Below are 57,085 nucleotides of genomic sequence, written 5' to 3' on the forward strand. Positions count from 1 at the left end.
AACACGGAAGTTAAGCCCTCCAGAGCCGATGGTACTCCGCGGGAAACCGCGTGGGAGAGTAGGTCGCTGCCGGATTTTTTTCTTGCGCCCCTGGCGCCCTTCATTGGGCCCCAGGGGCGTTTTTTTTGCCCTTGTTTCGCGCTGTGGGCGCGCGTGCAGCGCGCCGGTGCTATCGGGAGGCAGGTAGCCAGGCCCCAGAACGCATCCAAGTCGCTGGATTCTCTGGGTAATTTGGGCGTGAACCGTCGTTTGACGGACGGTCCGTGCTCCGTCTAGAGTCCGTAGGTTCCCGCCCGGCATACAAGCGCCTCCCGCAGCTATCGTCCCTGTGCCCGGGCCGGGACGACTCCACGAGATGAAGCGGCCCACCACATTCGGGAAGTACCTGCTCCTCGAGCGCATCAACGTCGGCGGCATGGCCGAGGTGTTCATCGCCAAGGCCTTCGGTGTCGAGGGCTTCGAGCGCTTCCTCGCCATCAAGAAGATCCTCCCGACGATGGCCGAGGACCAGGAGTTCATCACGATGTTCATCGACGAGGCGCGGATCAGCGTTCAGCTGAACCACGCCAACGTCGTGCATATCCACGAGCTCGGGAAGTACGACGAGACCTACTTCATCGCGATGGAGTACGTCGCCGGTCGCGACCTGCGCACCATCCTGGAGCGCTACCGGCGTCGCAAGGAGATCATGCCGACCGCTCAGGCGGTCTTCGTCGCCTCGAAGATGTGCGAAGGCCTCGACTACGCGCACCGCAAGAAGGACGCGCGCGGTCAGGACCTGGGCATCATCCACCGCGACGTGTCTCCGCAGAACATCCTCGTCTCGTACGAAGGCGAGGTGAAGATCATCGACTTCGGCATCGCCAAGGCGGCCAATCGCTCGCAGAAGACGCAGGCCGGAATCCTCAAGGGCAAGTTCGGGTACATGAGCCCCGAGCAGGTCCGCGGCATGCCGATCGATCGCCGCAGCGACATCTTCGCCGTCGGCGTCATCCTCTACGAGATGCTCACCGGCGAGAAGCTGTTCGTTGGTGAGTCGGACTTCTCCACGCTGGAGAAGGTACGCAACGCCGAGGTGCCGCTGCCCCGCCAGTTCAACCCAAACGTCCCGGCGGGACTCGAGAAGGTCGTCCTCAAGGCGCTCGCGCGCGAGCCGGAGGACCGCTACCAGTGGGCCTCCGACCTGCAGGAGGACTTGATGCGCTTCCTCCTCGCGGGGGATGCCATCTACTCTGGCAAGCACCTGTCTTCCTTCATGAAGGAGGCCTTCGCGGAGGACATGCTGCGCGAGGCCGAGAAGATGGAGCGCTATGCCGGCATCGAGAAGCCGGATCAGCTCGAGACCTCGAATGTGACCTCGACGCCGGTTCCTCGGCCGCGCAAGTCGTCCACGGTGACGCCCGTGGGGCCGCAGCCTCCGCCTCCCGTGGTGCGCGCTAGCTCTTCCACCCACCATCCCTCTCCTCCGCCGCTCGTTCCGCCTCCCACGGCCGAGGAGCTTGCCGAGATGGATGGGGCCGGGGACAAGACCCAGATCGTCGACTCCTCCCTCGCCCTCAATGGAGAGGGTAGCGGTGGCGTGCTCTTCGACGACAGCCAGACGGGCGAGAGCGCCAATCCGCTCGACGACCGCAACACCGGCCAGACGGAAAACCCGCTCGACGACAGTCGCACGGATGGTGGGGCTGCCAATCCCTTTACCAGTAGTGAATCCACCATGGCGGCGCCCCGGCCTACCGGGTCCGTTCCCGCCGTGCGCAAGCCCAAGAGCACGTCCAAGGCGCAGGTCGTCATCGGTGACGGCGATCAGGGCAACTACGCGGGCGCGACCATGATTGGTCCGGCGCCCACTTCCCGGCGCGACGGCAGATCCTCGGAAGAAGAGGTCGACCCCGACGCGGAGACCCTCGATCCGAGTTCGAGGCCGGTGCGTCCCGCCAAGGCGCGCCCGCAGAAGGTGGTCGAGGAAGAAGAAGAGGAGCACGACGAAGAGACGGACGCGGAGCCCGAGGAGCCCAGCAAGCCTCCCGTGGCCGCGGGCCGCAAGCAGCCCGCCGTGGCCGCCAAGCCTGGCAAGGCGGCGAAGCCCGTGCCCAGCGGGCCGCGCAAGCCGATCAATCCCAAGGTCTTCATCATCGGCGGCGCCGCCGTGCTGCTGCTTGGCGTGATTGGCATCGTCGTGGCCGTCGCCGGAGGCTCCAGCACGGGCGACGTCATGTTCACGGTGGATCCGCCCACCGCCAAGGCGCAGATCCGCATCAACGGCAAGCCCGTCGAGCCCAACACCGTCGTCAAGCTCGAGCCTGGCACGCACAAGGTCGTCGTCGGCGCTCCCGGCTTCAAGATGCGCGATGACGTGACCGTGAACGTCACCGCCGGGCAGAAGCCTCAGCCCGTGGCCCTGAAGCTGCAGCCCGAAGGCGAGGCCCCGTCCAAGGATCCTGGTGAGACCCCCTCCAAGGATCCTTCCACGGCTCCCGAGCCGGTGGCCAAGAAGCCGGACGAGGGGACGGAGCCGGCCAAGCCGGTCGAGACTCAGCCCCCCGAGCCGACGAAGCCTCCCGAGCCCGAGAAGCCGAAGACGTTCGTGGCCGTCTTCCGAGGCGAGACGGGGGCGGAGATCCAGGTGGATGGCAAGGCCGCGGGGCAGACGCCCAACGCGAAGCTCGCGAACCTGTCCATCGGGAGGACCTACAAGTTCGTGGCTCGCAAGGCGGGATACAAGGCCTTCGCCGGGGAGTTCAAGTCCGAGGGTGACTCCGAGGTCGAGGTGGAGTTCTCGCTGGAGAAGGAGGCCGCCAAGCCTCCTCCCGAACCGGTCAAACCTCCGCCTCAGCCCCAGCCCGACAAGCCCAAGCCCGTCGTGCAGAAGGACCCGCCCAAGCCCGCCAGCAAGGCCATGGGCAAGCTGGCCGCCAGCACCAAGCCCGCTGGCGCGCAGATCTGGGTCGACGGCAAGTACACCGGCCGCGATACGCCGGTGGCGATCGGCAACCCGCTCCTCCTGCCCGTGGGGGCCCGCAAAGTCGTCTTCAAGCTCAACGGCAAGCAGACCAAGCCCCAGAGCGTCACCATTACCGAGGCGGACGTCGCCAAGCTGATTGGCGTGCCCATCGAGTGACCGGGCATTCGACGCCCCTTCCGATTGTTCGAGGAAGGGGCCACCGCATCGGGGATGATCTCGCTGACGGAGCTTCACGATAAGGTGACGCGCCATGCAAACGAAGCCCACCCGCAGCCCGCCCGATACCGGCCCTGCGCAGCAGCCCATTTCCTATCCCACCCGCCGGGAGTTCCTGGAGCCTGACTGGCGCCGCATCCCCGGCTACAAGGATGTGTCCGCCGCCGACTGGGAGAGCTCCGTCTGGCAGCGCAAGCACACCGTCAAGAACCTGCGCGAGCTGAAGGCCACGCTGGGTTCGCTCCTGCCGGATGACCTCGCCGAGAGCATCGATCGCGACCAGAAGGAGCGGGCGACCATGTCGCTGCTGCTCCCGCCGCAGATGCTCAACACCATGAACCTCGAGGACCTGTGGCGCGACCCCGTGCGGCGCTACATGCTCCCCGCGTTCGATGACCGGCGCACCGACTGGCCCAATCACCCCAAGGCCAGCCGCGACAGCCTCCACGAGGCCGAGATGTGGGTCGTCGAGGGCCTCACCCACCGCTACCCCACCAAGGTGCTGGCGGAGATGCTGCCCACGTGCCCCCAGTACTGTGGCCACTGCACCCGCATGGACCTGGTCGGCAATGACGTGCCCCAGGTGCAGAAGCACAAGTTCTCCGTCGGGCCCAAGGAGCGCTACGAGAAGATGCTGGAGTACCTGCGCGCCACGCCCACCGTGCGTGACGTGGTGGTCTCAGGCGGCGACATCGCCAACCTGCCCATCCAGCAGCTCGAGCCGTTCGTCAGCTCCCTGATGGACATCCCCAACATCCGGGACATCCGTCTGGCCAGCAAGGGCCTGATGGCCATTCCCCAGCACTTCCTCCAGGACCAGGTCCTCCAGGGGCTGGATAGGCTGGCCAAGAAGGCCATCGAGCGCGGCGTGGACCTGGCGCTCCATACCCACGTCAACCATGCTCAGCAGCTCACGCCGCTCGTCGGCAAGGCCGCCCGCAAGCTGCTCGACATGGGCTTCCGCGATGTGCGCAACCAGGGTGTGCTCCTGCGCGGCGTGAACGACAGCGCCCCCGCGCTGCTGGACCTGTGCTTCACCCTGCTCGATCACGCCAAGATCCTGCCGTACTACTTCTACATGTGCGACATGATCCCCAACTCGGAGCACTGGCGCCTGTCCGTCTCCCAGGCCCAGAAGCTCCAGCACGACATCATGGGCTACATGCCCGGCTTCGCCACGCCGCGCATCGTCTGTGACGTGCCCTTCGTCGGCAAGCGCTGGGTCCACCAGGTCGCCGAGTACGACCACGAGCGCGGCATCTCGTACTGGACCAAGAACTACCGCACCGCCATCGAGTGGAACGACGCCGAGGCGCTCGACCGCAAGTACGAGTACTACGATCCCATCGACACGCTGCCCGAGTCCGGCCAGGCGTGGTGGCGGGAGCAGCTCAAGGCGGCGTGATGGATTCGTCGGAGGGGCGCCGTCGCCTGTTTCCCGAGGCGACGGACGCGGAGTGGGGTGACTGGCGCTGGCAGCAGCGCCATGCCGTCCGTGGGCTCGCGCAGCTCGAGCGGTATGTGTCCCTTACGCCGGATGAGCGCGCCGGCGTGCAGGAGACCGCCGCGCTGTTCCGCATCGGGATCAGCCCGTACTACCTGTCGCTCATCGATCCCGCGCACCCGTTCTGTCCCGTGCGGATGCAGTCCATCCCCGTGCGGGCCGAGGCGCGCGTTCGCCCGGGCGAGCTGGCCGACCCGCTCGGCGAGGACAAGACGCGGCCCGAGGAGGCCATCGTCCACAAGTACCCGGACCGGGTGCTGTTCCTCGCCATCGACACGTGCTCCGTCTACTGCCGGCACTGCACCCGCCGCCGCATCACCAAGGGCGGGGAGGCGGAGCTGAGCAAGGAGCAGATGCGCCGCGGCATCGAGTACATCCGCAACCACCCCGAGGTGCGCGATGTGCTCATTTCCGGTGGCGATCCGTTCCTCTTGAGCGACACGCGCTTGGAGGAGTTGCTGGCGCCGCTCCATGAGATTCCCCACGTGGAGATGATTCGCATCGGCACTCGCGTGCCGGTGTGTCTGCCCATGCGCGTCACCGATGAGCTGGCGCGCATGCTGCGGCGCTATGCGCCCGTCTATGTGGTGACCCACTTCAACCACCCCAAGGAAATCACCCCCGAGGCGCGGGCGGCCTGTGAGCGCCTGGTGGACCATGGCGTCCCCGTGGAGAACCAGGCCGTGCTCATGCGCCGGCTCAACTCGGACGCGCGCATCATCAAGGAGCTGTCCCACGCCCTGCTGCGCATCCGCGTGCGGCCGTACTACCTCCACCAGATGGATGTCGCCGAGGGCTGCGAGCACCTGCGTACCCCCATCGCCAAGGGCATGGAGATCCTTCAGCAGCTTCGCGGGCACACCACCGGGCTCGCCGTGCCCCACCTCGCCGTGGACCTGCCCGGTGGCGGCGGCAAGGTGACGCTCCAGCCCGACTATGTGGTGGAGCGCGGCGAGCGCGAGACGATCTTCCGCAACTTCAAGGGCCAGCAGTACGCCTACCCCGAGCCCGAGGAGACCGACTGCTCGTGCCCCTATGACGAGGTGTGGCGGACCCGGGCTCGCTGAGGCTCGGGCTCTCGCTACTCCGCGGGGACGTCGCCGGCTCCGGCAGGGGCGCTCTCCGTGGCGCCTTCCGCCGTGCCCTCCGCGCCCGTCTCTCCCGGCGGCAGGCCTTGCTCCACCACCGAGGCCGCGTCCTCCGAGGCCTCCAGCTCCACCGGGTTCTCGTCGCTGATTCCCTGCTGGATGGGGACTTCCTCGGGGAGTTCCTTCTCCGCCTTCTTCTTCTGCTCCGCCTCCCGGGCCGCCTTCTCCTTGGCCTCCAAGGCCTTCTCCGCCCGCGCGACCGCCTCGGTCTCTTCCCGCCCCATCCGGGCCACGTGGCGCGAGTACTCCTTGTCCGAGACGCCGTGCTTCTCCATCACCTTCTGTCCCGCCTGCTGCTGCTCCTGGATGACCTGGCGGCGCTCGTCGGTGCTCATCTCCGAGGACTTACGATTGCCGTAGGCCTCGTTCACCTTGTCCTTCGCCTTCTGCTCGTCCCGGCGAATGGCGGCGATCTTCTCGGGCGTGAGCTCCTGCTCCTCCGCCTCCTGCGCCAGGGCGAGCCCCGGTACGGTGAGCCAGGAGGCGAGCAGCAGCACGGACGTTCGGCGGGACATGACGGCTCCTCGAGGGTTACCCCAATCTAGGAGGCCCAGGGTGGCTCGGGCAATCCGCACGTTGGCCGGCCTCCAGGCACTCAGCCGTTCCGGCACCGCTCACAGCCTCCGTTGGCCTGTGCGCACTGCTCCCGCGCCTGGACACAGCGCGGCGGCAGGTCCGTCCGGTCCGGGTGGGCTTCCACCAGGGCACACAGCTCCTCCGTGACCGCGCAGGTCTGGGTCGCCACCTCGCACCGGGCTGGGCAATTCAGCTCCTCGGACTGCTCCTGGAGCCGCAGTTCCTCCAGCCGGGCCGCCGCGGCGTCGATCTCGGAGTCGTCGGTGCCAGCCACCCGGTCCACGTTCTTCGGACAGCCGGCGAGGACCAGGGCCAACAGGGCAAGGCAGGGTACGCGCATGCTCCTCCCTTATGCGCCGCCCGGCCGCCGCGTCCAGCGCGCTCAACGCTCGGTGGGCACGTGGCGGGGAGGGGGCGCCTCGGGCTCCCGTGGCTGCGCCCAATAGAAATACGCCGCCACCGCCAGCAGCAGCGCCACCGCGAGGCGCCTCAGGAAGTCCTCGCGTCTCCGGCGGGGAGAGGCCGTCTCCTCGCTCTCGATGGCTTCCAGGGCGGTTTCCACCTCATGGCCCACCGCAAGGAACCGTCGGCACAGGGCCACCGGATCCGCGAGGGCAGGGCTCACGGTGGCCGTCTCTCGCTCCAGGGCCGCCGTGAACTGCCGGGCCCAGGCCTCCTCTTCGTCCGCGTTCGCCGGAGCACGGGCGCTTCCTCCGGCCGCCACGGTGAGCGCCAGCGCCTCACGCAGCAGGTGGAGGGAGAGCGCCTCGGCCGAGACTCCGTAGAAGGTGGCGCTGGCCTCGAGGGAGTCCCCGCGGACCAGTCTCCGCCTCAGGAGGGCCGCAGCGCGAGGGGGCAGGGCGCGCAACAGCCTGGCCAGGGAGACGGGGGAGAGCTGGGTGGGTTCGAAGGCGGGAGGCACGGGTACCTCAGTCTCCGTCATTCGCCGGCCGTTTTCTTGAGCCGCGATCCGGGGCTCCTACACTCCCGGGGACATGTTGCGACCTGTTGCACTGCTCCTCATCTTCCTGGCGTCCTCTCCCGCTCTCGCCGTGGAGACGATGCGCATCGCCATGAGCGAGGCCCGTACCGAGGTGCAGGTGAGCGGCCAGGGCCTGGCGTTCGGCACGGATACCGAGGATGCCACCTTCCACCCCCTCGGCGCGAGGCAGGTGACCGTGCGGCGGAAGGGGCGGAAGCTCGAGGTCAATGGGGCGCCCGTCGTCGGTGACGCGGTGCGCTTCCGCGCCGGCGCCTTGTCCTACGACGCCGGAGTCCCCGGGGACGAGCCGCTGCGCGCCGGCGACATGCAGGTCCGCGGGGACGTGGTGGTGCGGCTGTACCGGGACGGGCTCCAGCTCATCAACGTCATTCCCCTCGAGGATTACCTCACGGCTGTTCTGGGGAGCGAGATGCCCGTCTCGTTCCCCGCCGAGGCACTCAAGGCCCAGGCCGTCGCCGCCCGCACCTACGCCCTGCAGAAGAAGCTGGAGGCGTATGGGAGCGCCTTCTACCTGGGCAGCAGTGTGCTCCATCAAGTGTACGGCGGCGTCAACCGCGAGGACCCGCGCACCCGCGCCGCCGTGGAGGCCACTCGCGGCGAGGTGCTCACCTATGAGCTGGCCCCCATCGAGGCCTACTTCCATGCCTCCTGTGGTGGGCGCACCGAGTCCGGCCAGGCCGCACTGCAGCGGGACCTGCCCTACCTCCAGGCCGTCGAGTGTCCCTGTGGCAAGTTGCCCGCCAGCCGTTGGTCCGCCGACGTCAGCGAGGCGGAGCTCCGGTCCGCGCTCAGTGGCTCTCCCGAAGGGTTGCGCATCGCCGGGCGTACCGGCACCCGCCGGGTCTCCCGCGTCACCACCGCCGATGGCACCACCCTGGATGGCGCCCGCTTCCGCCAGCGCCTGGGCTACACGAAGCTCAAGAGCCTGGACTTCGAGGTGGAGAAGACGGCTCACGGTTACTCCTTCACCGGGCGCGGCTATGGCCACGGCGCCGGCCTGTGCCAGTGGGGCGCCAAGGCCCTCGCCGATGGTGGCTGGGAGTACCGAGAAATCCTCTCGCACTACTACCCGGGGGCCGAACTCCAGCAACTCTATTGAGCTCACGGTTCCGGGGCGGCACCAGGGCTGGTACAAGCGCCCCGTGTCGTCCCGCCTCTCCGACTACGACTTCGAACTGCCCGAAGCGCAGATCGCCCAGAAGCCCCTGGGCGCGCGCGATGCCTCGCGCCTGATGACCGTAAGCCGGTCCTCCGGCGCGTGGGAGCACCGCCACTTCGGCGATCTGCCCAGCCTCCTGCGCCCCGGCGACGTGCTCGTCCTCAACGACGCCCGTGTCATCCCCGCCCGATTGCTCGGCGCCAAGGTCGGCACCGGCGGCCGCGTGGAGTTGCTCGTCGTTCGCCCCGCAGCCGCCACGCTCACCTCGGCCGCGCTCGCCCAGGCTCCCGAGACCTTGGAGTGGATCTGCCTCGGGCAGGCCTCCAAGGGCCTCAAGCCCGGCGCCCAGGTGGCCTTCCCCAGTGGGCTCACCGCCGAGGTGCTGGAGGCGGTCGGAGGAGGGGAGTACCGGGTGCGCTTCCAGGCTCCTCCCGGGGCCTCCTTCCAGGGGCTGTTGGAACAGGCCGGCCGGTTGCCGCTGCCTCCCTACATCACCCGCGAGCCGGACGCCGCGGACGCCGAGCGCTACCAGACCGTCTATGCCCGGGCTTCCGGCTCCGTGGCGGCGCCCACCGCGGGGCTTCACTTCACCGAGGCCACCTTCGCGGCGCTCGAAGCGCGCGGCGTGAAGCGCGTGACGGTCACGCTCGACGTGGGGCCCGGCACCTTCCTCCCCGTGCGCGAGGAGGACCTGGACCTCCACAAGATGCACCCCGAGCGCTACGGCGTCCCCGACGAGACGGCGGCCGAGGTGAACGCCGCCCATGCCGAGGGCCGTCGGGTGGTGGCGGTGGGCACCACGGTGGTGCGCACCCTGGAGTCCGCCACGGACCCCGAGACGGGCTTGCTGCGCGCGGGGCAGGGGGACACACGGATCTTCATCCGCCCGGGCTTTACCTTCCGGCAGGTCGACGTGCTGCTCACCAACTTCCACCTGCCGCGCTCCACCCTGGTGATGCTGGTGAGCGCGCTGGTGGGCCGGGAGCAGACCCTTGCGGCCTACCGGGAAGCCGTTCGCGCGGGCTACCGGTTCTTCTCGTATGGCGATGCCATGCTGGTGACGGAGTAAACGATGGGTGAGTCGAAGGGTAAGGGCGATACGCGGGTGGCACCGGGCCTGGTGCGCTATGAGCTGCTCCACGAGGACGCGGGCTCGAAGGCGCGGCGCGGCCGGGTCCACACCCCCCACGGGCCCATCGAGACGCCCATCTTCATGCCCGTGGGCACCGTGGGCAGCGTCAAGGGCGTGGGGCCGGATGACCTGCTCACCCTGGATGCGCAGATCATCCTCGGCAACACCTACCACCTGATGCTCCGGCCCGGCGAGGCGCTGGTGGGTGAGATGGGCGGCCTGCACCGCTTCATCTCCTGGGAGCGGCCGATGCTCACCGACTCGGGCGGCTTCCAGGTCTTCAGCCTCGCCGAGAAGCGCAAAATCACCGAGGAGGGCGCCGCCTTCCAGTCGCACCTGGACGGCTCGCGCCACATGCTCACCCCCGAGCGCTCCATCGAGATCCAGGAGACGCTCGGCGCCGACATCATCATGGCCTTCGATGAGTGTCCGCCCGCCACCTCGGAGCGCTCCTACCTGGAGCAGTCCCTGGCGCGCACCACCCGCTGGTTGCACCGCTGCGCCAAGGCCTGGAGCCGCGAGCGCTCCTCCCTTTTCGGCATCGTCCAGGGCGGCATGCACGAGGACCTGCGCAAATCCCACGCCGAGGCCGTGTGCTCCGTGGACCTGCCCGGCTACGCCCTGGGCGGCTACTCAGTGGGAGAGACGCCCGAGGCCATGCACGCCGGCGTGGCCTATTCGGCGCCCCTGCTGCCGCGCGACAAGCCGCGCTACCTCATGGGCGTGGGCACCCCCGTGGACCTCGTCACCTGCGTCGAGGCCGGCGTGGACATGTTCGACTGCGTCCTGCCCACCCGCTGCGCCCGCAACGGCCTGCTCTTCACCTCCGAGGGCAAGGTCGTCATCCGCAACGCCGTGTATGCCAAGGACCCACGTCCGGTGGACCCGGCCTGCACCTGCTACACCTGCCGCACGTTCAGCCGGGCCTACCTGCGCCATCTCTTCGTGGCCGGGGAGATCCTCGCCATGCGGCTCAACACCCTGCACAACCTGCACTACTTCCTGGGGTTGATGGCCCAGGTGCGCCGGGCCATCTCCGAGGATCGCTTCGCCTCCTTCGCCCGGGAATTCCGTGCCCGGGCGGCGGATCAGGAGGCCGAGCGCACCCGCTCCCGGTGAACACTGCCGTGCCTCGCGGTGTTGGGAACAGGCGGTTGCCGGCTGCGTTCACTTGCTCACGAAAGGGGCTACTGCTAAGAGGCGGCCCCTTCTGGGTTGACCTTTGCCCACATCCGGGTAGGGGTTCGGCCCGAACCTTTCCAAGCGACGAGGCGGTACGTGGTTGAGAGCTTCCTGATTCTGGCGCAGGCCCCGGGCGGCGGATCGAGCCCGATGGTCAATATCGGGTTCATCGCACTGCTGGTGGGCATCATGTACTTCGTGATGATCCGCCCCCAGCAGAAGCAGATGAAGTCCCACCGAGAGCTGCTCTCGGGGCTCAAGAAGGGCGACGAGGTCGTCACCCAGGGTGGAATCGTCGGGAAGATCCACCTGGTCTCCGAGCAAACCGTCACCCTGGAAGTGGCCAGCGGAGTGCGCATCCGCGTGCTGAAGCGGGCCGTCTACGCCAAGGGCACCGTCGCCGATGACGCGGCGGCCGTGCCGGGCAAGCCCGAGGAAAAGAAGGAGGAGAAGTAATGGACCGCGGCTGGTGGTGGAAGTTTGGAATGATCGTCGCGGTGACGGTGGCGACCCTCTGGTTGCTGATCCCCACCTATGTCTCCCTGGTGGTGCTCAAGCCGGAGGAGCGCAACAACCTCGCGCTCCTGCAGGAGAAGCTGCCGGGGTGGGCGCCTTCCGCCAAGTACCGGCTCAACCTGGGCCTGGACCTGCAGGGCGGCATCCACATGGTGATGCGGGTGGATACCAAGACGGCCCTGCAGAAGCGCACCGAGCGCCGGGGCCAGCAGATCGCCCGCTACATCACCCAGGACAAGAAGCTGGGCGAGGTGACGGCGGACACGGATCCGGAGCGGCTGCAGCTGACGCTGGTCGCCAAGGATCCGGCCACCATGGACGCCATCGAGAAGGAGGTGCTGGCCACCTTCACCGACTTCACCAAGGTGGAGCGGGATGGGGGCCGGCTGGTGCTGTCTCCGGATGAGGGCCAGACGAACCTGTTCCGCGAGGAGTCGGTGGATCAGGCGATGCTCGTCATCCGCAACCGCATCGACAAGTGGGGCGTGGCCGAGCTCGACGTGCGCAAGCTGGGCACCGACTCGATCCAGATCTCCCTGCCGGGCCGCTCGGATCCGGAGCAGGCCAAGGAGCTGGTGGGCACCACCGCGCAGCTCGAGTTCCGCATGGTGGACACCTCCAACCCGGAGGTCTTCCAGCAGATCTTCGCGCAGACGCCGCCGCCCGAGGGCAGCAACATCACGATCGCCACCGAGGACGTGCTCTACCCGATGCTGCAGGGCCCCAACCGCGAGGCGCTGCTGGCCTACGTGAAGGGCAAGGTGCCGGAGACCGGCGAGGTGCTGCTGGAGTGCATCGCCAACCCGCTGAAGAAGGACGACTGCCTCTCGTACCGCACCTACCTGGTGGAGAAGAACGTGCCGCTGACGGGCGAGAACCTGGAGAGCGCCAACGCCTCCGTCAGCCAGCTCAACGAGCCCGAGGTGAACATCACCTTCGACGCGGTGGGCGCGCGTGAGTTCGAGCGCCTCACCGAGGCGAACTCCGGTCGCTACATGGCCATCGTGCTGGACGAGTACGTGCAGTCGGCGCCGCGCATCAACGAGAAGATCTCCGGTGGCAGCGCGCGCATCACCATGGGCGGGGTGGGCACCAAGTCGTTCGAGGAGTGGTTCGGCGAGGCGCAGACGCTGGCGCTGGTGCTGAAGGCGGGCGCCCTGCCGGCGCCGGTGACGGTGGGTGAGATTCGTCAGGTGGGCGCCTCGCTGGGCGAGGAGCTCATCAAGAAGGGCAGCCTGGCCGCCCTGGTGGGCCTGCTGCTGGTGGTCATCTTCATGGGCGTCTACTACAAGAAGACGGGCCTCATCGCGGACGTGGCGCTGGTGCTCAACGGCCTGCTCATCCTGGCGGGGCTGGCGCTGTTCAACGCCACGCTCACGCTGCCGGGCATCGCCGGCTTCGCGCTGACACTGGGCGTCGCGGTGGATGCCAACGTGCTCATCAACGAGCGCATCCGCGAGGAGCTGGACCACGGGAAGACGGCGCGTCAGGCGGTGGACCAGGGCTATGACCGCGCCTTCTGGACCATCTTCGACTCCCACGTCACCTCGCTGATCGCCGGCTTCATCCTCTTCGCCACGGGCACGGGGCCGATCCGCGGGTTCGCCACCACGCTCATCGTGGGCCTGATTGCCTCGCTGTTCACCTCCATCGTTGTGACGCGCGTCATCACCACCTACTTCGTCCACGGCCGCAACGCCCAGACGGTCTCGGTCTGACAGAGGGACGCCATGCGCATCATCAAGCACAAGACGAACATCGACTTCATCGGCAAGCGCAAGATTGCCGTCTACCTCTCGACCCTCGTCAACCTGGCCATCCTGGTCGGTATCGCCACCGTGGGCTTCAACTACGGTGTCGACTTCGCGGGCGGCACGGTGGTGGAGCTGAAGTTCAACAAGCCCACCTCCGCGGAAGAGGTGCGCGACCGCGCGCTGGCGGGCGGGCTGCACGACGTGTCGGTGCAGGGCATCGGTGGGGTGGGTGAGAACGCGTTCCTGCTGCGCCTGGGTGGCGTCACCCAGCTCAACGAGGAGAACGCCGAGAAGGCCAAGACCGCCATCAACGGGCTGGGCAATGTGCGCAACGTGTACGCGGACATGGCCAACGGCATCATCAACTTCCGTTCGGCCACCCCGCTCACCGCCGCCGCCGTCAAGCAGGCGGTGGAGGGCTCGGGCACGGGCGTGCAGGAGGTGCGTGAGCTGGGCGAGGCGCAGGGCGGCGGCTTCGACTACCAGGTCGTCGCCAGCGGCATGGCCGACAAGGTTCGCGCCGCGCTGAGCCAGGGCCAGGCGACGCGCGACTTCGAGGAGCGCCGCGTGGACTACGTGGGCCCGCAGGTCGGCAAGCAGCTGCGCAACCGCGGCATCATGGCCCTGGTGTACGCCATGGTGGCCATCCTCATCTACGTGGCGTTCCGCTTCGACTTCAAGTTCGGCCCGGGCGCGCTGCTCGCCATGCTCCACGACGTGGTGATGGTGGCGGGCTTCTATCTGGTGAGCCGGCGCGAGTTCAACCTCACCGCCATCGCGGCGCTGCTGACCATCGTCGGCTACTCGGTCAACGACACCATCGTCATCTACGACCGCATCCGCGAGGACATGGGCAAGTTCAAGGGCAAGCCGCTGGCGGAGGTCATCAACATCGCCGTCAACGACACGCTGGCCCGCACGCTGCTCACCTCGCTCGTCACCGCGCTGTCGCTGGTCGGTCTGCTCATCTTCGGCGTGGGCGAGATCTGGGACTTCGCCATGGCGATGATGGTGGGCATCCTCGTGGGCACCTACTCGTCCGTGTACATCGCCAGCCCGCTCACCATCTGGCTGGATGAGCGCGCCGCGGCTCGCGACACCCGCGCCAAGGGCGGCGGGGGCATGAGCCCGAAGACGGCCTGAGTCTCGGCGGTTCGTTGCTTCCAGGGCCCTCCTCCCTTCGCGGGAGCGAGGGCCCTCGCTTTTCAGGCAGCCCCTGTCGGAAGGTGGATGGAGGTGCGTGGGGGGGCGTTGCCTCGATCGTGGCTTGGAGAGATGGTGGTCCTGGTGGGGTCCATGGACACTCGTGGCTGGAAGCGTGTCGGGTTGCTCGGGTTGCTGCTGGGGGCGGCGTGTGCCCACCGGGAGCCGGTGCGCCCCGCGACCGTGCGCACCGGGGTTGGGCGGGGCCCCTCCGCGCCCTCCTCGGAGGCCCTGGTCAGCCTGCCGCCACCGCCGCCCCGGGCCCGCTTCGCCCAGGTGCGCGAGGAGCAGGGCCGCGCCTGGAGGCAGGAGTGGAACCTGGTCATCGCCGAGGCGCTGGACGACATCGGCCGGCCGCTGCTCGAGGATGACAAGGTGCCCGCCGAGGAGGTGCAGACGCTCTGCCCGGGCTACTTCGGCGCCAGCCGCGAGGAGAAGAAGGCCTTCTGGGCCTTGCTGTTCGCCTCCATCGCCCGGCTGGAGTCCGGGTTCGACCCGGAGCGCACCTTCATGGAGCCCCGGCCCCTGCGCACGCTCAGCGTGGGGTTGCTCCAGCTCAGCTATGGCGACCAGACCCGGCACGAGGGCTGCGCGCTGGAGCCCATGGAAGCCAACATCACCGATCCCGCGGTGAACCTGCGCTGCGGCGTCGCCATCCTGCGCAACCAGCTGGCCCGGCGGAACACGCTGTTCCCCCGGCGCTTCTATTACTGGTCCGTCCTGACGCGGAAGCGCGAGCAGATCGAGCGCGATTTCCTGCAGCACCAGGGACAACTCGGGTTCTGTAGGATGGGGGAGCGATGACCCAGGCCCAGTTCCAAGTCACCGATTGTCCGCTCGATCGCGTCCGGCCTCCGGACCCCTCCACGAAAAGCACCGGGCCCGTCATCGCCATCGACCTTGGCGTGACGAACACCCGCGTCGCCGTCTTCCATCAGGGCAACACCGTCTGTGTTCCCTCGGAGCGCATGGACGGGACGCCCTCGGTCGTCGCCCTGGGGAGCGGGGGCCGCATCGTGCTGGGCAACGCGGCCCGAGGTCAGCAGGCCTCCGTCCCCGCGCTGGCGGTGTGGGGCATCAAGGGTCTGCTGGGCGCGCCCTATGGAGACCCGAAGCTGCGCTGGCTGTACGAGCAGCTCCGGTGCCAGGTCGTCCGGGGCGCGGACGGGCTTGCCGCCGTCGTGCTGGGCAACCGCACCTTCTCCGCCAAGGAGCTGGCCGCCATGCTCCTCTACGAGGCGCGCGAGCGGGCCCAGAACTACCTACGGCAGCCCGTCTACCGGGCCGTGCTGACCGTGCCGCCCACGCGCAAGGACGATCCGCTGCCCCAGACGATGACGGCGGCGGCCGCCCTGGCCGGGCTGCACGTCGAGCGCATCATCTCCGAGCCCACCGCCGTGGCCCTGGGCGCCTTCCAGCGGCGGCGCGGCAAGCCGGAGCGCACCGCCATCGTGTGCGATTGGGGTGGGGGTTGCTTCCAGGCCTCCCTCGTGCGCTACGCGGCGCGGCAGTGCCAGGTGCTCGGCACCGAGGGCAACGTGTCCCTGTGTGGCGCCGAGCTGGACAAGCGGGTGCTGGACCTGCTCATGCGCAAGCTCCCCAGTGGCGTGCGGGTGGCCGCGGACAAGAACAACCCCGCCGCGCACTACCGTGTGGCCGGCGCCGCCGAGTTCGCGAAGATCCAGCTCTCCGCGCAGCCGGAGGCCCGGGTCCTCGTTCCCCTGGCCACCGTGGATGCCAATGGACGGGCAGGGGACTTCAACACCGTCATCACCCGCCGGGAAGTGGAGGACCTGGCCCGGCCCCTCGTCGAGTCGGCGCTGAAGATGTGCGAGCAGATCCTCGCGGCGAAGTCGATGTTCCCCGGCGACGTGGACGAGGTGCTGCTGGTGGGAGAGATGTGCCGGATGCCCCTGCTCATGCAGCGCGCCCAGGAGTTCTTCGTCCAGGTGCCCGTGTACCTGGATGAGCCGGGCCAGTCCGTGGTGCTGGGCGCCGCGAGGCTGAGCGCCTCCAGTGGCGTCTCCGCGCCCACGCCGCCTCCCTCGGGCCGTCGCTAGGGCGAGGGGATCAGCAGGAGCTCCTCCTGCGGGGGGATGAGGTACTCGGCGCCCGTCTGCGTCACCACCGCCATCTCCTCCACCGAGATCGTCTTCGTCTCTCCCAGCGTGGGCAGCTTCCAGGCGAAGAAGCCATCGAAGGCGAACACCTGGCCCGGGCGGATGATGCGCGCCGAGGCACCCTGCGCGGGCTGCCCCTTCTGGGCTCCCGAGAGCGCGGGTCCGACGTCATGGGCCCAGTAGCCCACCGAGTGGCCCGTGCCCCATGGGACGGGCTCGCTGCCCGCCTCGCGCATCCAGTCGCGCTGCGCCTTGTCCACGTCCCAGCCCCGCGCTCCAGGTTTGATGGCGGCGAGCGCCACGCGGTTGCCCTTCTTGGCCTTCTCCCACCGCTCGAGCGCCTCCGGGGGCGGCTGCTTCTGCCCCGGCGCCAGCACGTAGGCGAAGCGCTGGATGTCCGTCACCCAGCGGCCCTGCACCCTGATGCCGAAGTCCGTCTGGATGAAGTCTCCCGGCTGGATGACGCGGTCGGTGGCGTGGGAGTGCCCTCGGTCCGGCCCCGAGTTGACGTTGGGGTTCTGGTCCGGCTGCCACCCGTCGGTGACGCCCAGCTCGGCCATGCGCCGCTTGAGGAAGCGCGCCACATCCGAGTCCCGCGTGCGGCCCGGCACCACCGTGCGGTACGCCTCTTCCTCCAAGCGCGCGGTGAGCACGGCCGCGCGGCGCATCACCTCCACCTCCTCGGGGAGCTTGATGCTCAGCCACTCGATGACCAGCTGCTCGGAGGAGACGATGCGCTGGCGCAGCTTCGGGGGCAGCGCCGCGACCAGCCGCTCCCGCTGGGTGGACGACAGCCCGTCGGCCACCGAGAGCGACTCCGAGAAGTTGATGGCGGTGCGGCGGAACTGCCCACGCCCCAGCCGCTCGGCCACCGTGGCGTAGAGGTTCGCGCCTCGGGGAAAGGCTTCCACCTCGTCGTGCAGGGCCACATCGCGCAGGGCCTTGGCTTCGCCCTCGGGCGACAGGGCCACCGAGCGCACCTTCTCTCCCTCGCGCAGGAAGAGGAACGCGGCCGCGCCTACCGCGTTCTCTCCGCCCACGTGGGCGGCCAGGGGATCGTTGTTGTTCTCGCGGCACACCACCACCCAGGCATCCACCCCCGCGCGCGTCATGGCCTCGGGCAGCAGCCGCGCGATGCGCGCCTTGCGGACCTCCGCCCACGAGGGGGCGGGCACCGCGGGTGCATCCGCCGCCACGGACGCGGTGCCGAGCAGGGTACAGAGGAGGAGGAGGGCAGTCTGGGAGGAGTTCGTCATGGGCGACGTCGGGCGACGCGGAAGTCGTGAACGCCCAATGCGCCGCGATCTTAGAGGAGCCCTCAGCGGGGCTCCAGCAGCACCCGGATGGAGTCGTAGTACAGCGAACTCGTGCCCTCGAAGCCCGAGTCGGTGCCCACCAGGAGCCACAGCGAGCCCTGCTCGCCCGTGGAGATGACGAAGGGCGAGTCCGTGTTGGTGCGGGTGACGAGGCGGTAGGGCGCGGGGCATTGCGGCACGCCGTTGGCGACGTTGCCGATCACCTGGGCGTTCGCACCTCCATTGGACTGATTGCCCTTGTCGAGGTCGAGGCGCATCACGCCGCCGGAATCCACCACGGCGCGCGGCTCGGCGGGGGAGGCGCCGACCTTGAGGTAGACGCTCTCGCCCGGCGCGCCTCCGATGCCCGTGCAACCCGAGCCCGCGTTGCTGGCCAGCACCACCTCGAAGCTGAGGGCATAGGACGTGTTGGGACTCAGCCCGGTGACTTCGCGGGTGAGGTACATGAACAGGTCATCGCTGCGGTTGTCGCCTTCCAGGAAGAGCGCCTTGCCGGGCGTGCCCAGCTCCGCGGGCAGCGCGCGGTGCTCGAAGGCGAGGCCGAAGTCCTGCTCGCGGCCGGAGGGATAGTCCGCGAAGGCGCCCCGCCAGCCCTCGGCGTCCGACTCGAAGCTGAACCGCAGGTCGCCGGGTTCGCTCTCGATGCTCTGCTCGCCGCAAGCCGTGGCCGCGCCCAGCGCGAGGAGCCCCACGAGACCGGCAATCTTGGAGAGTGTGCTCATGCCCGTAGCGTGGGGACCGCGCCGGGCCGGGGGAAGTGTCTCCACGGGGGGTGAACCCGGTGAGGCCTTGAAGTGAAGCATAGGCAACGTCAGGAGCGCCGTTCGTCCAGTGGATGGGGGCTGGGCGGGCGGCTCGAGGAGGCACCCGGACTCGTGGTCAACCAACCACGCTCATCGCGGCAGGGAGGCCACGCTTTGGGCTGTTCCCCCGTGGGGATGAAGTGGCCCAGGGCTTGCTGATAAGGCTCCGCGCAAACCTCGCGCGAAAGCCTCCATGAGCCTGCCGCTGCTGACGCTCCCCCTCCTGTTGGTGCATGCCGCCTCGGTGTCCCCGGCGACCGTTCCCGCCCGTGGGGCGCAGGAGGCGATCCTTTCGCTGGACCGGGCCGGGCGCTACATCGTCAAGGCCCAGAGCCCCGCGGGCACCGCGTGCGATCTCGTGGACCACGTCCGCGGGCCGTTCGCGCACTCGGGCGCGGTAGGCCGCTCCAGCTGCGAGCTGGATCTGCTGCTGGATGCGGGCACCTACAAGCTGCGCCTGAGCTCGAAGTCCAAGGGCACGGGGAAGGTCGCGCTGTCGGTGACTCCTTATGAGGAGCTCAACGCCACGCCGCTGCGCCTGGAGCCCCGGCGCGAGGTGAAGCAGCGCCTGCTGTCGCGCCAGCAGGCCTCGTACTGGTTGAAGATCGACAAGCGCCAGCCGGTGACGCTGCGCATCGCCGGGCGTCACGTGGGGGACGTGCGGCTGTGGCGGACGGGGGAGTGGCTGGAGCCGATCTCCGCGCGGGACACCCAGCCGCGTCCGCGTCCTGGCATGCCCATTCACGAGTGGTGGTTCGAGCCCGTGCTCGAGCCAGGCGTGTACCTGCTCACCGCCTACGGCTCGGGCTCGACGGAGTGGACCCAGACCGACGCGGATGACTCGGGGCTCACCGTGGCGTGGGAATTTCCGATGGCCTCCGAGGACCGGATCGCCTCCGTCACCCTGCCGGAGACGGGGCTCGCCACGCTGGAGTTCCCCGAGGAGGCGGCCGCGTTCTTCCTCTCGCGCGAGGGCGGCTCGAAGACGAGCACGCGGCTGAGTCTGCACCGCATGAGCGCGGAGGGCGCCACCAACCTGTTCTCCTCGGCCGAGGCCACCTGTGAGATCGACGGCAAAGCGCTCGTCCCCGAGTGCCGGGCCGTGCCCTCGGGCAAGAGCCGTCGGGTGGCGCTCATCCGGGGCGAGCCGGGCGCGCGGGTGACGCTGCGCTGGGCGAGGCTCATGACGGATGGGTGGACCGATGGCGTGTACGGCACCGGGGCCGCGATGGTCTTCCAGGCGGCGCGGGACGGTGACCACCTCGTCGCGATCCATGAGACCCCCATCGACCAGGACAGCGCGCCGGTGGGGTGCGCGATGAGCCAGTTCGTCCCCATGTCGGACACCGTCCTGATCGGCCGGGACCTGCTGCAGGTGGGCGACAAGCCGTTCCGCCGCGCGTTCAACTACGACGGCCGGAGCACCATCCTTCAGTTCGAGGTGACTCGCTCCGGGCGCTACACCTTCCAGACGAGCGGCGACCGGAAGAACCGCTGCGAGCTGTTCCGCGTCGACACCAGCAAGTCCGTGCGCCTCACCGAGACGCTGTCCACTGCCGAGACGTGTCGCGTCACGGTCCCTGTCTCGCCCGGCCTGTACGAACTGCGCATCTACGCGGGCACCGAGGGAATCGAGACCGTCACCCTCGCCCAGGAGAATCAGAAGGTCTCCGCCGAGACGCCCACCAAGGTGTCCTGTCTCTTCCCTCGGATGCGCCTGCAGAAGGACACCCGGTATGCCCTGAGCAGCACGCGGGTCACGGACCGCTCCCTGCGCGGGTTGTTCGTCCGCCCGCTGCCGCTCACGCTGAGCGAGCCCCTGCCGCTGCTGCTCGAAGGTGGCGCCACCCTGAAGCTCCCGCTCGAGGCAGGACGACCGGTGGAGGTTCGCAGCCTGGGCGGAGAGCCGCTCCGCTGCACGCTCGGGGGCACGAAGGTGGACGCGAAGGATGGGGTCTGTGCGCTGCCTGGCAGCGCGGGCGAGCTCACGGTCGAGAATCCGGGCGTCTCGGCCCTCTCGCTGTCCATTCGGAGGCCGGCGCCTCCTCCCGCCGCGCCTCCTCCGCTGGTGGCCTGGAACCCCAACCTCGCTCCGCTGCCGGTGCTCGCGCCGGCGCAGCCCGCGTGGTTCGACTTCGAGCGCACCCAGTCCCACGCGCTCACCTTCGACGTGAAGGACGCCGGGCTCTACCACGTGACGACCCAGGGGCTGCTCTCCACCGAGTGCAAGATCCGCACGCCCGTGGTGCAGCAGGTGGGCGCCGCCTCGGGCGGAGGGCGGGGGCGTAACTGCCTCGTCTCCTCGTACCTGCGTCCGGGGCGCTACCTCCTGGATGTGCGCACGGTAGGGCAGAGCCGGGGGCGCGGCGCGGTGGTGCTCGAGCGGCGCTCGGTCAAGTCCGCCGAGGGTGTGAGCGGCGAGGCCGAGGTGTTCTTCCGCGCCGACGCGGGCGAGCTCATCCAACAGAAGCTCCAGGTGCCGAAGCGGGCGGAGTACACGCTGAGCACCGCCGCGCAGAGCGGCGCGCTCCAGTGTCGGCTCGATGATCCCCAGGGCTGGCCGGTGGTGTCCGTTCCCGCGCCTTGCACCAGCACGATGGTGCTGTCGAAGGGCCGCTACCTTTGGACGCAGCTTCCGCTCACGGTGGAGAGCATGCGCCGCACGTCGCTCGAGCGGGTGCGGCCCACCATCACGCTCAAGGGCAACAAGGCACATCCGCTGCGGTTCAACGCCTGGTACCGCGCCGAGCTGGGTAAGGATGGGAAGGACGAGTTCTCGTTCGAGGTCCCCGCGAGGACGGCTGTTTCGTTCGCGCTGACGAACGGGATGCAGGGGCGCCTCTACACGGTGGGCACGGACAATCAGCTCAAGCCCGTCGAGACGCTGGAGGCAATGACTCCGGAGCTGACCACCCCGCAGGGGCGCGCCGTGCCCCGGAGGCGCGCATATGTGCCTCCTCCCGAGCCGTCCAACGAGGAAGGGGAGGGCGAGTATGAGGAAGGTTCCGAAGAGTCGCCGCCCGAGTCCTCTTATGAGGAGGGTTCGGAGGAGGAAGCCACGGCCACCTCCGCGCCGCTTCCGGAGACGGATGCGTCGGCACCGCTGGGCCGAGCGTTGACGCTGGAGCCGGGCCGCTACCGGCTGGTCGCCGAGCACAGCCGTGGCGATGTGTCGATTACGTACGCGGTCTATCTGCGGGTCGACACGCTGGTTCCCGGCGTCTCCCGCACGCTGAACGCGCCCGATCGCGTCCCGCTGCGCCTGCCGGCGGAGGGCACACTGCGCCTCTCCACTCAGGGGGATACGGACGTGCGCTGCCGCATCTTCGATGCCGAGGGCAACCTGGTCGTGGAGAACGCCGACCGTGGAGCGGACTGGAACTGCGCCATCGCCGAGCCGTTCGCGGCGGGCGACTACACGCTGGTGCTGGAGAGCCAGACGCAGCAGCCCGGTCCGACGCGTGTCTCGGTCGCGGTGGCGAAGGTGACGGATGCCGGCACCCTCGCGGACAAGGCGACGCTCAAGCTGGATGCCGGAGTGCAGCGCGCCACGCTGCCGCCGTTGGAGGGCAACGCGGTTCAGGAGGTCGTCCTGCGCGGCAAGACGCCCATCGCCTGCGCGCTCGAGGATGACAAGGGCGCGGTGGTGACGCGGCAACTCGACACGCGGGAGTGTGTCCTGCTCGTCCGCCCAGGAGGCGCGACGTGGCGGGTGCGGGTGTGGACGCTCTCCAGCGGCGCTCAGGTCACGGCCAGCCTGGGGACTCGCCCGGTGGCGCCCCTCTCGGGCGGGAGCATCCCAGCGGGAGCGGCGGTGCTGGCGAAGCTCGCGCAGCCGGGCCGATATCAGACGGGGGCAGGGGTGTACTGCCTGCCAGCGACGGGAAGGGGGCCGCTCAAGAGCTGCGCGGGCGAGGCCTCGCTGGAGGCCGGGGAGTGGATCTTCAGCGGCGTGGGAGCCCAGGAGACCTCCCTGAAGCTCGCCGAGGTCGTCGACGCAATCGACAGCCCGAAGACGGAGCGCCTGCGGCTCACCCGGGACATCTCGCTGCTGCGACAGTCCACCCGGGAGTCGTCTCTCCACCTCTTTCAGGCCAGCGTGCAGGTAGGGGACCGGAGCAATCCCGCCTGTTCGCTCGTCGGTGGGACGGCTCGGCAGGACGACTTCATGTGCGTGGCTGCGACCGGTCCCACGCAGCAGTCGCTCGCGCGGTGGTGGACACCCGCTTTCAGCCCGAGTGACGCCTCCGTCTCTCGGCTCTCGGTGCCGGTACCCTCGGTCTCGACGCCGCTGCAGCCAGGGTTGCAGAACCTTGCCTGGTCACAAGGGCCCACGGTGCAGCTGCGCATGCCCGCCTCGGCCTCTCGCGTGCAGCTCTCCCTGCCGAAGAACGCCTGGGCGGTGCTGGTGGACGAGCAGGGCACGGCGGTGGATCTGTGCGCGCCCGCTTCGGCACTGACGGCGTGTGTGCTCACCGGCAAGGGCGGCTCGATCTTCCTGCACTCTCCCGAGGAGGCCCGGGCGCAGGCGGAGGTGATCGCCATCGATCTGGCGCAGAGGCGCATCAACCTCGGCCAGTTGTACGAGGCGGTGACCCCCGCGCCAGCGCGGCAGCCGATCGCCTTCGGGGCGCAGCCGACACCCCGGCAGCTGGCCGTCTCCGGCGCGCTGCGGTGCGTGACGACGCTCGATGACGGCTCGCGGCTGGAGGGCTGCGATGCCAAGGTGCCCGCGGGACGTTCCGGCGAGCTGATGCTGGACCTGGACGCGGGAGGCGTGCGCGCTGTGCTCGCGCCGGCTCCGGAGCTGCGCAGCGCCGCGCTGGGAAGTCTGCTCACCCAGGCGGGCACGGAGCTGCCAGCGGCCAAGGCCGTGAAGCTGGCGGGCCCCCACGTGGAGCGCTCCTTCACGCTCGCGTCCGAGGCGCTGGTGCATGTGCGCTCAAGCTCGGGGGTGTGCGGCATCGTCCGGGACGGCGCAGTGCTCCGGGTGCGGGGCGATGACAAGGGCTGCGCGATCGACGAGGTGCTCCCGCCCGGCGGCTACCGGCTCGTCGTGCGAGGCTTCGCCGACCGTCCGCTCTCCGGCACCGTCCACTGGACGCAGGAGCCCGTGAAGGAGCTGAAGGAGGGCGTGGCGAGCGAAGAGAGCTGGATCGCTCCCACGCAGACGCGATTCTTCCGCTTCGCCACCCAGTCTCCGGGCCGCATCGGCCTGGGGCTCCAGGTGCCGGCGGAGCTCCTCGAATGCACGGTGCTCGACGCCGCGCAGCGAGCGCTGGGCCAGGGCTGCCAGCAGTTCCTCCAGCTCGACAAGGGCAGCTACCTGCTCGCCATCCACGCGCCCGCCAACGCGCGTCCTCTCAAATTCAAGCCCGTCCTCGTGGGGCTCGCCGGCGCCAAGGCCGACGTCCCCGAGGAATACCTGCGCGACTTCTTCCAGCGGATTGGAGTGAACCCGTGATGTCCGTCTCCCCCAGCGCGGCCGCGCTCCTCGCACTGCTCGCGGTGCTCCCCGCCGCGGCCCAGGACTACCGCCCCGCCGATGAGAGCCAGCGCCCCCAGGGCGGCCAGGCGCGGATCCTCCCCGAGCAGTTCCTGCGCGGGTTCGATCCCGTCACCGTGTACTTCTCCGACAACGTGGGCCCCGGCAAGCGGGCCGCGGATGACGGCGCGAAGCTGCTGAAGCTCACGCCCTCCTGGCCCGGCCAGTACTTCTGGGCGGACAAGAAGACGCTCCAATTCCGTCCCGCCGAGCCGTGGCCTCCGCTGCAGCGCTTCGCCTTCGAGGCGCGAGACACGCGCAAGGTGCTGGCGACGATGATGTCGGCGCCCTCCGCCATGGCGCCCTACGCGGACAGCACGGACCTGCGGCCCTTCCGCACGCTGACCCTCACCTTCCCGCAGCCGCTGCCCCTCGCCGCGCTCAAGCAGATGCTGACGCTGGAGATTCGCGAGCTGCCGGGCCTCGCCGACTCGCCCACCCGCGTGGTGAAGGACTTCACGCTCTCCCAGCTCCCGCGAGAGAGCCAGCGCAGCCCGGCCGTCTACGCCATCACCCTCGATGAGGATGTGCCCGAGGGCCGGCAGCTCCGCGTCACCGTGAGCCTGGCCCTGGGCGAGGAGGACAAGGTGCTCTGGACGGGCAGGCTGTCCACCCGGCCCTCCTTCCACCTCCAGTCCATCCAGTGCGGCTCTTCGAGCTTCGGGCTGGTGGGCGGAGCCTCCGTGCCCAAGGACATGGCCCTCTCGTGCGGCAACCAGGGGGACCTGCCGCAGCTCGTCTTCTCCGCCAACGTGCAGGACCTGACGCTCACCGCGCTCAAGAAGCTGGTGCGCCTGGAGCCCGCCGTTCCGGACCTCCACTTCCAGAGCTACGGCAGCCGCGTCTCGCTGCGCGGTCGCTTCGTCCCCGACACGCTCTACCGGCTGCAGATCGCCGCCGCGCCCATTCAGGACGACAGCGGCCGGTCGCTGCGGGATCCAGGCAACGCGCAGGTGTTCTTCCACCTGGGTTGGAAGACGGCGTTCCTGCGCTGGAGCCAGGCCAACGCCCTGGTCGAGGCGAAGGGCCCTCGAATGTTGCCGCTGCAGGGCTACGGCGACGCGCGGGCGGACGTGCGCATCTATCGGATCGATCCGCTCCACGAGGGCATCTGGCCGTTCCCGGAGCGCCCGGTGGTCATCAATGAGGAGAGCGCGCCGCCCTTCCCGGGCGAGGAGCCCGCGACGCCAGAGAACACCGCCGGCTACATCGGCCCGGAGCAGCTCAAGGCCCATATCCGGCTGCTGGGCTCTCCGCTGGTCTCGCGGGTGGTCGAGCTGCCGCTGGCGAACAAGAGCGGCACCACCAGCTTTGGCCTCGATCTGGGGCCTCTGCTCGATGAGGTGGTGGGCCGCCAGCGTCCGGGCACGTACCTCGTCGGCTTGCGCCGCCTGACCGGTGCGCCCGAGCGCTCCTATGTCCGCGTGCAGGTGACGAACCTCTCGCTCACGGCGGTGGAGGAGCGGGACCGCGCGGTCTTCTTTGTCCGCACCCTGGATGAGGCAAAGGAGGTTCGCGGCGCGAGGATCCTCCTGGAGGGACAGCGCCGGGTGCCGGATCCAGCGCGCCCGGGACAGACGAAGAACGTTCCGTTCTCGCTGCCGCTCACCACGGATGACGCGGGCCGTGCTTCGCTCGGGCCCCAGGCGGACTGGCAGAGCCTCAAGCGCATCTCCGTGCAGAGCGGAGATGACCTCCTCGTGCTGGACCCGCGCAGCCCTCCGGCCACCTTCGCCCGGAACCACTGGTCGCCCTCCTCGGGGTTCCTCGAGTGGATCGGCCAGCAGATCCCGCCTCCCCGGAACGATGCGCTCCTCGGGTTCATCTTCACCGAGCGGCCCATCTACAAGCCCGGCGAGAAGGTCTTCATCAAGGGCTACGTGCGGCGGAAGACAGGCGGCGAGCTGCAGCTCGCGGGTGGCGCGGACACCTATGAGCTTCGGGTGGAAGGCCCGGGCGATCAGCGCTGGCCGACGGCGGCCACATTCACCGCACTCGGTGGCTTCTCGGCGGAGTTCACCGAGAAGGACGTGCCCACGGGAGAGTTCCACGCCGTCCTCCGCGAGAAGAAGACGGGGCAGGAGGTTGCCCGGCGCAAGTTCATGATCGAGGCGTACCGCGTCCCCCAGTTCGAGGTGCAGCTGTCGGGCCCCAACACCGCGCGGCTGGATGCGCCCTTCAAGGTCAAGGCGGTGGCCCGCTACTACGCCGGAGGCAACGTCGCCGGGCAGCCCATCGCGTGGACCGTGACGCGCCGGCCCCACTACTACGTGCCCAAGGGCCGCGAGGGGTTCCTCTTCGCCTCGAGCACGCAGTTCGCCCGCGAGGGCCAGAGCCGCGCGCCCGATGTCATCCGCCGCAACGTGGAGCTGGATGACAGCGGAGCCGATGAGCTCCAGGTGAACCCCGCGCTGGACCTCGACGGCAGCGCGCGCGTCTACCGCTTCGAGGCGACGGTGACGGGCGCCGACAATCAGCCGGTCTCGGCTGTCACCGAGGTGAAGGCACTGCCGCCCTTCACGCTGGGGATGAAGCTGCCCCGGTACTCGGACAAGCCCTTCGAGCTGAAGCCGGAGATCCTCGCCATCGGCGTGGATGACAAGCCGGTCAAGGGCCAGGACGTGACGGTGCGGCTGTTCCGGCGGGTCTGGCACAGCCAGCTTCGCGAGACGCACTTCGCCACCGGCGACGCGAAGTACGTCACCGAGCAGGAGGACATCAAGCTGAGCGAGCAGGTGGTGGCCACCGACACGCAGCCGGTGGGGCCCACCCTGACGCTCAAGGAGGCCGGCGTGTACGTCGTGGAGCTCATCGCCCGCGACAAGCTGGGGCGCGTGCAGACGCTCTTCGCCGACCTCTATGTGGGTGGCCAGACGCCGGTCGCCTGGAAGAAGCCGCGCCAGGGCGTCTTCGAGCTCGCCACCGACAAGCCGAAGTACCGGCCCGGGGACACGGCGCGCATCATTATCCAGAGCCCGTTCCAGCAGGGGCGCGCGCTGGTGGTCGTCGAGGAGCCGGGTGGCAACACGTACACCTGGCGCGAGGTCTCCGGCGGCAAGGCGGTGTACGAGCTGCCCATCAAGGCCAACCACACCCCGAACATCGCCGTACACGTGGCGCTCATGCGCGGCCGGCTGGGGGAGGGGAAGACGGAGGATGCGCGCTATCGGCCGCAGACGCTCGGCGCCTCGATCGACATCGAGGTGGAGCCTTCCCGCAACGAGGTGAAGGTGGAGCTGAAGCACCCGGAGGTGGCTCGGCCGGGGACGAAGATTCCGGTGGAGGTCTTCTTGAAGGACGACCGAGGCGCGCCGCTCTCGGGCGAGGTGACGCTGTGGCTGGTGGACGAGGCGGTGCTGTCGCTCGCGTCGGAAGGGCCGCTGGATCCGCTCAGTGCCTTCATCACCCGCAACGCGCGCGGCACCACGGTGCGCGACACGCGCAACAGCCTGATCGGCAAGTTGTTCGATCAGGAGGATCCGGGCGGTGACGGCGCCGAAGAGGAGGAGGCCAACGCGACGGGCAGCAAGCGCGTGGTGCGGAAGAACTTCCAGACGGTGCCCTACTACCAGGCGACCTTGCAGGTCCCCGCGTCCGGCAAGCTGACGGTGGAGGTGCCGCTGTCGGATGACCTGACCAACTTCCGCGTGCGCGCGGTGGCTGCCTCGGGCAGCCAGCGGTTCGGTTTCAAGCAGCAGACGCTCAAGGTGCGGCTGCCGGTGCTGGTGCAGCCGCAGTTGCCGCGCTTCGTCCGGCAGGGCGATCGGTTCTGGGGCGGCGCCGTGGGCCGGGTCGTCGAGGGCAGCGGTGGGGCGGGCGCGGTGAGCATGCAGCTCTCCGGCCCCGTGGAGGCCCGGCCGTTCAACCAGGCCGTGGAGCTGCAGCTCAACCGGGCCATGTCGTTCGTCACCCCTATCCAGGTGAAGGACGCGGACGTGTCGAAGCCGCAGTCGCTCACCGTGCGCGTGGACGTGGAGCGCAAGTCCGACAAGGCGGGGGACGCGTTCGAGGTGCAGTTGCCCGTGCTCCCGGACCGGCTGCCGGAGCAGTTCGCCTATTTCGACACGCTGAAGGCTGGGAAGGCCACGCTGAAGCCCATTCCCGAGCCGGCTCGTCCGGGGACGGTCTCCCAGCAGGTGCTCGCCACGTCCGTGCCCGGCGTGCTCGAGGTGTTCGCGGGCGTGGAGTACCTCGCGGCGTACCCGCACGGCTGCCTGGAGCAGAAGTTGTCCAAGCTCTACCCCGACGTGGAGCAGGGCGTGGTGTTCCGGCGGATCGGGCTGGAGACCGCCTTCGCGAAGCAGCTCGGCCTCTATGTGAAGCGTATTCAGGAGGAGATGGTCACCTACCAGGACCCGAGCGGACTGTTCGCGTTCTGGCCTGGCGGTCCGGGCGATGTGCAGGTGACCGCGCTGGCGGTGGAGTTCCTCAACGCCGCCGCGCGCGCGGGCTTCCCCGTGGATACCAAGATGCAGGAGCGTGCCTCCGAGGCCCTCAAGCGCGTGCTGCGCAGTGACTACGGTGGGCTGAACCCGGACTGGCGCTTCAACCAGCGGGTCGTCGCGCTCCGGGCGCTCTCGCACTCCGGCTTGTTGGACGAGCACTACCTGGTCGACCTGTTCCACCAGCGCGAGCGCATGGACTCGATGGCGCTGGCGGACCTCGCCTCCACCATGTCGATCGAGCCGAAGACCTATCGCACCAACCTCGACTCGCTGAAGGGCGAGCTGTGGGACCGGGTGATCGTCAAGCTGCGCAGCGGCAAGCAGGTGTTCGAGGGCGTCAAGGAGGGGCGCTCCTCCTGGAGCTACGGCTTCCTGTCCTCTCAGCCGGCGATGATCGCCGCGGTCTTCGAGGCGCTGCTGCGACTGGATCCGGCCGATCCCCGGCACGACCTGATGCGCGACGCGCTCCTGGCCCAGGCGAACCCCGTGCAGGGCTTCCAGAGCACCTATGAGAACCGGCGGGCCATTGGCGCGCTGGCCCTCTATCTGGACCGCGCCAAGCCCAATGTGCCGAACTCCGCCCTGGCGCTCTCGGTCGGAAAGACGCTCACCGTGAACAGCGAGACCAAGACGGCCCGGACCTCGTTCGCCTCGGACAAGCCCCTGGAGGCCACCGTCACCGGCGGTCCCGTGGGCGTGCGAGTCGCCTACCAGTACGTGCCCGCCACCCCGGGCGACAAGGTGACGTCACTGCAGCGCGGCTTCCTCGTCTCCCGGAGCGCGACCCACCTGCACGCGGATGGCTCGGATGAGACGCGCTTCCAGGACAAGGCCGGCGAGACGCAGGCCCTCAAGGTGGGCGACATCCTGGAGATCCATGCCCAGCTCGTGAGCGATCAGGCTCGCAACCACGTGGCCTTCGTCGTCCCGTTCGCCGCGGGCCTCGAGCCGCTCAACCCCGCGCTGGAGAACGCCAGCTCGGAGGCGAAGCCCTCTCAGGCGGACTCCATCACTCCCGCGTACGTGCAGCGGCTGGACAACGAGGTCCGCTACTACTTCCTGCAGTTGCCGCAGGGCACCCATACCTTCCACTTCCGCGTGCGCGCGGCCACCGAGGGCTCGTTCGTACACCCCGCGCCCTATGCCGAGCAGATGTACCGGCAGGACGTGCGCGGTCGCGGCGAGGGCCTGCGCATCGTGGTGAAGGGAGAGCATGAGCAATAGGCCGACATGGGCGGACCTGCGCCGCTTCCTGGGCCCGCGGCTCCGCTCCCGGCGGACGTGGGCGGCGCTCGCGGTGCTGTCGCTCGTCGCCCTGGGGCTGTACGTCCGTGGCCTGAACGACACGCTCCGGGTCTATGAGCCCTCGCGGCTCGTACTCGATCGCCGGGGCCGCTACCTCGGCGAGGTTCCCGGCGGGGGAGGGGAACTGGGGTACTGGCCCTTGTCCTACGTGATGCCCGAGCGCGTGGTGGAGGCGACGCTCGTGACGGAGGACCGGCACTTCCACGAGCACCCGGGCGTGTACCTGCCGTCCGTCGGGCGCGCGGTGGTGCAGAACGTGCGCAATGGCCGCGTCATCTCGGGCGCCTCCACGATCGCCATGCAGGTGGCGCGGATGCATGGGCAGGGCGACCGCACGCTGGCCCGCAAGGTCTCCGAGGCACTGGAGGCGCTGTTGCTCATCCACGCGCACGGGCACGAGAAGGTGCTTCGCCAATACCTGACGATCGCGCCGTACGGGAACAGGGCGCACGGTGTGGTCCGCGCCGCGCGGCTGTACTTCGACAAGCCCGTGGAGGATCTCTCGTGGGCGCAGGCGGCCTTCCTCGCGGGGCTGCCGCAGATGCCCGGCCGCATGAACCCGTACACCCCGGATGGGCTGAAGCGAGCGATGAAGCGCAGCCACCGGATCCTCCGGGCGCTTCACCAGAAGGGCGCGCTGTCCTCGGTGGAGCTGGAGCAGGCGCTCACCGCGGATCTGGGGCTCGTGCCCCGGCCGCACCGCCAGCCCGAGGCGCTGCATGCCGTGCTCGAGTGGAGCGCCCAGGCGAAGCGCCGTGACAGCCCCATCTCCATGGCGACGCTGGATCTCGACATCCAGGCCCGGGCCGCGGCCATCCTCGAGGACAACCTGGAGCGGATCGAGGACGCGGGCGCGGGCAATAGCTCCGCGCTGGTGGTGGACACGACCACGGGCGACATCCTCGCGTGGGTCGGCTCGCGGGACTTCTTCTCCGAGGAGCATAAGGGGGCGATCGACTTCGTGCGCACGCGGCGATCTCCTGGCTCGGCGCTCAAGCCCTTCCTCTTCGCGCTCGGGCTGGAGAAGGGCACATTCACCGCCGCCTCCGAGCTGCCGGACACGCCGATGGATGTGCGGACCGACGCCGACGGCGCCTATCTGCCCGAGAACATCAACCACACCTTCATGGGGCCCATGCTCCTGCGGGAGGCGCTGGGCAACTCGCGCAACATCCCCGCGCTGCGGGTGCTCTCCGAGGTCGGGGTCGAGCCCGCGCTGCGCTTCTTCGAGGGCGCTGGTGTCGAGGGCATTGGCTGGGATCCGAACCGCTACGGCCTGGGGCTCGCGATCGGAAACCTGCCGGTCACCCTGGAGGAGCTGGCGAGGCTGTATGGCGTCCTCGCGCGCGAGGGCGAGAGCCTCCCCCTGCGTCGCTTCGTGGATGAGCCACGCGTTCCGGCACGGCGGCTGCTCAACCGCGAGGCCGCGCAGCTCGTTCGGCACATGCTCGCCGACCCGCTGGCGCGCCGGCCGATGTTCCCGGTCGGTGGGCCGCTCGACTTTCCCTACGCCGTCGCCGTGAAGACGGGCACGAGCCAGGGCTATCGCGACGCGTGGACGGTGGCGTTCAGCGACCGGCTGCTCGTCGCGGTCTGGGTCGGCAACCACGACTGGCGGCGGATGAGCGGCGTGGGTGGGGCGAATGGCCCGGCCGCCGCGGCACACCGCATCATGGATGCGGTGATGGCGGACCATCGACCGTGGCAGCCGATCCTCGACGCGTTCCCTCCGCTCGACCGCGCGGTGGCGGTGGAGGTCTGCCCGCTCTCGGGGCGGCTCGCGAGCGCGGACTGTCCCCACCGCAAGAGCGAGTGGTTCCACCCTGGCAGCGCGCCCACCGAGCCCTGTCCGTTCCACGCCCGGGTGAAGCTGGATCGGCGCAATGGGCTGCGCGCTGGCCCTCGGTGCCCCGGCTCCGAGGTCGTCACTCGGGTCATGCTGGACCTGCCGGACGTCTACGCGCAGTGGGCCAAGGGACAGCACCTCGACATCGCGCCCCGGCAGGAGAGCCCCTTGTGCCCGAGCGACGCGGAGACGGCCGAGCCGAAGGTCGTCATCCGCGAGCCCCGGGGCACGGTGCGGCTGCTGTTCGACCCGGACACTCCGGCCGCGGCTTCCACGCTGCGCCTGGCGGCGGAGGTGTCGCCGAGCTCCGAGGCGATCGTCTGGCTCGTGGACGGAGTGCCCGTGGCGACCGTGTCCTATCCGCACGAGTACCGCTGGCCGGTGACTCCAGGCAGGCACGTCATCACCGCCGCGATGGCGAGACGTTCCGAAGTGAGCCGTCCGTTGACCGTGGTGGTAGAGGACTGACCCGTCCACTGGGGCCCTGTGGTACTCAGCGTGAATGGCCGGCAGAAAAGGTCAGGTCCAGAAGCGGGGAGTCGAGCGGCGGCGAGCCATCATCGACGCCGCGATTCGACTCTTTTCCCAGTACGGGTTTCGCGGCACGGGTTTCGCGGCCATCGCCGAGCAGGCGGGAGTGACGCCCTCCACCGTGGTGCATCACTTCGCCACCAAGGAGATCCTGCTGCAAGCGGTCATCGAGGAGAACGACGCGCGGGTCGTCGCCCGGCTCGCCGAGCTCGGCAAGAACCAGACGGGGGTGCTCAGGGCGCTCGAGGCCATGGTGCATGACGCGCGGATGAGCGTGGAGGACCCCACCGTGGCCTCGCTCTACATCGTGATCGAGACCGAGAACCTCTCCCAGGACTCCGAGGTCCGCGCATTCTTCCTGCGCCGGAGCCGGATGATCCGTAAGCACCTCGCCGAGCTCCTTCGGGAGGGGATTCGCACCGGCGAGGTTCGCGCCGGGGTGGATGCCGACGCGAAGGCGCGCGAGATACACGCGTTCGTGGAGGGCGCCCACCTGCAGTGGCTGCTCGATCCCGAGGAGATCGATCTCGTCGCCCTGTACCGCTCCTATGTGGACAGTCTGATCCCTCAACTGGCGGCGGAGTGGCCCGGGAGGAAGAAGCCCTAGCTGCGAGCCTGCGTGTGCGTGAGGAGCGCCCGAGCGGTGCAGGCTGTTACCTGTCGAGCTTCCTGGGATGGGTTGCCTGTTCGCTACCTTGGCGGCTATTTCGGGCCCTGCCACGATGCCCGCGGAGGACAGGTCCATGCCCACGGCTTCAGAGTCTCCCGGCGCCTCTTCCCAGATGCATGGCAGCACGGCGGACCTGGCAGGGCTCATCCAGGACCTGTCCGCCCAGGCGTTCCATCGAGTCGTGGGCGCGGTGTGGACCGATGGGCGGCTCTCCAGCGCGACGCTTCCGGCCGTCCCCTTGCTGGTGGGTGCGCTTCAGGCGCCGGAGCCCTTGAAGGTCGCCCGGGCCGCGTTGCTGCTAGGCGTGCTGGCGGAGACCTCCGCCGAAAAGCAGGAGGTGCGGGAGGCGCTACGCCGCGCGATTCCCTCGGCGCTGGCCGCGGCGCGGCGGTGCGTACACAGCCCTCCGGCGCGGCTCTCGTTGGTGTTCTTGCTCGCGCACTTTCCCGAGGACCGCGAGCAGGTGCTTGGCGGGGTTGACCCGGGATGGTTCGGCCCGGAGGACTTCTCTCGGCTGGAGCGGTGCCTGCGCTCGCCGGACTTCGCCGACCCGGGCCTCGTGGACATCATCTGCCGTGGCTGGCCCTCGCCCGCCTTCTGGAAGGTGACCGAGGAGGAGGCCGCGACCGATCGGCGGTGGCGCCGCACGCTGGATCTCTCCACCGAGCAGGTCGCCACCTACTGGAGAGAGGAGACCGTGGCGCTGCTGGCGCTGCTCGGCGCCCAGGCGGAGTTCGCCATCGAGGAGGGCCGCCCATGAGCGCCGAGCGGCTCCGAGGCCAGCAGGGGGCGTTGGCGTGCCCCGAGTGCCACCGTCCGCTCACGCAGAGCCCCGAGGGCTTCGCCTGTGGCCCGTGTGGCGCGAGCTATCCGTGGCGCGACGGGTATGTCGACTTCGCGCCCCAGGTCACCATGAAGAAGTTCGGCCTGGGGCCCCTCTACATGCAGGATCCGCTGCACATCACCCGGTACGAGGACCACACCCGGGGCGTGTTCGTGAACCTGATGGGCACGAACTGGGGCGGGGCGCTGAGCAAGGCGGATGAGGACGCCTACATCCAGCGGCAGCTGAAGCCCTCGGAGGGTCCCGTGCTGGACCTCGCCTGCGGCGCCGGCCGGTGGACGCGTGCCGTGGTGGAGCGGGTGGGGATGAACCGGGTCATTGGCGTCGACCTGAGCGTGGCGATGCTTCGCGCGATCCGGGAGGCCCTCCCGGAGCTGGCCACCGTGCGGGCCAACGCCCAGAAGCTGCCCTTCGGGACGGGCCAGGTCGGCGCGGTGAACTGCTCCAACGCGCTCCAGCTCTTTCCCGACCCGGCCGCGGTCTTCCGCGAGGTGGCCCGGTGCCTGTGCCCCGGGGGCACCTTCACGGTGCTCACCTTCCGCAAGGCGGAGCGGCCGCTGTACCGGCACTTCCAGCGCCAGCATGAGGCCGCGTTCAACGTGCGCGCCTTCAGCGTCGAGGAGATTCAGGGCTGGCTGGAGGCGGCCGGGTTGAAGCTGGTCGACCTGCACACCCCAGGGACCTTCCTGTTGTTCACCGCTTCTTCTTCTTCTTCGCCTTCGTCTCCGTGACCTTCTGCTCCATGATCTGGGAGAGCTCTTGACCCAGCTTCGTGCTCGCCTGCTCGATGGCGCTCACGTTCGCGTCCATGTTGACCTGCACGTACCAGCGGCCGAGGTCCGACTCGAGGAACTGGGTGTAGGCCCGCACGTCCGCGTCCGGGAGGTCACGGTAGGTGTAGAGCACGATGGCCCGGACGGATTGCCTCAGGGTGGGGCCGATCTGCTCCTGACCCCGGGTGATGACCTCGTCGAGCTTTCCGGGTGGCAGGCGCTTCTCCGGGGGGGCCGCGGCGTTGAACGCGCTCACCACGCTTCGCAGCATCACGCTGACCATGCGCCGGTTGAACTCCATGACGCGGCTCGCCTCCTGGAGTCGCTCGAGGATCGCCTGGCGCGCGGCGGGTGGAGGTTTGCTCTGGATCTGCTGGGCGTATTTTCGCAGCGCCGGGCGCTCCTTGACGGAGAGCGCGCGGACCTCCAGCTCGACGGCCTTGCGAGCCAGGGGCGTCCGCAGCCACTCCAGCACCGCCGCGCTCTTCTTGGCATCATAGGCGCCCCGGTGGTGCGCGAAGAGGGCCTGGTAGAGCGGCTCGGTCTGGAACACCCGCTGCATGCTGGCCTGGAACTGCTTTTGCTCCTTGGGCTTGAGCTGGCCGCGCGCATCGCCGATCTCCGACTGGCTGTTGGCCACCAGCTGTTCGATCTGCTTGCGCGCCCCTGACAGCTCGAGGATCTCCCGCACGACGGCATCCGGATCCGCCGCGGCCTCCTGCGCGTGGGCGAAGGAGGCGAGCAGGCAGAGACAGGTGGCCGCGAGGAGGCGCATTGTCATGAGAGCGAGCTTCGGCGAGACACGCCGATGAGCGCCAGCAGCAGCAGGCCCATTCCGAGCGCGCCCGAGGCGTCGCTCCCGGCCGAGCCACAGCCGCAGCCCTCGGAGGGCTCCTCGGAGCCGGTGCCGGCGGCGATCTGGAACGCCAGCCGGCTCTCTCCGCCATCGCCGTCGATGACCTTGGTGATGATGGTGGCGAGCCCCTCCTCGGACGGAGTCCATTGGAAGGTGCCGTCCTCGTCCAGCGAGCCTTCTCCGCTGACCAGCACCCACTCGAGCGCATCATTCGTGGCGGCGGCATCCGAGCCCGACAGCTTCACAGTGACCTGCTTGTCCAGGCTTGCCGTCACGCGCTCCTGGGGCAGCGGGACGGGCGGCGCGTTGTGGACGACGAGGGCCCGCGAGGCGGTCCAGCGCACCCCGCTGGCGTTCGAGGCGGTCACCTTCACGGTGAAGCGACCGTTGTCCTTCCAGGCGTACGAGGTGGTGGCCCCCGTGGCGGTGGGGCTGCCATCGCCGAAGTCCCAGGTATAGGTGTGGTCCGCCTCGGGCGCGTCCACGCGGAAGGCGAGCGTGGCGGACTCCTCGCCCACCGCCGCCGGCTGCGAGGGCCCCTGCGCCAGGACGATGGCTTCGGCGCTCCGCACGCGGATGCGCAGCATTGTGGTGGCCTCCTCGGTCGCGGTGGTGGCCTTGAGCTGGACGTCATAGGTGCCCGCCGTGGTGAAGGCGTGGACGGGCAGGTCCTCCTGGCGGGTGGCGCCATCGCCGAAGGTCCACTCGAGCGAGATCGGCGCCCCGGCCTTGTCCACAGCGTTGGCGTAGAAGCGCACCTGCTGGCCCTCCGCCGGGCGGATGACGTCGGCCGCCGCGCTCACGGTGAGCGAGCGCTCGACCACAGTCAGCTGCACGATGGCGGTGGAGGTCGCCCTGCCATCGCCCGCCGAGAAGGTGAAGCGCGTGGTGCCCGTGAAGCCCTCGGGAGGGGTGTAGATGGCGTCCGGCAGGTTGCCGGAGATCCGGCCCTCGTCGGGGGGAGCGGTGACCTTGAAGGTCAGCTCATCCCCGTCCAAGTCGCTGCCGTTGAGGTAGATGGGCGTCGGGCTGCCCGCCGGGACGGTGAGCTCCTGCGCGACGGCGACCGGGCTGTCGTTGACGTTGGTGACCGTGATGGAGACCGTCGCCGCGGAGGACGTGGTCGCTCCGTCGGAGGCGGTGAAGGTGAAGCTGTCCGGCCCCTTGTAGTTGGGCTCGGGCTTGTACGTGAGCGACGGCGGCGTGCCGGTGAGCGAGCCGTGGCTCGGCTGGGAGACGACCGCGAAGGTGAGCGCGTCCCCATCCGGATCGACGCCCGCCAGCGTCACCGTCAGCTGGGAGTCCTCCTGGACCGTGAGCGTGCGGGCGGTGGCCGTGGGCGTGTCGTTCACCGGCGTGAGGGTGATGGAGATGGTGGCTGGAGCGGAGCTGGCCTGCCCATCGAACGCGGTGAAGGTGAAGCTGTCCTGCCCGTGGTAGTTCGCCCCGGGGGTGTACGTGAGCGACGGCGGCGTGCCACTGAGCGTGCCGCGAGTGGGCCGCGAGACGATGTCGAAGGTCAGGCTGTCGCCGTCCACGTCGGAGCCGGTGAGCGTGACCGGAATCGGGGTGTCCTCCTCCACCGTGAAGGACTGTCCCAAGGCCACGGGAGCATCATTCACCGGAGTCACGGTGATGGAGATGGTGCCAGGGGCCGAAGTGGCCTGGCCATCGGAGGCGGTGAAGGTGAAGCTGTCCGGACCGCTGTAGTCGGCCTCGGGCCGGTACGAGAGCGACGGCGGCGTGCCGATGAGCGTGCCGTGCGCGGGCTGCGAGGCGAGGGCGAAGGTGATGCTGTTGCCCTCCGGATCGACGGCCGAGAGCGTGATGCTGACGGGCGAGCCCTCGCTCGTGGTGATGGACTGGGCGGTGGGCACCGGCGCGTCGTTCACCTGGGTGACGGTGATGGAGACGGTGGCGGGAGCGGAGGTGCCCTGGGCATCCGAGGCGGTGAAGGTGAAGCTGTCCGGGCCGATGTAGTTGGGCTCCGGCGTGTACGTGAGCGACGGCGGCGTGCCGGTGAGAGTGCCGTGGCTCGGGGGGGAGGCCACCGCGAACGTCACGGCGTCACCCTCCGCGTCCGTCGCCGTGAGGGTGAGGCTCTTGGGGGTCTCCTCCGGGGTGCTGACGGTCTGGGCCTGGGCGATGGGCGCGTCGTTCACCGCGAGGACGGTGATGGAGACGGTGGCCGGGGCGGAGCTCCCCTGGCCGTCGGAGGCGGTGAAGGTGAAGCTGTCCGGGCCCGAGTAGTTGGCGGCCGGCGTGTACGTGAACTTCGGAGAGGTGCCGGTGAGCGTGCCGTGCGCCGGCTGCGTGGCGATGACGAAGGTGAGCGCATCGCCCTCCGCGTCGCTGCCGGTGAGCTCCAGCACCACGGGCTGGTCCTCATCCGTGGTGGCGCTCTGAGGGTCGGCGGTGGGCAGGGTGTTGTCCACGGTGCTCAGCCGCCGCGCCTTCAGCCGCTGCACGGGATTGCCGAGGGTCGCGTCGGTCGCCTGGTACACGGCGAGCACGCCCTGCGTGCCTCCGGAGGCGAGGGTCACCTGGCTCTCGGCGGCGGGGCTCTCCGAGAGGACGAAACCGTCACCGTCCAGCGCCACGCCCGTGCGGCTGACGCGCCCTCCATAGATGTCCATGCCCGTGCCGTTGCGGCCGTCCTGCCACGCCACGAGGAAGTCCGTGCCGTTGAAGGTGACCGCGGGAAGCTGCTGATGCCCCGAGGCGGCCGACACGGTGATCGGCGTCGCGTCCAGCGGCGTCCCCGCCGTCCGCACCCGCCGCGCGAAGAGGTTCGCGTGGGGCGGCAGCCGGTAGTCCGTCCAGACGACCAGGTAGTTCGTCCCGTCGAAGGCCACGGCCACGTCCGTCTGGGCCTCGCTGCCCGAGGCGAGCTGAACGCCCGTCGCGTCGAGCACCGTGGCCGACCGGTTGACGCGAGCGCCGAAGACATCGGCGGAGACGCCGTTGCGCCAGTCGCTCCAGGCCACGAGGTAGTTCGTCCCATCGAAGGCCAGGGCCGGCGCGACCTGATCGCCCGCCTGCGTGCTGATGCCGAAGTAGAGGACGTCGAGCACGGAGCCCGCGGGGCTCACCCGCGTGCCGAAGATGTTCCGGTCCGCGCTGGTGCCGGCATCGTCCCAGACGACGAGATAGTTCGTCCCGTCGAAGGCCACGGCCGGGTTCTCCTGGGCGTTGGCGCGGAGGCACAGGGGCAGGCCGCTGGCATCCAGCACCGTCCCGGACGGGCTCACCCGGGCGCCATAGATGTCACCGGCGGGCCCGCCGCGCGTGTCCTCCCAGACGACGAGGTAATTAGTGCCATCGAACGCGAGGGCCGGCTTGCGCTGGTGCCCGTTGGCGGTGGAGAGGGCGAGGCCGGAGGCGTCCAGGACGGCGCCGCTGCCGCTCACCCGCACGCCATAGATGTCGAACCCGTTGCCGCGGTTGTCCTGCCAGACGACGAGGTAGTTCGTCCCGTCGAAGGCCACCGCCGGGCTCGTCTCGGTGTTGGCCGAGCGGCTGGCGGTGAAGCCAGCCGGGTCGAGCACCGCGCCCGCCGCGCTCACCCGCGCCCCGACGATGTCGAGCGCTCGGGCATCGTGCCAGGTGATGAGGGCGCTCGTGCCGTTGGAGGCCAGCGCGACCGAGTGCTGGGCGTCAGGGGCCTGGGACACGACGACGCCCGAGGCATCGAGTACGGTGCCCGCGGCGTTCACCCGGGCCACGTACACATCCGACTGGCTCGTGGCCGAGCGCAGGTCCTGCCAGCCGAGCAGGTATTCACTGCCCAGGCGCGTGAGCGCGGGGCGCGACTGGGCCGCCGGCTGCAGGACGAGCGGCAGGCCCGCCGCATCCAAGACGCTCCCGTCCAGTCCGATGCGCGCACCATAGAGGTCGGCGCCGGTGGAGGCGTTTCGGAAGTCCTCCCAGACGACGAGCGCGGTGGTTCCGGCGAACGCCACAGTGGGGTTGCGCTGCGCCTCGGGCGCGGCGCTCACGGAGATGCCGGCCGGCTCGAGCACGGTGCCGTTGGGAGAGATCCGCGTGGCGTAGATGTCCGCCTGGGTGCCCGAGCGCTCGTCCTGCCAGACGGCCACGTAGTTCGTGCCATCGAAGGCCAGCGCGACCTCGCTCTGGTTGCCGGTCGCGTTGGAGAGGGTGAGCGTGCCACCAACAGGCGTGCCCGCGGTGCTCACACGAGCGCCATAAAGGTTGGTGGGGGCGCTGAAGCCGCTCTTCTCCTCCCAGGCGACGAGGTAGTTCGCCCCGTCGAAAGCGACCGCCGGGGTGCTCATCATCAGGCCGAAGGAGATGGAGGTAGCGACCACTGTGCCGTTGGGATCCAGCACCGTGCCATTCGGGCTCACGCGCGCGCCATAGATGTCGGTGCCACTGCCGCGTCGCCCGTCGTTCCAGACCACGAAGTAGTTCGTCCCATCGAAGGCCACCGCCGGGCTCAGTTGCGCGTTCTGCGCGGTGGAGATGGGGATGCCGAAGCCGTCGAGCACGGCGCCGGCCTGGCTCACCCGGGCGCCGTAGAGGTCCACCTCGCCGCCGCGATCATCGGTCCAGACCGCCAGGTAGTCCGTGCCGTTGGAGGCGATGGCGGGCGCGGCCTGCGTGCCACTGCCCGGATCGGTGACGGGCGTGTCCAGCCCGAACTCCGGAGAGATGGCGGGCGCCAGCAGGGTAGGGAAGGAGGAGCCGGACAGCAGCGCGGCCGGGACCTGGAACTCCACCGCGCCCGCCACGAAGCGGGCAGGAAGCTCCGTCCGCTTCCCCGAGGCGTCCGTCCAGGCGGCCTGGCTGTAGCGCACTCCCAGCCCCGTTGCGTCGGCGAAGTGGACACCGCGAGGCGTCTCCCCCACGAAGCGCAGCCCGCGGACGGGGACGCGGATCAGCAGCGCTCCCTCGCCCTGGGGCGCACGGGCGAAGTGCCAGCGCTGCTCGATGCCGCTCTCGCTGTTGTGGAACTCCTCCGTCACCTCGCCCCGCGTTAGCGAGAGCGAGCCATCCTCGCGCACCCCGCCACGTCCGGCGGGAAGCTCGAGCCCGGCGCCGCCACGAGAGAAGCTCGCCGCGCCAAAGGTGACCGGCGTGCCCGTGAGGACGCGCGAGGCGTCCAGGGCGTGGCGCGGAGTGAAGGTGAGCCCCGTCGCGGTGGCACGTGCCGTCCACGCGCTGTGCCCGGCGCTCCAGCCCTCGCCATCGGGCCGGTAGGCAAAGTGGACCCGGCGGACGACCTCGCCCAGATCGAACTTCCCACCCGGAGTGTCCGAAGAGACCCGGGGGGGCCTGGCCTGCGCCGCGGGGGGAGGCGACGGATCACGGCACGCGGTCCCGAGCGCAAGGAGGGTGGAGAGCAGGGCGAAGCGGTTCCGAGGAGTAAGGATCAAAGGAGAGCCTGAGCCGTGTGGGCGGTGGAGCGTTGCCCGGACCATGTCACGGCACAGGGGGGCCACGCACTGTCATCCAGGCAACGTGTCCCGAGGTATGAATCGGACACACCTTGGATGACAGTGCGGGTGTGTCCTCACCCCGCGCGCACGCGCAGGACCACCTTGCCGGTGGCGTGTCGCTGCTCCAACTCGCGCAGCGCCTGCGCGCCCTGCTCCAGCGGATAGACGGGGCCCACCAGCGGCTCGACGATGCCCTGCTCGGCCAGCGCGGCGATCTCCCGGGAGAGGGTGGTCGTGAGCGTCGGGTCGTGCATGAGGAACGCGCCCCACGCCACGCCCACCACGTCGATGTTGCGCAGCAGCAGCCGGTTCGCCGCCACCTCGGGGATGCGACCGCCCGCGAAGCCCACCACCAGCAGCCGGCCCTCGGGCGCCAGGCACTTGAGGCTCCGGTCGAAGATGTCTCCGCCCACCGGATCCATCACCACGTCCGCGCCTCGGCCGTCCGTCTTCTCGCGCACCTGCTGCAGCCAGTCCCCGGTGGACAGGAGCACCTCGTGCGCGCCCGCGCGCCGGGCCACCTCCGCCTTGCGCTCGTCGCTGACCACGGCGAGCACGCGCGCTCCGGCGCCTCGGGCCACCTGGATCGTCGCGGTGCCCACGCCTCCCGCCGCGCCGTGGACCAGCACCACCTCGCCCGCCTTCAGCCGGCCGCGCCGGTGCAGGGCGAAGTGGGCCGTGTGGTAGTTCATCACCGCGCCCGCGGCGGCCTCCATGCTCCAGCGCTCGGGGACGCGGAAGGTCATCTCCGGAGCGACGGCCACCACCTCGGCCATGCCGCCGAACATGGTGAAGGCCATCACCCTGTCTCCCGCGCGCACGGAGGCACTCGCGGGGGCCTTGCGCACCACGCCGGCCACCTCCACACCGGGGATGAAGGGCAGCGGTGGCTTCATCTGGTACTTCCCCTGGGTGAGTAGCAGATCCGGGAAGCTCACCCCCGCGGCGACCACGTCGATGAGCACCTGATCTCCCGCCTCGGGCTCGGGCACCTCCACCAGGGCGAGTCCATCGGGGCCTTCCAGTCTTTGAAGTTGCAGTGCGCGCATGGTGTCCGTTGATCTCCCGGGGCTGATCAGATCCGTTGGGTCGGTTCTGGTCTTCCTCGGCGCCCTGCGTCAAGGCTTCTGCTGGACTCGGTTCTTGCCCGTTCGCGGACGCGCATTCTAGGGTGCCGCGCACCGTCATCCGGGGGTTTACATGCCCGTCGTGGAATCCCGTATCGATACCGTCACCCTCTACCAGCAGGGCGCTCGCGTGACGCGGCTGCTCTCCCTGGAATGCCCCGACGGCAAGCCGCCCACGGAGCTGGAGATCCCCCGCCTGCCGCTGGCGCTGTTCGATCCCACCGTGCGAGTGCGGGTGCTGTCCACCGACAACCCGCGGGCGGACCTGTCCGCCACCCACGTGCGCGTGGGCCTGTGGATCCCCCCGAGGGAGGCACCCCTCGAGACGGTGGATCAAGCAGCGCTGCGGGCCCTGCGCCAGCAGGTGCGGACCGTCGAGAGCCAGCTGAAGCAACTGGAGTGGGAGATGTCCGTGCTGGGCGGCATCCCCGTCCCGGAGCGCCCGGAGCCAGAGGAGGGCAAGCCGCCGCCGCCCTCGCCCCTGGGAGCGCGCATGGCGCTGGAGCAGTTCTCCCATGAGGGCGTGCAGTCGCGCCTCGTGGAGGCGCGCAAGCTCCGCGAGCAGCTGCGCAAGCTGTACGAGGACGTGGCGCTCCTGGTGCAGAAGATCTCCCAGGCCTCCACCGCGCGAGAGGTGACGGCGGGAGAGCTCTCCAAGTCCGTCCACGTGCAACTGCGCCACGGTGGCGGTGCGCTGGCACGGGCGCAGCTCTCCGTCGAGTACTTCGTCCCAGGTGCCCGCTGGGCCCCGAGCTACCAGTGCCGCCTGTCGCGGGACTGCCAGCAGGTGGAACTGGTGATGCGCGCCCTCATCTGCCAGCACTCCGGCGAGGACTGGCGGGGCGTGAAGCTGGTGCTCTCCACCGCCTCGCCGATGACGTGGACGGAGCTGCCCGAGCTGCCCTCCATCCGCATTGGCCGCGCGCAACCTCCAGCCCCCGGGCGCGCGGGCTTCCGGCCGCCTCCGCAAGGCGCCGCGGCGCTCTTCTCCGACTTCGACCGCGACCGCTCGATGCTGCTGCAAAGGCTGCCGGTGCCCTCGCCGTACGCGCTCCCGGAGCTGTCGGCTCCCGTGGAGCTGGAGGAGGGCATCTCCTTCGGAGAGGCGCCCAGGGACAGCGAGCCTCGCAAGAGGAAAGCCTCGCGCAGGGACCGCAGCCTGGATGACGGCTCCATGCGGAAGGAGATGGCGGACCGGGTGATGGAGACGGCGGTCGAACTGGAGAGCAAGAGCCAGCCCGTCTACGCCGAGGAGCCCATGGAGGCCTACGCCGAGGAGGAGTCCTACGATGAGGCGCCCATGCCGCCGCCTCCTCCGGCTCCCATGATGCGCTCCCCGGCTCCCGCGGCATCGATCGCCGTGTCGGCCGGTCCGTCTCGGGAGAAGGGGGGCATGGCTGTCGGCCGGTCCGCCGCGCGCGGTCTGGCCGGCCCGGGCGGAGGAGGCCCCAGCCAGGCAGGGCTGGAGCGAGTGGTGTTCACCCATCTGCGGCTCTCCGCTCCGTCCGAGTCCGCCCAGCGCAACCGGCTCCAGCCCGTGGACGCGCGGCGCTTCTATATGGAGACGCTGGCGCGCTTCTCGGTCACGGTGTCCTTCGACGTGATGACCGTGGTGGCGGAGGCGGAGAACCGCGCTCGCGCCGTGGCCAATGCGCCACTGCCGGGAGGCGCGGTGGACGCCCGGAGCGTCGGTGGCTACTTCGACTTCAGCTACGCGGCCGATGCCTCGGTGGACGTGCCCTCGGACGGGACGTTCCACTCGGTGGCCATGGGCACGCGCGGCGGCGAGGCCAGCGTCGTCTACGTGGCCGTGCCGCGCGAGGACAGCCATGTCTACCGGCAGGCCCAGGTGAAGAACCCGCTGCCGGCCCCCATGCTGGCGGGCCCGGCGGAGGTCTACGTCGGGGGCGAGTACGTGCTGTCCACCACGCTGCCCACGGTGGCGCCCAAGGGCGACTTCAAGCTGGGGCTGGGGGTGGAGCAGGCCATCCGCTGCGCGCGCAACACCCGCTACCGGGAGGAGCGCAGCGGCACCAAGGTCGTGGCGATGTCGGAGCTGTGGCACGACATCACCATCGATCTGGTCAACAACTTGGATCGCGAGATCATCTGCGAGGTGCGCGAGCGCCTGCCCCAGCCCGCGCAGGAGGCGGAGGTGGTGGTGGAAGAGGGCGCCATCACTCCGGCGTGGGAGCCCTACACGCAGGAGGAGCGAGGCAGCCCTCTGGAGGGAGGCCGTCGCTGGCGCCTCACGGTGCCCGCCCACGGCGCGAGCAAGCTGTCCGCCCAGTACGTGGTGAAGCTGTATGCCAACAACGAGCTCAACGGCGGCAACCGCCGGGAGGCCTGACATGAGCACGGCGATCCAACCCACGGGCGTGGAGCGTTATGAGCCCGAGCTTCCCAAGGGCGCGGCTGTCCTGGAGGCTCCGGTGCGCGGCGTGACGTTGCTGGAGGACCGGGCGCAGGTGACGCGCCGGGGCACGGTGCGCGTGAGCGCCGGGCAGAACCGCGTCGTGGTGCATGGCGTGGCGCCGGTGGTGCAGGACGTGTCCCTGCGCGCCGAGGTCCTCTCTGGCACCGCGCGCGTGGCGGACGTGCGCATCCGCCGGGGGCTGCGCATCCGGACCGCGGACAAGCCCGAGGCGGCGCGCGCGCTCGAGGAGCGGCTCGAGGCGCTGCGGCTCCAGCGCGAGCAGGTGCTGGAGGATCAACTCCGTGCCCGCGACCGCTTCGAGCGCATCCACCAGATGGTGATCCTCGGCGTCTCCGAGATCCCCGCTGATGCCGGCTGGGGCATGGGCATGGCGAGCCAGTGGCAGGACTCGTTCGACGCGCTGTTCCGCAAGTCCCGCCAGCTGCGCGAGGGCGCGCTGCAAGGCACCTTCACCGCGGAGCAGCTCGCGGAGGAGATCGCCGCCGTGCTGCGCCAGCGCCAGGCGCTGGACCGGGTGGACCACCAAGTCGTCTCCTGGCTGGAGGCGGACGTGCTGGCGGACGCGGCGGGGGAAGTCGAGGTGCGCATCGACTACGTGGTGCCCAACGCGCTGTGGCGGCCGCTGCACACGGCGCGGCTGGTGGGTGGCAAGCAGGTCCACTTCACCTCCTCCGCGGCGGTGTGGCAGAACACGGGCGAGGACTGGAAGGACGTGGAGCTGCAGTTCTCCACGGCACGCTCCTCGCTGGGCACCGAGCCGCCCCTGCTGCACGCGGACTCGCTCACCGTGAAGAAGAAGAGCGAGCAGGTGATGGTGCAGGCCCGTCAGGTGCAGGTGCAGAAGGCAGGCCTGGGCAGCGCACCCGCCACGGGAGGAGCGGCCCGCCCCGCGGCGCCGGCCGCCGTGGACCTGCCCGGCGTGGACGATGGCGGGGAGACGCGCAACCTCAAGGCGCCGGGGAAGAACTCCGTGCCCTCGGACGGGCGGCCCAACGTGATTCCGCTCTTCACCTTCGAGGACGGCGCGGAGGCGGCGCTGGTGACCTTCCCGGAGCTGGAGCCCAAGGCGTTCCTGCGAGCGACGTCGCGCAACGCGGCTTCCAGCCCGGTGCTGGCGGGGCCGGTGGAGCTGCTGCAGGAGAACGGCTTCGTGGGCTGGACGCAGACGCTGTTCGTGGCGCCGAAGGAGAAGTTCGAGCTGAGCTTCGGCCCGGATGACGCCGTGCGCATCCAGCGTGAGGAGAAGAAGAGCAGCAAGGTACACCCGGTCAGCAAGTGGACCGATGCCACCACCCACGTGACGCTCTACCTCTCCAACCTCTCGGGCGAGGCGCGCACGGTGAAGGTGACCGAGCGGCTCCCAGTGTCCGAGATCGAGCATGTGAAGGTGGAGCTGGATCGGGAGCGGACCAGCGACACGCCCGAACTCGATGACAACGGCTTCTGTACATGGAATGTCGAGCTGCCCGGAAACGGGCACCTGGTGCTGCACCTGTGGTTCAAGGTCTCGCTGGCGCCTGGCGTGCAGAGCGTATGAAGAACCTTTCGCAGTCCCAACCCCTGGGAGACATCCACCCATGAAGTTGCGTCACGTTGTCGTGGCTTCCGTTGTTCTGACCACCGTCGCCTGTGCCCCGATCCAGAAGCAGGGCACAGCCCCCACTGGCGGCACGGCGGTGAAGATTGGAAATCAGCTGCCCTTCGATGCCGCCTCTTGTTCGACGTCCACGAAGCTGCCGGCGAACGTCACCCCCAATGGCTTGCTGGGCGCGTTGGCGACCGCGCGGCCGGCGGTGATGGAGTGCCTGGTGGCGCCCACCTCGCGTGGCCCGGCGCAGACCAGCAAGGTGCTGGTGAAGGCCAGCCTCTCGGAGCAGGCCGGCACGTACACGATTACAGGCGAGAACCTCACGCCCGAGGGCCAGGCGTGCGTGCAGAAGGTGATGGAGACGGGCGTGCCGCTGGCGCCGATCGCCAAGGGCGCGCAGCCGGTGAGCGTGGAGATCGACTTCTCGCACGAGGCGGGGCGCAGCCTGGGCGTGACGATGGGCGAGAACCCCGTCTCGGACTACTCGGGCGCGGTGCGGCTGGGCCAGGCGCAGTGGTGTGACTGCTACGCGCCCTTCGCCACGACGGTACCGCCCACGCTGAAGGCCAACATCAAGCTGACCAAGGCGCAGCCCAACCCGACGGATGTGAGCTTCGATCCCGCGGGCTCGCCGGAGGGTGACGCGCTGGCCGCGTGCCTGAAGGGGAAGATGATGGCGCTGCCGGTGGCGGCGACGGACGACATCCAGTTCACCCGGAACTTCACGCACTTCAACTCGAAGGCGACCGAGCCGGCGGCGAACATGACGCCCGAGTACCGCTTCTTCCAACTGGAGCTGTCGCGCAACCTGCGCACGGCGGAGGCGAACCTGGCGCTGGGCGCGCACGAGGGAGCCTCGGACGCCTATGACTCGACGCTGATGAAGTCGCAGAAGGCGAAGGGGAAGATGGCGGGCGAGGTGACGGCGAAGTGCCAGCAGCTGATGGATGCGGGCAACGCCTGGGTGAGCGCGCTGCAGGCTCAGCAGAAGGCGGAGCAGGCGACGCTGGCGAGCGCCACGGAGCTGAAGGCGAAGGACGCGATGTGGGCGCAGGCGGAGGGTCAGCTGCAGCAGGTGACCACCCGCACCCAGGAGGACCTGACGAACGCCCAGTCGCGCATCAAGTCCGACCAGGAGGCGTGCGCGCGGAAGTAGCCCCGTAGTGGTGGTAGCGCCTCGGGCCCCGAGAGTGACGGGCGCCCGAGGCGGGCTGTGGACACCTGTCTGCCTGGGAAATTGTGCTGTACGGACAAGCAGTCGCAAACCCTTGCATGTCCGGACTCGTCCCCGCCCCAGACACGTGCGTTCCTGGGGCATATCTACGGTCCCGTGCTCCCGAGGCCATCAACCGATATTCCGCAGCGCCGGACGTGCGGACTGCCCCAACTGGTTCTTCCAGCGGACCTGCTTGTTCTCGGCCACGAATTCCTCGGTGACCATGGCTCCATCCAGGGTCAGCCGCATGTACCCGTTCAGGGTCCGCTGCGGGCTCTGGGGATCATGCGCGGATTGATCTTCGAACCAGACCACGCTGGAGCGATTCCGCATGAGGATGGGCGGAGGAGCCGCGGGGATGGCGCCGTGGCCAACACAACGCCCCTGGATGCCCTGCTGCTCGGGATGCGCAACGGCGGCGTGGATGTGTCCCCAGTACCACAGGGCGGCCATGCCGTTCAGCGCTCCGGTGATTTGGCCCCAGAGCAACTGGGGCGCATTGGAGAGATCGAGCCCGTGGTGGTGCGTGAGCAGAATGAGCTGCTTGTCATTTCGCTGTGCCTCCTGCGCCATGGAGGTGAGCCACGGCAGCTGTGTCTGGGGGTTTAGGTTGCCATCGCTGTAGAAATGGCCACCTGCGTAGTAGGCGCTGTCGAGCCCGATCAGCATCCAGTGGCTGTTCTCCAGGGCGAACTGCGAGAACCCCTGCTGCTGGGCGAACTTCGCATCTCCCAGGGCCTGCATGTACCCTCGGAGCCCCGAGTACATCTCATGGTTGGAGTTCAGCATGAACGAGCCCAGCTTGCCCGTGGGCCAATGCGAGGTGAACCGTTCCATCTCCTCAGTGGGTGTGCCCGCGTAGTAGACGTCTCCAAGGTGGATGGTGATGTCGGGTCCCTCGGCTTGGATGTCGAGCCCGATCTGGAGGGCGGGGTTGATTCCGGTGCCCCAGTCGCCGACGAGGGCAATCCGCGCCGTGTCTGGGATTGGGATGCGTGGAGGTGCCTCTCCCTGACCCGGGAACGGGCGCTTGTTGTCGACATAGAGGTAGTAGTCCACCAGCGATTCGATCCAGCCGGGATCGAGATTCTCGTATTTCTTGAATCCCCAAATGTTTCCGCTGTCGTCTACCCACGTCCCGTCCACCCACTCGCCGGGAGGCGCTCCGTTCCCGGAATGTGCATCGGAGAGCAGGTGGAGGACCTTCTGCAGCTCGCTCGCTTCCGGCGGAACCTTCTCAAGGACGGAACTCGTAGCGGACGTCGAGACCAGTTGTTGACGTGCTTTGTCGAGCAGGTCAAGCACCTGACGATTCGCGGAACTCTCCTCACGTGCAATGACGTTTCGGGCGGCCATTTCCAGGTGCTGGGCCAGCAGCTTGATCGGGACCATGGGAATTCCTCTCATTCAAGGAGAGGGCTGCGGTATGTGCCCTCTGGCACCTTGATGTGAAACAGAGTGCCACCCTCACCTGGACGAGGCTGTGAAGCGCTTCATACGGAAAGAGTGAACGGCTTCATGTCACCCATGGCGACGGGCGCGCAAACGCATCGGCTTCGGGCGGCCATTTCCCGCAGGCCGCCATTCTCCTTATGCTCCCTGGACGGCCCCTGCTGCCCAGGGGATTCGCAGGAGATGGAGTCAGGAGATGGTCGTACCGGCGATCGCGGGATACACGCTCGAGGCTCAGCTCTACAGCAGCGCCCGGACACGGGTCTACAGAGGGAACCGCGAGAACGACGGGCTGCCCGTGGTCCTCAAACTCCTGAACGAGGCATCGCCGAACTTCGAGGACGTGACTCGTTTCCAGAGGGAGTACGAGATCGGCAGGAGGATGTCAGGAGATGGGACGGTGAGGGTGCTTGCCTTGGAGGCGGTGCTCAACAGTTGGGCCATCGTGATGGAGGATGTTGGGGCTCGCTCGCTCCGCCACTTGATGGAGGAGCGGCGGCTCCGCTTGGGCGAGGTTCTGAGGCTCGGGGTTGGCATTGCCGCCGCGCTCGCGGCGATCCACCGGCAGAACGTCATCCACAAGGACATCAACCCTGCCAACATCATCGTCGAGCCAATGCGAGGGGAAGTCCGGCTCATCGACTTTGGTCTGGCCACGCTGCCCTCCCGGGAGACTCCCAGCTTCCTCAGCCCCAATCTTCTGGAGGGGACCTTGCGTTACATTCCCCCCGAGCAGACGGGGCGGATGAATCGCGCCGTTGACCACCGCGCGGATCTCTACTCGCTGGGCGTTACCCTCTACGAGATGCTGACAGGGCAGGTGCCCTTCGCCGCGACGGACGCGATGGAGCTTGTCCACCAGCACATTGCACAGCAGCCCATCCCCCCGCATGTGATGGATCCCTCCATTCCTCGCTCCCTCTCGGAGATCGTGCTGAAGCTGCTCTCGAAGATGGCCGAGGACAGGTACCAGAGTGCCCTGGGGCTGAAGAAGGATCTGGAGACCTGCCTGCGCGCTGGGCTCGCGGAAGAGCGGCCCCTGCCGGTAGAGCTGGCGGATTTCATCCCGGGCCAGCAGGACGTCTTCAACCGGTTTCAGATCCCGCAGAAGCTTTACGGGCGTGAGGCCCAACTCGAGCAGCTGATGAAGGTCATGGGCCGAGCGGCGCGGAACAGGGCCGAGCTGGCACTGGTGGCGGGTGAATCCGGCGTGGGCAAGAGCGTGCTGGTCCACGAGCTGCAGCGGTCCGCCCCGGATCGGCGTGTCCTATTCGTCTCGGGGAAGTTCGATCTGTTGCAGCACGATGTCCCGTACGCCCCGCTGCTCCAGGGCTTCTCCGACTTTCTTCGTCACCTCCTGACCTTGAGCGAGGCACAGCTGAGCCGCTGGCGCCAGCGGCTCTCCGAGGCACTGGGCGAGAACGGCCAAGTGATTGTCGAGTTCCTGCCCCTGCTAGAGCAGATCATCGGTCCCCAGTCGCCTGTGGCGGCGCTGCCTGCTCAGGAGGCGCAGCTCCGCTTCAACTTCGTCTTCCAGCGTTTCGCCATGGCGCTGGGCACCGAGAAAGAGCCCCTGGTGCTCTTCCTGGACGATCTCCAGTGGGCGGACCTGCCCTTCCTTCACCTGCTTCAGACGATCCTGGTGAACCCGCGCATCCAGCACCTGCTGATCGTCGGGGCCTACCGGGAGGATGAGGTGGGGGATACCCACCCACTGCGTCAGATGGTGGAGACGGTGGAGAAGGCAGGCACTCAGGTCACCATCCTCTCCCTGAACCCCTTGGGGCTTGAGCACGTAGAGCAGCTCGTCGCGGACACGTTTCGTTGTGACACGGAGCGCTCGGCACCGCTTGCGCGGCTGCTTTGGGAGCGCTCTGACGGTAACCCCTTCTTCCTCGAGCAGCTTTTACGCACCTTGTACGAAGACGGCCTTGTTGGCTTCTCCCCGGAGGCAGTCTCGTGGACCTGGGATCTCGAGGCGATCCGCGCGCGAGGGCTCACCGACAACATCATCGGGCTCATGGTGCGCAAGCTCCAGAACCTGCCCGAGCCGACCCAGCGCGTGCTGGAGATCGCAGCGTGCATCGGTAATCGCTTTCCGCTCGGCTCCCTGGCCATTGTGCAAGGCCGCGCCGCAATGCTGACCGCCCAGGAGCTGTCCCCCGCCATTGAGGAGGGGCTCGTCCTGCCGCTGGACAACGGCTGGCGACTGGCGGAGCAGGGCTGGACAGAGAAGGCTACCTACAGGTTCCTGCATGATCGCGTACAACAGGCCACTTACTCGCTCATCCCGGAAGGCTTCCGGCCGGAACTCCACCTCAGGATTGCAAGGCTGCTGCTGGCCCGGACAGCGCCAGAGCATTTGGAAGAGCGCCTGACCGATCTGGTACAGCAGTTCAACCTCGGCTGCTCCCTCATCACAAATGAGGAGGAGCGATACGAGGTGGCGCTTCTAAACCTTCGGGCGGGTCGCAAGGCCAAGGGTTCAGCAGCTTTCGCGCCAGCGTTAAGGTACTTCTCCACGGCGCTCTCACTTCTCCCGGAGAACGCATGGACGCAGCACTACGAGCTCTGCCTCGAACTGCACACGGAGGCCATGGAGGCGGAGTATCTCAACGCCCACACCCGACAGGGCGACGAACTCTCGGAGCTCGTGCTCGCCAGATCCAGGGATCCGATCAAGAAGGCGAAGGTCTACGGCACCCGGGCTATCTTCGCGTCCGCTCGGCGGGACATCCCTCGGGCCATCGATGACGGCTACCGGGGCTTGGCCCTGTTGGGACTGGATCTCCCACGGCACGTGGAGCCTCCGGAGTTCCTGGAGGCAGTGCGCTCGGTCAAGGCGCTGCTGGCGGGCAGGAGTGCGAAGGATCTCCTGACACTTCCCCGGATGACCGATCCCCGTTGGCTGGCGGCCAGTCAGATTGTGTTGACGTTGGCTGCCCTGGTCTATCTGCAGGATGTCCTCGTCTCCGTGGTCCTCAACCTGGAGATGGTCAAGTTGTGCCTGCAGCACGGCAACGCACCAGAGGCACCGTATCATTACTCCAACTTCGGCTCGATGCATGCGGCACTGCTGGGGGATGTGGACACCGCCGTCGAGTACGGAGACTTCGCTCAAGAACTGCTGGCACTGATGGACGTGAAGCGGGTCAAGGCCAAGGTGTATATGCACCGGGCCGTCTTCATCCTGCACCTGAAGACTCACCTGCGGGAGACGATAGCCCCGCTGAAGGAGGCCATCCAGGCGAGCCAAGAGAGCGGGGATCTGCAGTTCATGGACTATTCCTCCATCTTCGCTTCCCGGCATGCCTTCTACATGGGGATGCCGCTCGATGAGGTGCTCCGAGAGCATGCTCGCAACCTGGAACTGATGACCCAGTGGAGGCTTGAGCAGAGCACCCGTGCCATTCGCTCCATCCAGCAGACGTGTTTCTGTCTGATGGGCCGCGCCCGGGATCCCAAGCGCCTGCAAGGGGACTCCTTCGATGAGGAGGTCGTGCTACCCCAGCTCAAGGCCATGCGGTTCGGGGAGGGGCTGTCGGAGCTCTATCTGCAGAAGATGCTCCTGGCTTACCTCTTCCGCGACGCGGCTCTGGCCGTGGCCATGTCGGAAGCCGGCGAGCCGTACGCGAACTCCCAGGTGGGCCAGTTCGCCCAGCCCCTGCGCATCTTTCTCCAGTCGCTCGTACTGTTGATGGCCTGCGCGGGCTCATCCGAGGAAAAGCGGGAACGAGCCGTTGCCAAGGTGCGGCAGAATCAGAAGAAGCTTGAGCACTGGGTGGGGCACGCTCCGATGAACTGGCGGCACCGTTACCAGTTGGTGGACGCGGAGCTGGCACGCGTGCAAGCGGACACACTCTCTGCGGCTCGACTCTACGAAGAAGCACTCTCAGGCGCGAAGAAGCACGGCTGTGTCAATGACGAAGCCCTCTGCCACGAGCTCACGGGCGAGTTCTTCCTCACGCTGGGGCGCACGAGGCTTGCGTATGACAGCCTCGGCGAAGCGGCGATCGCCTACCACCGCTGGGGAGCCGAGGCCAAGGTGGCCGATCTGGAGAAGCGCTACCCGCAGGCCTTCAAGCCCAAGCGGGCCCCGACGCGCTCTTCGAAGGACACCGGCTCTTCCAGTAGCCAGGGTGAACAGCTGGATCTGTCCACAGTGCTCAAGGCCGAGCAGACCATCTCGGATGAGATCCGGCTCGATCGGCTGCTGGACCGGTTGATGCGGATCGCGATGGAGAACGCGGGAGCGCAGCGAGTCCTGCTCATCCTGGTACGCGCCGGTCAGCTGATCATCGAGGCGGAGCAGACGGTGGAGCCCACCCCTTCCGCAGCGCTCCCCTCGCCGGTAGAGGGTTCCACGCTGCTATCCACCGCCGTCGTGCATTTTGTGGCGCGGACCCTCGAAAACGTGGTGCTGGATGACGCCTCCACGCAAGGGATGTTCACCCATGACCCTTATGTGGCCCAGCACCGCCTCCGCTCGGTGCTTTGCACGCCCTTGGTCAATCAGGGCCAGCTGGTAGCCATCCTCTATCTTGAGAACAACCACACCACCGGCGCATTCACGGCGGATCGGCTAGGGGTCCTGCGCCTGCTCTCGGCCCAGGCGGCCCTCTCGCTGAAGAATGCTCTGCTGTTCGCGCAGATCGAGGATTACAGCCACACGCTCGAGCAGAGGGTGGACGAGCGCACGCGCGAGCTGCGGATGAAGAATGAGGCACTGGACCGCGCGATGCGCCAACTGCGCGACACCCAGAAGAAGCTCGTGGCGCAGGAGAAGCTGGCCTCGCTCGGCGCGCTCACCGCCGGTATCGCCCACGAGCTGAAGAACCCCCTCAACTTCGTCAACAACTTCGCGGAGCTCTCCGTGGAGTTCGCGGACGAGCTAGTCACGGTCATGAAGGCCCAGCTCTCCCGAATGCCCCAGGAGAGCGCCCAGGCGCTGGACCCGCTGCTCACTCGCTTCCAGGAAAGCGTGTCGAAGGTGCAGGAACACGGTCAGCGCGCGACGCAGATCATCAACCGCATGTTGATGCACTCCAGGGAGTCGTCGGAGGTCAAAGCCGCCGTGAACCTCAACGAGGTGGTCGCGGACAGCCTCTCCCTCAGCTACCGGGGGTTCCGCGCCCGGGAGGCGGACTTCGCGCTGGACATCCAGACGGACTATGACCCGGAGGCCGGCGAGGTGGAGATGGTTGCCTCGGAACTCAGCCGCGTGGTCATCAACGCCGTGGACAACGCCTGCTACGCCCTGCTGCAGCAGAAGAAGAAGCTGGGGGATCGTTTCACTCCGCGCTTGGAGGTGAGCACCCGGGCCCGTGGAGCGCGGGTGGAGATACGAATCCGGGACAATGGCCCTGGCATCCCCGAGGCACTGCTCGGCAAGGTGTTCACCCCCTTCTTCACAACCAAGCCGCCAGGCGAGGGCACGGGGTTGGGACTCTCCCTCAGCCATGATGTCATCGTCGGTGGCCACCTCGGGGAACTCCGCATCGACTCGGTGGAGGGAGAGTTCACTGAGCTGATTATCGAGCTTCCCAGGTCCGCGTCCTGACGCTGCTGGGTCAGTTGTCTGAAGCCCTCAAGGTCTACGCTCCCTGCCGCGACGCAACGGCATGGTGGGGCAATGCCACATCCAGGCTGTGAACGGCGTCACAAGCAGAGCGTGAACCGCTTCACAGAGAAGGCCTCCGAGTCCTTGCTAATTCATGGGCAGCTCGGAGGGAAACCATGTCACTGCTGGACAAGATGCTGCGCATCGCTCGCACCTGGAGCATCAATACCATCAACTCCCTGGTCTATCTCGGATCGGGTGGAAAGAGAGTCCTGCACGAGGGGCGCTTTCAGGGCTGGCGTGGGACATGGACCAACTGGAGCCGGATGTTCGAGTGCCAGCCGGAGTTCTTCAAGAAGCCCAGGACCGAGAAAGAAATCTGCGACATCGTCGCACGCGCGGAAAAGGTTCGCACGGTGGGAGGGGGACACAGCTTCAATGCCTCCCCCCTGACAAACGGGACATTGCTGTCATTGGACGACTACAGCGAACTCTTAGAGCTCCGTGTCGACAGCGATGGGAATCATGTAGCCCGCGTCCAGGCAGGCATTCGCCTGAGGGACCTCACCGCGCAGCTCCGGAAGCAGGGCTTGGCCTTGCCGGTCCAAGGCTCCACGGATGCCCAGAGCATTGGAGGTCTGATCGCGACGGACGTGCATGGCACTGGACGGGATGCCGGCTTTTTCTCGACCCAGTTGCTCTCGCTGCGGATTGTCAACGCGGCAGGAGAGGCCAAGACCTACAAGAAGGGGACGCCGGAGTTTCATGCCGCCATCGGAGGAATCGGCGCCTGCGGAATCGTGATCGAAGCAGAGATTCAATGCGTGCCTGCTTTCAACCTGAGGAAATCGATCCAGGTCAGGAAGCGGGTGGACGTCGAGGCGCAGGTCGACACACTGCTGAAGCAGCATGACCACCTCAGCTTCTATTACATCGGAGGTGTGGATACGGAGAGCGTCCGGATGAACCTGTGGGAGCACACCCAAGACAAACCATCGCCCTTGTATCAGTTGCGCAAGATGATGTCCGAGCTCGAGGACATGGTGCTCTCGGGATACCTGCTTGGCCTGGCGAGACTCCTGCATCTCTCAAAGCTGTTCGCGAATTTCGGCCTCTGGGCCCTCAAGCTTCTGCAGAGCAACAGGAGCCAGGTGCTCCCCTCGAACGAGGGCTTCCCGCGAAGGCTCTACTTCCATCATGACGAACTCGAGTATGGCGTCCCCTTCGAGAACCACAGGCGGTGCCTGCATGAGATTCTTGAGATGCTGAAGGAGCGGCGCTTCGTGACGATCCTGGAACTCCGATTCACCCCCGATACTTCTCAGGCGCTGCTCGCACCCGGCGCTCACCGGCGTACGTGCTACTTCGACCTGACCCCGAGCCTGTCGACAGACCCGTCCGAGGTCTTCGCCGAGGCGGAGCGCATCCTGGTGAAGCATGGGGGTCAGGTCCATCTCGGGAAAGCGACCTGGGCAACCCAGGAGACCATGAAGCAGATGTACGGAAAGTGGTGGTCTCAATTCCTGGCGGTCCGAAGGAAGCAGGATCCCAAGGGGAAGTTCATCAACGATTTCGTTGGACGCCTCCTCGCGGGGAGCGAGGAGCGCACGCCCGTTCAAGAAGCCGAGGAAGTGGGTATGCGCGCCGCCAGTTGAGCCCGCGGCTACGGTGCCCCCAACCCTTGGCGCGGGCGAGCTGGGAATTCCGCCCGCGCCAGGCCTGCTGGACTATTCGATTGTCCAGGTCACCGTGCCGCTGCAGCTGCTGTTGGAGTTGCAGCCCGCGCGGATCTGGAACGTGCCGCTGTTGATGGTTCTGTAGGACAGTCTCGAGCCCTCACCGTTGAAGCAACTGTTATCGTTGAATGCAATCTGCGTGGCGGAAGGGCCATAGAGCCGCAGGTAGGTGTCGCCCGTGGCGCCAACGCAGGTGTTCACGGCGAGCGTCTGGCCCGGGCTGAGGGCGACATACTGGTTCACCGTGTTCTGCTGGGCGTCATTGGTGTTGCTCGCGCTGAAGGTGTACGAGCCCCCTGTCGTCGGCGGATTCGAGGCGATCTGCCACACGACCGTGGCGGTGCAGCTGCTGTTGCCGTAGCAGCCGCCGTGGATCTCGTAGGTGCCCCCGCCGGTGCTGGTGAAGGAGAGGCTGGAGCCAGCGCCGCCGCAGGCATCGTCATTGAAGACCAGCTGGATCAAGGGCCCGTAGAGGCGCAGGAATGTGTCGCCCGTGAAGGTAGCGCCCGGCAGACCGCAGGTGGCCACGGTGATCGTCTGCCCCGCGGTGAGGGTCACCACCTGGTTCACGGTGTTCTGGTAAGCGCTGCCGGTGTTGCTCGCGCTGTAGCTGTAGGAGCCGCCGGGCAGCGTCGCGGTGCCCTCCAGACTCTGGATGACGGGAGCCTTGGACTCGCCGGGGGTACCCTGCTCCGGTGCGGCACTGTCCTCGTCGAGGGAGCCGCAGCCTACGAAGGCCAGGACACACAGCAGGGTTCCAATAACGTGGGTGCGCTGGGGGGCGCGAGAGCAGGGGATTCGCATGGACAACTCCTCCTTGGAGGCGGAAGACAGAACCGTCAGCCGGGCGGCCGAGCGGGCGCACATCATGCACAAAACCGCTTTCCCTGTCTTCACTACCAGTCCTGGATACCCTAACCCCTAGTCTAGGACCCCGTGAACGCCGGGGCCACCTCTGAGGTAGGGTTGTCTCGTAAGTCCTCGCCGAGCCCCGTCCCGACACGGAGCTGCCCCGTCCTTGGCCGCACGGAGGGAGAGGTGGTCAGCCCTGGGCCTTCGGCAGCGTGACGGTGCCCGGGTTCTCGATGGCAGCGAGCG

At 68.5% G+C, this 57,085-nt stretch carries 32 protein-coding genes and 1 rRNA gene; 23 read left to right on the forward strand and 10 right to left on the reverse strand.

Annotated features, from left to right (window positions below; genetic code table 11):
- From rrf to SYV04_RS42860, 4 genes are all read left to right on the forward strand, one after another.
- A 5S ribosomal RNA gene (rrf, locus tag SYV04_RS42845) occupies positions 1-75 on the forward strand; the annotation flags it as partial.
- Positions 76-355: 280 nt separating this feature from the next.
- On the forward strand, positions 356-3,121 hold the full coding sequence (locus SYV04_RS42850; RefSeq protein WP_321551914.1) for a serine/threonine protein kinase: 2,766 nt from the start codon (positions 356-358) through the stop codon (positions 3,119-3,121).
- A gap of 94 nt (positions 3,122-3,215) precedes the next feature.
- Positions 3,216-4,586 (forward strand): KamA family radical SAM protein, encoded by a 1,371-nt coding sequence (locus SYV04_RS42855; RefSeq protein WP_321551915.1) that lies wholly within the window; start codon positions 3,216-3,218, stop codon positions 4,584-4,586.
- Positions 4,586-5,752: a KamA family radical SAM protein gene (locus SYV04_RS42860; protein ID WP_321551916.1), complete on the forward strand. Its 1,167-nt coding sequence runs from the start codon at positions 4,586-4,588 to the stop codon at positions 5,750-5,752. Before SYV04_RS42855 ends, SYV04_RS42860 begins: the two co-directional genes overlap by 1 nt.
- Positions 5,753-5,766: 14 nt before the next feature.
- Here SYV04_RS42860 and SYV04_RS42865 read toward each other — a convergent pair whose 3' ends face one another.
- From SYV04_RS42865 to SYV04_RS42875, 3 genes are all read right to left on the reverse strand, one after another.
- Positions 5,767-6,348, reverse strand: a complete 582-nt coding sequence (locus SYV04_RS42865; RefSeq protein ID WP_321551917.1) for a hypothetical protein — start codon at positions 6,346-6,348, stop codon at positions 5,767-5,769.
- 80 nt (positions 6,349-6,428) lie between these two features.
- Positions 6,429-6,749, reverse strand: a complete 321-nt coding sequence (locus SYV04_RS42870) for a hypothetical protein (protein WP_321551918.1) — start codon at positions 6,747-6,749, stop codon at positions 6,429-6,431.
- Between the two features lie 42 nt (positions 6,750-6,791).
- Positions 6,792-7,352, reverse strand: coding sequence for a hypothetical protein (locus SYV04_RS42875; protein WP_321551919.1), 561 nt, complete (start codon positions 7,350-7,352; stop codon positions 6,792-6,794).
- Positions 7,353-7,404: 52 nt separating this feature from the next.
- Here SYV04_RS42875 and SYV04_RS42880 point away from each other — a divergent pair, with 52 nt between their 5' ends.
- The 8 genes from SYV04_RS42880 (at position 7,405) to SYV04_RS42915 (ending at position 16,418) form a co-directional block, all read left to right on the forward strand.
- Positions 7,405-8,511, forward strand: coding sequence for a SpoIID/LytB domain-containing protein (locus tag SYV04_RS42880; RefSeq protein WP_321551920.1), 1,107 nt, complete (start codon positions 7,405-7,407; stop codon positions 8,509-8,511).
- Between the two features lie 43 nt (positions 8,512-8,554).
- Positions 8,555-9,640, forward strand: coding sequence for a tRNA preQ1(34) S-adenosylmethionine ribosyltransferase-isomerase QueA (queA, locus tag SYV04_RS42885; protein ID WP_321551921.1), 1,086 nt, complete (start codon positions 8,555-8,557; stop codon positions 9,638-9,640).
- A 3-nt stretch (positions 9,641-9,643) separates the two neighbouring features.
- Positions 9,644-10,822: a tRNA guanosine(34) transglycosylase Tgt gene (gene tgt / locus SYV04_RS42890; protein ID WP_321551922.1), complete on the forward strand. Its 1,179-nt coding sequence runs from the start codon at positions 9,644-9,646 to the stop codon at positions 10,820-10,822.
- A 159-nt stretch (positions 10,823-10,981) separates the two neighbouring features.
- Positions 10,982-11,341 carry a preprotein translocase subunit YajC gene (yajC, locus tag SYV04_RS42895; protein WP_321551923.1) on the forward strand — a complete coding sequence of 120 codons (360 nt, stop codon included), beginning with the start codon at positions 10,982-10,984 and terminating at the stop codon, positions 11,339-11,341.
- The gene (secD, locus tag SYV04_RS42900) at positions 11,341-13,119 is read left to right on the forward strand and encodes a protein translocase subunit SecD (protein WP_321551924.1); all 1,779 of its coding nucleotides are present in this window, start codon (positions 11,341-11,343) and stop codon (positions 13,117-13,119) included. The genes yajC and secD overlap by 1 nt, the downstream gene beginning before the upstream one ends.
- A 12-nt stretch (positions 13,120-13,131) precedes the next feature.
- Positions 13,132-14,298, forward strand: coding sequence for a protein translocase subunit SecF (secF, locus tag SYV04_RS42905; RefSeq protein ID WP_321551925.1), 1,167 nt, complete (start codon positions 13,132-13,134; stop codon positions 14,296-14,298).
- A 153-nt stretch (positions 14,299-14,451) separates the two neighbouring features.
- Positions 14,452-15,162, forward strand: a complete 711-nt coding sequence (locus tag SYV04_RS42910; RefSeq protein WP_321551926.1) for a transglycosylase SLT domain-containing protein — start codon at positions 14,452-14,454, stop codon at positions 15,160-15,162.
- Positions 15,159-16,418 (forward strand): Hsp70 family protein, encoded by a 1,260-nt coding sequence (locus SYV04_RS42915; protein ID WP_321551927.1) that lies wholly within the window; start codon positions 15,159-15,161, stop codon positions 16,416-16,418. Before SYV04_RS42910 ends, SYV04_RS42915 begins: the two co-directional genes overlap by 4 nt.
- On the opposite strand, the gene SYV04_RS42920 is transcribed toward SYV04_RS42915, so the two are convergent.
- Positions 16,415-17,734, reverse strand: a complete 1,320-nt coding sequence (locus SYV04_RS42920; protein WP_321551928.1) for a M24 family metallopeptidase — start codon at positions 17,732-17,734, stop codon at positions 16,415-16,417. The two genes, SYV04_RS42915 and SYV04_RS42920, sit on opposite strands and share 4 nt — an antisense overlap.
- A gap of 62 nt (positions 17,735-17,796) precedes the next feature.
- Complete coding sequence (locus SYV04_RS42925) at positions 17,797-18,516, reverse strand: hypothetical protein (protein WP_321551929.1); 720 nt, start codon at positions 18,514-18,516, stop codon at positions 17,797-17,799.
- A 274-nt stretch (positions 18,517-18,790) separates the two neighbouring features.
- Between SYV04_RS42925 and SYV04_RS42930 the strand changes: the two genes are divergently transcribed.
- The 6 genes from SYV04_RS42930 to SYV04_RS42955 all read left to right on the forward strand — a co-directional run bounded on the left by SYV04_RS42930 (position 18,791) and on the right by SYV04_RS42955 (position 34,514).
- On the forward strand, positions 18,791-24,061 hold the full coding sequence (locus SYV04_RS42930; protein WP_321551930.1) for a hypothetical protein: 5,271 nt from the start codon (positions 18,791-18,793) through the stop codon (positions 24,059-24,061).
- Positions 24,061-29,811, forward strand: a complete 5,751-nt coding sequence (locus tag SYV04_RS42935) for an alpha-2-macroglobulin (protein ID WP_321551931.1) — start codon at positions 24,061-24,063, stop codon at positions 29,809-29,811. The genes SYV04_RS42930 and SYV04_RS42935 overlap by 1 nt, the downstream gene beginning before the upstream one ends.
- Positions 29,801-32,206, forward strand: coding sequence for a penicillin-binding protein 1C (locus SYV04_RS42940; protein ID WP_321551932.1), 2,406 nt, complete (start codon positions 29,801-29,803; stop codon positions 32,204-32,206). The genes SYV04_RS42935 and SYV04_RS42940 overlap by 11 nt, the downstream gene beginning before the upstream one ends.
- Positions 32,207-32,240: 34 nt before the next feature.
- A complete protein-coding gene (locus tag SYV04_RS42945; protein WP_321551933.1) occupies positions 32,241-32,876 on the forward strand; it encodes a TetR/AcrR family transcriptional regulator in 636 nt (211 codons plus the stop codon).
- Between the two features lie 136 nt (positions 32,877-33,012).
- Complete coding sequence (locus tag SYV04_RS42950; protein ID WP_321551934.1) at positions 33,013-33,699, forward strand: hypothetical protein; 687 nt, start codon at positions 33,013-33,015, stop codon at positions 33,697-33,699.
- A complete protein-coding gene (locus tag SYV04_RS42955; protein ID WP_321551935.1) occupies positions 33,696-34,514 on the forward strand; it encodes a class I SAM-dependent methyltransferase in 819 nt (272 codons plus the stop codon). Before SYV04_RS42950 ends, SYV04_RS42955 begins: the two co-directional genes overlap by 4 nt.
- On the opposite strand, the gene SYV04_RS42960 is transcribed toward SYV04_RS42955, so the two are convergent.
- From SYV04_RS42960 to SYV04_RS42970, 3 genes are all read right to left on the reverse strand, one after another.
- Positions 34,477-35,337: a P-loop NTPase family protein gene (locus SYV04_RS42960; protein WP_321551936.1), complete on the reverse strand. Its 861-nt coding sequence runs from the start codon at positions 35,335-35,337 to the stop codon at positions 34,477-34,479. The two genes, SYV04_RS42955 and SYV04_RS42960, sit on opposite strands and share 38 nt — an antisense overlap.
- A complete protein-coding gene (locus SYV04_RS42965; RefSeq protein WP_321551937.1) occupies positions 35,334-40,808 on the reverse strand; it encodes an Ig-like domain-containing protein in 5,475 nt (1,824 codons plus the stop codon). Before SYV04_RS42965 ends, SYV04_RS42960 begins: the two co-directional genes overlap by 4 nt.
- A gap of 137 nt (positions 40,809-40,945) precedes the next feature.
- A complete protein-coding gene (locus SYV04_RS42970) occupies positions 40,946-41,920 on the reverse strand; it encodes an NADPH:quinone oxidoreductase family protein (RefSeq protein WP_321551938.1) in 975 nt (324 codons plus the stop codon).
- Between the two features lie 151 nt (positions 41,921-42,071).
- On the opposite strand from SYV04_RS42970, the gene SYV04_RS42975 reads away from it, so the two are divergent.
- From SYV04_RS42975 to SYV04_RS42985, 3 genes are read left to right on the forward strand one after another with little or no spacing between them, the layout of a single operon-like run.
- Complete coding sequence (locus SYV04_RS42975; protein WP_321551939.1) at positions 42,072-44,348, forward strand: DUF4139 domain-containing protein; 2,277 nt, start codon at positions 42,072-42,074, stop codon at positions 44,346-44,348.
- A gap of 1 nt (position 44,349) precedes the next feature.
- Positions 44,350-45,972, forward strand: coding sequence for a mucoidy inhibitor MuiA family protein (locus tag SYV04_RS42980; RefSeq protein WP_321551940.1), 1,623 nt, complete (start codon positions 44,350-44,352; stop codon positions 45,970-45,972).
- A gap of 40 nt (positions 45,973-46,012) precedes the next feature.
- A complete protein-coding gene (locus SYV04_RS42985; protein WP_321551941.1) occupies positions 46,013-47,179 on the forward strand; it encodes a hypothetical protein in 1,167 nt (388 codons plus the stop codon).
- A 189-nt stretch (positions 47,180-47,368) separates the two neighbouring features.
- Here SYV04_RS42985 and SYV04_RS42990 read toward each other — a convergent pair whose 3' ends face one another.
- Positions 47,369-48,631, reverse strand: a complete 1,263-nt coding sequence (locus SYV04_RS42990; RefSeq protein WP_321551942.1) for a metallophosphoesterase family protein — start codon at positions 48,629-48,631, stop codon at positions 47,369-47,371.
- A 256-nt stretch (positions 48,632-48,887) separates the two neighbouring features.
- Here SYV04_RS42990 and SYV04_RS42995 point away from each other — a divergent pair, with 256 nt between their 5' ends.
- Together SYV04_RS42995 and SYV04_RS43000 are read left to right on the forward strand one after the other, a co-directional pair.
- Entirely contained in the window at positions 48,888-54,251 is a 5,364-nt protein-coding gene (locus SYV04_RS42995; RefSeq protein WP_321551943.1) for a trifunctional serine/threonine-protein kinase/ATP-binding protein/sensor histidine kinase, read from the forward strand.
- A gap of 176 nt (positions 54,252-54,427) precedes the next feature.
- A complete protein-coding gene (locus tag SYV04_RS43000) occupies positions 54,428-55,906 on the forward strand; it encodes a D-arabinono-1,4-lactone oxidase (RefSeq protein ID WP_321551944.1) in 1,479 nt (492 codons plus the stop codon).
- Positions 55,907-55,978: 72 nt separating this feature from the next.
- Here SYV04_RS43000 and SYV04_RS43005 read toward each other — a convergent pair whose 3' ends face one another.
- A complete protein-coding gene (locus tag SYV04_RS43005; protein WP_321551945.1) occupies positions 55,979-56,791 on the reverse strand; it encodes a hypothetical protein in 813 nt (270 codons plus the stop codon).
- Between the last annotated feature and the right edge of the window lie 294 nt (positions 56,792-57,085).

This window comes from Hyalangium ruber, from assembly GCF_034259325.1.
GTDB lineage: Bacteria > Myxococcota > Myxococcia > Myxococcales > Myxococcaceae > Hyalangium_A > Hyalangium_A rubrum.

Bases quoted from the DNA above. Each gene is read 5' to 3' on its own strand.
- SYV04_RS42850 (WP_321551914.1), top strand. From the start codon at position 356: ATGAAGCGGCCCACCACATTCGGGAAGTACCTGCTCCTCGAGCGCATC.
- SYV04_RS42855 (WP_321551915.1), top strand. From the start codon at position 3,216: ATGCAAACGAAGCCCACCCGCAGCCCGCCCGATACCGGCCCTGCGCAG.
- SYV04_RS42860 (WP_321551916.1), top strand. From the start codon at position 4,586: ATGGATTCGTCGGAGGGGCGCCGTCGCCTGTTTCCCGAGGCGACGGAC.
- SYV04_RS42865 (WP_321551917.1), bottom strand. From the start codon at position 6,348: ATGTCCCGCCGAACGTCCGTGCTGCTGCTCGCCTCCTGGCTCACCGTA.
- SYV04_RS42870 (WP_321551918.1), bottom strand. From the start codon at position 6,749: ATGCGCGTACCCTGCCTTGCCCTGTTGGCCCTGGTCCTCGCCGGCTGT.
- SYV04_RS42875 (WP_321551919.1), bottom strand. From the start codon at position 7,352: ATGACGGAGACTGAGGTACCCGTGCCTCCCGCCTTCGAACCCACCCAG.
- SYV04_RS42880 (WP_321551920.1), top strand. From the start codon at position 7,405: ATGTTGCGACCTGTTGCACTGCTCCTCATCTTCCTGGCGTCCTCTCCC.
- tgt (WP_321551922.1), top strand. From the start codon at position 9,644: ATGGGTGAGTCGAAGGGTAAGGGCGATACGCGGGTGGCACCGGGCCTG.
- secD (WP_321551924.1), top strand. From the start codon at position 11,341: ATGGACCGCGGCTGGTGGTGGAAGTTTGGAATGATCGTCGCGGTGACG.
- secF (WP_321551925.1), top strand. From the start codon at position 13,132: ATGCGCATCATCAAGCACAAGACGAACATCGACTTCATCGGCAAGCGC.
- SYV04_RS42910 (WP_321551926.1), top strand. From the start codon at position 14,452: ATGGACACTCGTGGCTGGAAGCGTGTCGGGTTGCTCGGGTTGCTGCTG.
- SYV04_RS42915 (WP_321551927.1), top strand. From the start codon at position 15,159: ATGACCCAGGCCCAGTTCCAAGTCACCGATTGTCCGCTCGATCGCGTC.
- SYV04_RS42920 (WP_321551928.1), bottom strand. From the start codon at position 17,734: ATGACGAACTCCTCCCAGACTGCCCTCCTCCTCCTCTGTACCCTGCTC.
- SYV04_RS42925 (WP_321551929.1), bottom strand. From the start codon at position 18,516: ATGAGCACACTCTCCAAGATTGCCGGTCTCGTGGGGCTCCTCGCGCTG.
- SYV04_RS42930 (WP_321551930.1), top strand. From the start codon at position 18,791: ATGAGCCTGCCGCTGCTGACGCTCCCCCTCCTGTTGGTGCATGCCGCC.
- SYV04_RS42935 (WP_321551931.1), top strand. From the start codon at position 24,061: ATGTCCGTCTCCCCCAGCGCGGCCGCGCTCCTCGCACTGCTCGCGGTG.
- SYV04_RS42940 (WP_321551932.1), top strand. From the start codon at position 29,801: ATGAGCAATAGGCCGACATGGGCGGACCTGCGCCGCTTCCTGGGCCCG.
- SYV04_RS42945 (WP_321551933.1), top strand. From the start codon at position 32,241: ATGGCCGGCAGAAAAGGTCAGGTCCAGAAGCGGGGAGTCGAGCGGCGG.
- SYV04_RS42950 (WP_321551934.1), top strand. From the start codon at position 33,013: ATGCCCACGGCTTCAGAGTCTCCCGGCGCCTCTTCCCAGATGCATGGC.
- SYV04_RS42955 (WP_321551935.1), top strand. From the start codon at position 33,696: ATGAGCGCCGAGCGGCTCCGAGGCCAGCAGGGGGCGTTGGCGTGCCCC.
- SYV04_RS42960 (WP_321551936.1), bottom strand. From the start codon at position 35,337: ATGACAATGCGCCTCCTCGCGGCCACCTGTCTCTGCCTGCTCGCCTCC.
- SYV04_RS42970 (WP_321551938.1), bottom strand. From the start codon at position 41,920: ATGCGCGCACTGCAACTTCAAAGACTGGAAGGCCCCGATGGACTCGCC.
- SYV04_RS42975 (WP_321551939.1), top strand. From the start codon at position 42,072: ATGCCCGTCGTGGAATCCCGTATCGATACCGTCACCCTCTACCAGCAG.
- SYV04_RS42980 (WP_321551940.1), top strand. From the start codon at position 44,350: ATGAGCACGGCGATCCAACCCACGGGCGTGGAGCGTTATGAGCCCGAG.
- SYV04_RS42985 (WP_321551941.1), top strand. From the start codon at position 46,013: ATGAAGTTGCGTCACGTTGTCGTGGCTTCCGTTGTTCTGACCACCGTC.
- SYV04_RS42990 (WP_321551942.1), bottom strand. From the start codon at position 48,631: ATGGTCCCGATCAAGCTGCTGGCCCAGCACCTGGAAATGGCCGCCCGA.
- SYV04_RS42995 (WP_321551943.1), top strand. From the start codon at position 48,888: ATGGTCGTACCGGCGATCGCGGGATACACGCTCGAGGCTCAGCTCTAC.
- SYV04_RS43000 (WP_321551944.1), top strand. From the start codon at position 54,428: ATGTCACTGCTGGACAAGATGCTGCGCATCGCTCGCACCTGGAGCATC.
- SYV04_RS43005 (WP_321551945.1), bottom strand. From the start codon at position 56,791: ATGCGAATCCCCTGCTCTCGCGCCCCCCAGCGCACCCACGTTATTGGA.